Genomic DNA, 57,671 nt, shown 5'->3' with positions numbered 1-57,671 from the left:
ATGGGAGCAATCACGGGTTGCGATGATTTTCTAACAGTATCGTCACCGGACCAATTGACTACCGATTCTTTTTGGCGTGACAAATCAGATGCGGAGGCAGGATTGGCAGCAGCCTATTCCCAGCTGGAATCATTTACCGATACCTGGGGCTTTTCGGAAGTAAAATGGCCGGTGGAGGCATACCGCGAGGATATCGTTAATCTGGGTTCCGATGCATTGAATTATCCGAACTGGGTAGAGTTGGCAAACTTTACTTATACAAATGGTAACTCCCAGTTTACTTATTACTGGCAGGATGCTTACAGAGGTATAAACTACTGTAATCAGGTTATAGAAAACGTTCCGAATATTCCGGCTGAGAAGATAACGGAAGAAGAACGGAATACCATTCTGAATGAAGCGTATTTCCTGCGTGGTTATTATCATATGAAACTTCTTTTGAACTGGAAAGAAATCGTTATTCGCGATGCATATATTTCTTCAACGGACCAGTTGGATAAAGCATTGGCTACACGTGAAGAAGCCTGGGATTTTATTATCGGCGAATTAACCAAGGCTACCGCACTGCCGGAAAGTCGTTCTTCCGATCAGTTAGGACGTGCCACCAAGGGGGCAGCTTATGCTTATATCGGTTGGGCACATCTGACAAGAGCTTATGAAGAATCGGGTAATAAAGATACCGAATTGAAAGCTGCCGTAGATGCTTTTAATAATGTGAAAGGTTATGACCTGGTGAAAGACTTCAAGTCGATGTTTAATGGAAGCAATAAAAACTCCAAAGAAGGTATTTTCGAATTGCAGATGTCGATGTCTGATGCAAACGGTGCGTGGTATAAAACGCAGCTTCACCGTTGGATCGGTTGCTCCGAACTCTGGGGTTGGGATGAAATTCTTCCGAACACGATGCTGATGAATGAATATATGAAAGAAGGCCGGATTGCAACGACAGGCCGTTACGACAGTCGTTTGTATGAAACTATTTTCTTCCAGTGCGATTATTTTAATGATCCGGAAGCCGGTCGTGTATACGGATATACTTATGATGACTGGTTTGAAGGCAAGAACAAACCTGCATTCCGGAAGTTTATGCCCGCCGATTACGAAGGTATGGAAAACAATTACTTTGCTCCGAACATCCCGTTGATGCGTTATTCAAACGTATTATTGATGAAAGCCGAAGCATTGAATGAGCTGGGACAAACGGCTGAAGCCATCTCCCTGATCAATCAGGTGCGTGAACGCGCTGATATGCCGAATATGAAAGGTACATCACAGGCACAGGTTCGTGAACAGATAGAACACGAACGCATACTGGAATTCCCTCTGGAAAACTTCCGTTTCTATGACCTTCGTCGTTGGGGAAAGACACAGGAAGCCTTGAAAGCCGTAGGCCGTGATTTTAATCCGGAAAAGAATAGCTTCTATCCGATTCCTATCCAGGAAATAAACACAAATAATGCGCTTCATTGATGAGAGCTTAACAAAAGTATCATAGACACAACTATTACTATAACCGGGTGTCTCTTCGCCTCATGCGAGAGGCACCCTTTTTTATTAAAACAATTTTGTATGAAACATCTTTTTTATACGGCCAGTGCTCTTTTGGCGAGTCTCGCTTTGCATGCCCAACCGAAAGAATGGGAAGACCAGCGGGTTAATCAGATCAATCGTGAACCTATACATGCTCATTTTGTTCCCTATTCTTCTGAGAGAGGGGCTTTACAGAAGGATGCATCGAAAGAACAGCGATATTCACTGAATGGAACCTGGAAATTTCATTATGCTAAAAATCCGGCCAGTCGTCCGGTCACTTTCTATGAAGAAGGTTACAATGTGTCCGACTGGAAGGATATAGAGGTTCCCGGTAGTTGGGAACTTCAGGGATTTGATGCCCCGATTTATACGGATACACGTTATCCGTTTCCAGCCGATCCCCCTCATGTGCCGACAGACTATAATCCGGTGGGTTCGTATGTAACGACCTTTACGGTTCCGGCTGATTTTAAGGGAAAAGATATCCTATTGAACTTTGGAGGCGTGGAGTCTGCCTATTATTGTTGGCTAAACGGTCATTTTGTAGGGTATGCTGAGGACAGTCGCCTGCCTTCGGAATTCCTGATTAATAAATATCTTAAATCCGGAGAAAACAAACTGGCTGTAGAAGTTTATCGATATAGTGACGGTTCTTATCTGGAAGGGCAGGATTATTGGAAATACAGCGGTATCGAGCGCGATGTGAAACTGATAGCACGCCCTCAGGAACGTGTGAAAGACTTTGAAATATCTGCTGACCTGACGAATAATTACCAGGATGGTCTTCTGGATGTGAAAGTGACGCTGGACAACCGGAAGATCGGGAAAGGAACGGGCGTTCAACTCAAAGTGTTGGATGGAACAAAAGAAATAGCTTCCCGACAGTTTGCCGTTAAAGCAAAAACAGATAGTATCTTCATCTTTACCGAACGTTTCCCCGGTGTAAAACATTGGACGGCAGAAACTCCCAATCTTTATTCGCTGGTAGTAAATACACTTGACAAGCAGGGTAGGGTGACAGAATCCTTTGTACAGCGTTTTGGTTTCCGAAAAGTGGAGATGAAAAATGGCATGTTGCAGGTAAACGGAACTCCGATACTGATAAAAGGCGTGAACCGTCATGAGCACGATATGCATAAAGGACGTTCCATTTCGGTGGAGAGTATGATAGAAGATATCCGCCTGATGAAACAATTTAACATTAATGCCGTACGTACCTGTCATTACCCCAACCATGAAGAATGGTATGATCTCTGTAATGAATACGGTATTTATCTGGTGGATGAGGCGAATATCGAATCACATGGAATGGAAGCTCATCCTGATGGTACGCTTGCCAATATGGAAAGTTGGGATATTCCTTTTATGGAACGTATGGAACGTATGGTGGAACGCGATAAAAATATCACAGCCATCATTACCTGGAGCTTGGGTAACGAGTCCGGATATGGAAAGCATTTTGAAACCTTGTATCATTGGACGAAAAAACGTGATACCAGCCGTCCGGTTCAGTATGAAGGCGGAGGTGTAAAAGGGCTGTCCGATATTTATTGTCCGATGTATGGCCGTGTCTGGTTGTTGCGCCAATGGGTAAACCAACGCCAGCCTCGTCCGCTTATCCTTTGCGAATATGCACATGCGATGGGTAATAGTGTTGGAAACCTGAATGACTATTGGGATTTGATTTATAAATACGATAATCTGCAGGGAGGCTTTCTCTGGGACTGGGTGGACCAGACTTTTGCCATCAAAGATAAAAAGGGACACGATATACAAGCCTATGGAGGTGATATGGGATTTGTAGGTATTGTGAACGACTCTAACTTTTGTGCCAATGGACTGGTGGCTGCCGATCGCAGTTTGCATCCGCATATTTGGGAGGTAAAGAAAATTTATCAGTATATGCATTTTGAGGGAGTGCCGTTTTCATCCGGTCTGGTTAAAGTAACCAACCGTCATGACTTTGTATCTTCCGACGTTTATGATTATGTATGGACTGTAAAAGCGGACGGGAAAACTCTTTATCAGGGCAAACTGGATGTTCCTGTTATTGCGCCGCATCAATCGGCAGAAGTTCCTGTCCGGATACCTGCTATACAGGGTGAACCCGGTACTGAATATTTTCTTCATATATCGGCTTTGACCAGAGAGGAAACACCCTTGGTTCCAAAAGGACATCTGGCCGCGTCGGAGCAGTGGAAATTACCGGTGGCCTCTTCACCGGTATCCGCACCGGTTTTGTCCGGGACTCTTTCTGCTGTCGATGAGGCAGAGAATATAACGATCGAAGGAGCTTCCATGTCGGTTACTTTTTCAAAGAAGAACGGTGAGATCACTAAATATATGATAGATGGAAACAACTACCTGAAAGAGGGACTTCGCCCGAATTTCTGGCGACCGCTTACGGATAACGATGTGGCGAATAAACTGGGTGATCGTAGTGAAACGTGGAAAAATGCCGGAAATGAATTGTCATTAAAAGCATTCTCTGCCGATATGGCTACCGATAAAAAGTCTGTTGTCGTGAAAGTGACCTATGATATGCCTCTTCAGGAGTCTTCCGGTTCCGTGGTCTATACGGTTTATGCAGATGGCATTATAAAGACTGCTTACTCTTTTGTCCCCGGCGAGAAACAATTACCGGAAATACCCCGGGTGGGTATGCGTATGATACTGAAAGGCGATTATGATCAAATGACCTGGTTGGGCCGTGGTCCGCAGGAAAACTACTGGGATCGTAAATCGGGAGCCGATATAGATTTGTATAAAGCCTCCGTTTGGGAACAGTATCATCCTTATGTACGTGCGCAGGAAACAGCCAACAAGTCGGATGTCCGTTGGGTAGCCCTTCAGGATCAGGCAGGCAACGGTATCCTGGTTAAGTCCGGTTGTGAACCGTTGAGCGTCAGTGCCTGGAATTTCCCTATGAAGGATATAGAATATATACCTTCCAGCATTCAGCATATTCATGGGGGTAGCATTGAAAAGAAAGATATGGTTTGGCTTAATATCGACAGCAAGCAAATGGGTGTTGGCGGAGATAATACCTGGGGAGCCCAGACACATCCGGAATACACAATTACACCTGTCAGACAAGAGTATAGTTTCTTTATTATTCCTGTTAATAAGCAAACAGATCTGATCAAAGTTTCTAAACTGAATAGATAAATTAAAAGGAGGCTGATATGAAACACAAACTGTTGATAAGTGCTTTATTGATAGCCGTCATCGGATGGGCCGGTTGCTCTGTGAAGCAGCCGGTATCATCCGGTACAGCTTACAATTACAGTAACATTTTAGACATTCGTTATACGCCGGACTCGGCTTCGCGTTGCCGGGGATGGTTTACGGATGCCGGTGCATGGTATGGGTTTACTTTACCGCGGGAGGAACAATGGGTGAACGGCTTCTGTGGCCCTTTTCATCTGGATATGAATAAACGTCAGTGGCTTTCGGATGCTCTGGTAAAAGTCCGCTTCGACGGTGAATATCCGGATGTCGTGTATACTCCGGACTCTGTCTCTTATTTTCCGGGTGAATTATATATGTCTTCTTCCTCTGAAACCGGACGGATAGAACAACGTTTGGTCTTTGTTGATAAATCGACGGCCTTGTTGACCTGTTCTTCCGATCAGAATACTTTGCTTCGTTTTGCCGGAGAGGTTCTTCCGGATGATGTTGTTTGTACGACGGATAAGAACCGAGTATTGCTGACCTGGCCTTCGGGTGAGGGAGTTGCTTTGACATTCAGTCCGGAAATGGGTATCCTGTCGTCTGAGAATGGATATGAAACCTTAACGCTTACTCCGGGTAAATCGAATGTTGTCATTTCTTTTTTTGAAAATGAAGCATCCAGGCAGGCCGTATTGCATAGAGCTGCCGTTGTTCAGGCTTCTCCGGTAGAATATAGGGAGGAAACAGCTTCACGCTGGGAAGGCTATTTGCAGAAAGTTCTTCGTCCTGATATGCCGGAAGCTTATAACAGGATAGCGGTTAAGGCAGTAGTCACTTTGATTGCCAACTGGCGGAGTGCACGTGGCGATTTATTCCATGATGGAGTAGTTCCCAGTCATGCTGTCGGCTACTTTGTCGGATTTTGGGGATGGGACTCCTGGAAACATGCAGTTGCCTTGGCTCGTTTCGCTCCTGACCTTGCAAAGGATCAGGTACGTGCTATGTTTGATTATCAGACACCGGAAGGTATGATTATCGATTGTATTTATAGTGATGCATCCGAGAATAATGCGCGAGACAGTAAGCCTCCTTTAGCAGTATGGGCTGTAGATGAGATTTATAAAGCAACGGGTGATACTGCTTTTGTAAAAGAGATGTATCCCAAATTACTTCATTATTATAAATGGTGGTTCACCCATCGCGACCACAATAATAACGGGATATGTGAGTTTGGAGCCTGTGACGGAACCCTTGAAGCTGCTGCCTGGGAAAGCGGTATGGACAATGCGATCCGTTTCGACGACGCTGTGATGGTAAAGAACAGTGATGGTGCATGGAGTATGGATCAGGAGTCTGTCGATCTGAATGCTTTTCTGGCACTCGAGCACCGCTTATTAGGCGAACTGGCCCCCATCGCCGGAGAAGTTTTTGAAGATACTGACAGATCGGCGGAAATACGGAATTACTTTTTTGTTTCCGACCCCGGCTTCTTCTTTGATAAACGGTTGAATGGTACATATGTTATGGAAGAAGGGACGGAAGCATGCATACCTTTGTGGGCGGAGATCGCATCCCGGGAGCAGGCTGCTGCTGCCATGAAAATATTCAGCGATAGCACGAAGTTCGCTACTTATATCCCTTTCCCTACGATTGCGGCAGACAATCCGAAGTTTATGCCGGCAGGTTATTGGAGGGGTCCTATCTGGCTGGATCAGGTTTACTTCGGAATATCCGGCATCCGTAAGTATGGATATAAAAAAGAAGCAGACGCTTTCACCGATCAGGTCTTTACCCGCTTGCAGGGACTGAAGGAAGATGCCCCTATTCATGAGAATTATGATACTCATAACGGAGCACGACTGAAAGCTCCTCATTTCAGTTGGAGTTCGGCTCATTTGCTTATGTTGTATGAGGAATATGGCAAATAAGATGTAATGTGTTAGATACGGAAAAGAAAATGAAGGTTGCAAGAAATGGAATATACTCATACTCTTGCAACCTTTTTATTTATTACTCTATTCTGTCACAGGAGCCTCTTCACCGACCATCAGGGGAGTGATATTATCCTCTGCTCCCGGATAACCGATATTCTGGTTGATAACTCCTCCGGTATTTGTCTTGATGGCATTTTCAGGAACCGGCCACAGTACATGATGTACACTCATTCGATATTCACCATAAGGGATAACGACTCCTTTGTTGTAGAAGTTATTGTATTTGATTACCCAATCGAAATAGAAGTTTACTCCTGCATCCTTACAGTTTGTTCCGGTCCCACCCGGACCGGAGAAATTATCTAATTTATAGATACGCCCTCCGAATTCTTCACAAGCCTTGCCTGTTTTGGCATATAGATAGGATATGCGGACCAGTTCGACGTGACGATTTTCTTCGTAGTACAGCTCACGGGCACGTTCAGCCAATACCTCGGCGATACCGATCGTTCCTATTAAAGGCTCTGCCCCGGCACGACTGCGGACAATATTCAGCATGGCAGCAGCATTCGCATTATCCCCTTTCCAATAATAACATTCGGCCATCATCAGGTAAGTCTCGGCTGAACGGTAGATATACCACGGAGTTTCACCACCCTGGTAGTCTTGTGTTTTTGTTGGATCGGGAACAAACAATTTGTAATGCGGCCACATATACCAGCACCGGATGGAGTCGGCAACGGAAATGTCGTTCGGATGAACCAGCGGCTGACCGTACCACGGGCTGTTGTTCTTCTTCAGGCTCGGTTCGTTATACCGTAAATCTTCCATACGTTTCCAACTGTCGTGATTATTCGGGCTCCGTAGGTCGCTCTTTTCTTTATCAGTCCAGATATCATATTGGAAATAATTTGTAGGACGGCAAGTTCCGATACCACGGCCGTAATTAGCATCATTGTCGATCTCCGTGTTCTTGTCTTCGGATGCCGGAACAATGGCTGTTCCTGATTTTCCGTCGGGTGTCTTGATAGCTGCACCTTTTGCCCAGTAGGGAAGTCCGTTACGCATCGTGTAAATGCGTTTATCACCGGCTTCGACAATATCGGGATAAGCTACCACATACATGATTCCTTCCGTATTGCTCATATCCGTTTTTGCTTCTACGCTGTGCAGGTCATGCATCAGGTTGGTGTTCGGTTTGTTTTTGTTGCCGGTGAAACGTTGTGTCATCAACGGATGCCGGGCGACAACTTCTTTTCCAACTTCGATGGCACGGTCGAAATCCCCCAAAGACATACATATTTTCATTAAAAGCATACCGCAAGCATCTTTATTAGCCCTGCCGCGATCCATCTGTTCCGGAACCCATTGATAGGCAAACTCCATATCCTTTTTACATTGTTCAAGGATACTCCACCGGTCATAGGAGTAAAAGTCGAGTTTCGGTTGGGTAATTTCTTCACTCAACCAGGGGACATTACCGAACTGATGGGTCAATTTGTAATAACGGTAGGAGCGATGGAAATAAGCACCGCCCAAGACTGCATTCCGTTCTGCCTCGTCTTTGAATGTAGCGGCATCCAAACGGCTGATCACAATATTGGCATACTTGATCCCTTTAAAACCTTCCGCCCAATACCATCCGTTCTTGCCTTTCATATCGTTTTTTGTTCGGGCAGGAAGCATTTCATTATCGAAATCGACCAACGAACCGCTTTCATCGGTTTTACCATGTACAGCAATATCTGCGGTATACATTTCCGTTAGTATCGGAGCACCATCTGTAAAGAACTCGTGACGCATATTACGTTCGCAGGCTACCAGTGCGGAATATAAACCGGCAGCATCTACATAGGTGTTTTCCGGAGTATAGAAGGATAGGGGCTTCGGTTCGAGCCAACTATCATCACATGAGTTGAATAAAAGTAATGCGGCTAAAGCCGGTATAAGCTGTTTTTTATTGTTCATAATCTTTAACTCTTATAGGTTGATCAATGTTTATAAAGTAAAGTTCACTCCGAAATTGACGGTTCTCAGTGTCGTGTCTCCGCCTTCCGGATCACCGAAAGTCCATCCTGTGATGACGAACGGATTACGGACGGCTACCGAGAAACGCATATTCTGTACAGAGAATTTCTTCAGGAGGTTTTGCGGAACGTTGTACGACAGCGTAATGTTTTCCATACGTACGAATGTTTTCTTTACATAATTGCTGCCGATATTTTTAGAACCAAGGCGTCCGTAATCGTTGGTCGGATTATCTTTCGTCCAACGTGGAATATCCACAACTGTATAACGGTCGAACATACCGCCCGTATTGGCGGCCCGGTTGTATGTTCCGTATTGTCCGATGTGAGAATACATCATAAATGATAAATTGAAGTTTTTATAGAATGTAAACTCATTCCGCCAGGACCAACGGTAGCGGGGAGTTGTATAACCTTGGAATACCTTATCGTCATTATCCATTACTCCGTCGTTGTTTTGATCGATATATTTGAAATCTCCCGGCTTGTTACCGTATTTGGCAGCTTCTTCCTCTTCTTCCAGCTGCCAGACGCCATCACGTTCGTAGTCCCATATCTGGTCCGTGTCATGTCCGATAAACCATTTATTTGCGAGGTCGTCTGCTTCTTTGTAGCCGATCACATTGCCGTCCGCATCTTTCACTTCTTCCATGTCTCCGTATAGATGTTTGATCTTCCGGCGGTTGAAGGAGAAAGTACCGCTGGAATTCCATGAGAAGTTTTTACTTTCTATCAGATTGGCATTCAATGTCAGCTCAAAGCCCCGATTGGTCAGTGTACCCAGATTGGCTTTCACATTGTCGTATCCTAAAATGGACGGCAGCGAGCGGCTAACCAATAGATCGTTTGTTTCTGCCATGTATGTTTCCATACTACCACTTATCCTGTCTTCGCACACAGAGAAGTCGATGCCTATATTATAAGAGGCTGTACGTTCCCATTTTAATGCGCTGTTCGGCATACGGTTTATGTATATCTGTGAGGTTGTATACACATTCCCGTTCTGGTCGATATATGGATGCAGGCCGGAGTTTAAAGAAGCCAATGCCTCATATTGGCCGATATCTCTGTTTCCGTTCTGTCCCCAGGAAAAGCGGAATTTTCCGTAATTCAGCCAACTGTTCGATGCTTCCATGAATTTCTCGGATGTAAATACCCATCCCAAAGCCAGGGCGGGGAATGTAGCCCGTGGGTTCATCTGTCCGAAAGCGGAATAACCGTCGCGACGGACTGAGGCAGTAACCAGATATTTGTCCCTGAAAGAATAGAATATACGTCCCATCAATGCATCCCCTGTTTTATATGTATCGTTACTGGATACGGACGGGATCGATCCGGCACCGATATTATGGTATCCCAGAATATCGCTAGGGGTAAATTGCTGGTTCTTGGCTACTGTTTGCCACCATTGTCCTTTTTCTGCATTGAAGAGGAATGTCGCTTCTACACGGTGGTCTTTACCGAATTCCTGTTTCCAGCGTACAATATGGTCGAGTAGCCAGTTGAATGTTTTTTCGTTCTTGCGTTCCGATTTACCTCCTTCTCCTGCCCATTCGGGGTGTTGCGACGATTCGTGGTTCATATATTCATACCAGTGATAATGCGGTGTAAAGTTCATTTGGTATTCCAGGCCGAAAGGTAATTTCAGGATGGCATACAGGTTGGCATTAAAATCATGGTTTATATCCCGTCTATCGCGGTACAGGTTGTCGAAGAACGGATTTTTCGTGTTGTTATCGCCTGAAGGATACATACGGTACGGGCTGTCCGGGTTGTCTATTTCATTGGTCGTGTAGGGGGAATTATGTTCACGCTGGTCGACATCAGCAGCCAGGTAACCACCGATACGGGTCGCATATTGAGAATTTAGTCCCACGGTAAGAAAAGAAGTAACTTTTGATTCCAGATTCAGGCGTGACCGAAAGTTGCGATAACGGTCACCTGTTTTTACTCCTTCCCGGTCGGCATATCCCAGAGACCAATAATAAGAGAAATTATCTGTCCGGTTGGAAATGCTTGTCGTATAATCCTGTTGCAAACCGGTTTGGTAAACAATATCGTCCCAATTGGTTTCCACCCCGTTCAGGTAATTTTCAATTTCTATGTTCTGTAGGTTCAGGCGGGTTAACCAAGTGGTGACCAGTGTTGTTTCATCCGGCAAGGATGAGGCTGGATTTTTCTGGTCATAGTTGTACCAGGCCAATGGGTCTACGCCCATCGAAGAGAGATTACGCGGGTCGGCATATTTACCGGGTTGTGCCGTCAGTTCGTCTTGCGACAGTAGTCCTTCGGCATATTCCTGGCGGAATAACAGGAATCCTGCCCCGTCGACTGTTTTAGGCAGGCGGGAATTGTGCACCAGGCCGACATTTGCGTTGAAAGTGATAATCGGTTTACCGGTATTTCCTTTTTTGGTAGTAATAGCGACTACCCCGTTAGCAGCTTTGGCTCCATAAACGGCAACAGAACTGGCGTCTTTCAAGACATCGATACTTTCGACATCCATAGCATTAATGTCCTGCATGGAGCCATCGTAAATGACACCATCCAATACGATCAGGGGAGCAGAGCCTGCGCTGAGTGTATTTTTTCCTCGTATTTGCAGATCGGCCGTACCGGCTGCGTCGGTAGACATGCTGATGGATAAACCTGCGGCACTGGCACGTAGCAGGTCTTGGACAGATCGTGGAGCTTCCGCTTCCATTTTTTCTGCTTTTACGCGGGAAATGGCACCTGTCAGGTCTTTTTTCTTAGCTGTACCGTAACCGATGACCAGTACTTCGTCCAGTTCTTCTGTGTCTTCTGCCAAAGTTACATTGACCATTTTCAAGTCGGTGACCGGAACTTCCTGAGATAAATAACCGATGTAGGAGAAAATCAATACAGGGCTTTTTCCTGATGTATTCAGGCTGAATTTCCCGTCACTACCGGTTATGGTACCATTGTTTTTTCCTTTTTCCACAACATTAACACCGATAAGCGGTTCACCTAGGTGGTCTTTTACAATTCCTGTAACTGTCATTCTTTGTGCATAGACTTGAGAAATAAAAATCCCTGATAAAAATAGAATCAAGGTTAATCGATGAAGAAAATAGAGAACATGATTTTTCATATTGCTACAAATAAGGTATCCATCAATCCCCGGAGTGGATGGTTACAAAATAAAGGAGGCGTGAGGATTGTTGATATATCTAATTGGAGGCCTTCGACTGCCCTGTAGCTGATATAAACAACAACTCACGCCCTTTTATCTTGTACATCCATATTGACATAACTATACGGTAATGCCTATGAGTAGATATAACAAGGAAAGGTACGTGAGCGTTTTAGTTGTCTATTATCCAGCTACATTGAAAAGTGTCGAAGTTTCCAATTAGGATAATATCTTTAAAACGCTTCCGTAATCAATAAAATGTACAGACCGATAACTCTTTACCTGTGTGTACGACAACAAAAATATGGAGAAGTGTTGGATAAAGCAAATAAAAACAAAAAAAGTTATTCGTTGTTTTTGTTAGGTGTTCCATTCTTTTGACTCACATCAGATAAGAATGGATGTTTATTTAATGATAATATGGTAAACACATTGAATACAGAAAAGAGGAATAGAGTGTTAGAGATAAAATACTATCTTTGCTTCATTCTTATCAATCGGTAGCATTATGAAAAAAAAGATTAGTTTGTGTTCATTGATTCTCTGTGTTATTTCTTTTTCTTGTAGCTCAGTGAAAGATGGCCCGGATGCGCAACAGGCCCTTTCGTCTTACGTAAATCCTTTTGTCGGAGCTTCGACCAGTATGGAGGCGGGAGGTTCATATCATGGTTTGGGTAAGACTTTTCCGGGAGCAACCTCTCCGTTCGGTATGGTTCAACTCAGTCCTAATACGATTACCGGAGGTGATAACGGGTCGGGTTATAGTGATGAACATACTTCTATTGAAGGTTTTGCTTTTACACAAATGAGTGGGATCGGCTGGTATGGCGATCTGGGGAATTTATTGGTAATGCCGACAGTCGGTAAGTTGCATACTTTTTCGGGAACGTTGGAAGATCCTGATAACGGTTATCGTTCCCGGTATGATAAAGCATCGGAGAAGGCTTCTGCCGGTTATTACTCTGTGATGCTTACCGATTATCAGATAAAAGCCGAAGCTACGGCTCTCCCTCATAGCGGTATGTTGCGTTTTACATTCCCGGAGAGTAAAGAGGCTCGTATACAAATAGACCTGGCACGCAGGGTAGGAGGAACTTCTACCTGGCAGGCGATCGAAGTGATCAATGACCATACGATCAGGGGTGAAATGAAATGTCCTCCCGAAGGTGGCGGTTGGGGAAATGGTGCAGGAAAATCTGATTATACAGTCTATTTCTATGCTGAATTTTCACGTCCTTTCCGGTCGCATGGCGTATGGTCGGCCGACATACCGGACGGGTGGACACGTAAACGGGAAGATATCGAGAGTGAGCGTTATCATGAAGTTGTCCGGAATGCCCGCGTTTTACCTGATGTGAAGTCGTTGACCGGAAAGCATTTGGGCTTTTATGCCGAATTCGACACCGATGCAGGAGAACAGATCCTTATGAAAAGCGGGATTTCTTTTACCAGTATGAAGAATGCGGAAGAGAATCTGCATTCGGAAATGAATGCCTGGGAGTTTGACGCAACACTGGCTGACTGTCGCCGGTTATGGGACGATGCTCTGTCCAAAATAACTGTGACCGGAGGTACGGAGGATGAAAAACATATCTTTTATACTGCTCTTTACCATACTATGATCGACCCGAGGATTTGCAGTGATGTGAACGGGGAGTATATGGGGGCAAACAAGCAGGCGCATATGACGGATCAGTTCACTAAACGAACTATTTTTAGCGGATGGGATGTTTTCCGTAGCCAGATGCCTTTGCAAACCATTATTAATCCAACCCTGATCAATGACCTGGTCAACTCGTTGGTGGAGATTGCCGATCAGAGTGGAAACGAATATCTGGAGCGATGGGAATTGTTGAATGCTTATTCCGGTTGTATGTTGGGTAATCCGGCTCTGTCCGTCTTGTGTGACGCCTATTCAAAAGGAATCCGTTCTTATGATATAGATAAAGCATACCGTTATGCTTTAAATACTTCCCGGTTGTTTGGTAATAATGAAGATGGATATACGCCGGGTTCCATCTCTCATACATTGGAATATGCATACAATGATTGGTGTATGGCCCGTCTGGCGGAATGGTTGGGCAAGGATACCGATAAGGAATATTTCGACCGCCGGGCTATGACCTATTCTACAATTTATGATACCGATTATGGTTGGTTCAGGCCACGTAATGAAAAAGGAGAATTTCAACCTTTACCCGAAGAGGGAAGACTGGCGGAAGGATATGGTTGTACGGAGAGTAATGCATACCAGCAGGGTTGGTTCATCCCACACGATGTGGAAGGCATGGTCCAAATGATGGGGGGGCGTGAAAAAGTGCTGGCCGATCTGACGGATATGTTTGAACAAACTCCCGAAGGTTACCTTTGGAATCAATATTATAACCATGCCAATGAACCGGTTCATCATGTGCCGTTCCTGTTTAACCGTCTGGGTGCTCCCGAACTTACTCAGAAATGGACGCGGGATATCTGCCGGAATGCTTATAAAAATTCAGTCTTGGGATTGGTCGGTAATGAGGATGTTGGACAGATGTCGGCCTGGTATGTCCTTGCGGCAAGTGGTATTCATCCGGTGTGTCCCGGTGACCAGCGTTATGAAATAACCAGTCCGGTATTTGAAAAGGTCGTCTTCAATTTGGATCCGGACTATGCGGAGGGAAAAACATTTGTGATTGAAGCTCGTAATAATAGTCCTGAAAATATATATGTTCAGCAGGCTACTTTAAATGGAATTCCTTACGATAAATGTTATCTGACGCATGCCGACCTGATGAAGGGCGGAACGTTGGTATTGCAGATGGGAGCAGAGCCTTCGGATTGGGGAAAATGAGACAAAGACTTATATCTATTGAATATCTGATACATAATAAGAAATGATACATACTATTCAAAAATCCGAACGCCTGAATGTAGTAGATGCGCTTCGCGGTTTTGCTTTGTTGGCTATTGTGTTGTTGCATAATCTTGAACATTATAATATTTATTTCATTCCGGAATTTCAGCCGGTTTGGTTGCAGGTGCTGGACAAATGGATGTGGGATAGCTTTTTCTTTCTGTTTAGTGGAAAGGCTTATGCTACTTTCTCCTTGCTTTTTGGTTTCAGCTTCTATATTCAGTTTTATCATGCGGAACAAAAAGGGATCGATTTTCGGGGGCGTTTTGCCTGGCGGTTAGTTCTGTTGTTTTTGTTTGCCCAGCTTCATGCATTATTTTATAATGGTGATATCCTGGTACTCTATTCCATTGCAGGTTTTGTTCTTATTCCGGTATGCAAACTGAAAGATAAAATTGTTTTTTGGATCGCTGTTTGTTTGTTACTTCAGCCTTTTGAATGGGGCAGAATGTTATATGCGTTATTAGATCCGGATTATGCAGCTGTCGGGAATCGATTCATGATCTATTCAGGACGGGTAGCCGGGGTGACTATGAATGGCTCTTTTGTGGAGGTTTTGTGCAGTAATATATGGGATGGACAATTATATAGTAACTTCTGGCAGGTAGAAAATGGACGGTTGTTTCAGACATCCGCCTTGTTTATGTTTGGAATGTTATTAGGACGTAATGGATCTTTCATAAGGAGTGATCGTACAATTGGTTTCTGGAAACGTATCTTAGGTATAGGTATATTGGCATTCATACCACTTTATCTGCTTCGGGTTTTTGTTCCCGAACATATAGGTAATCCATCCGTATTGCTTCCATATAATATAATAACACAATCTCTTAGCAATTTTGCCTTTATGCTAATTTTGGTTTCGATCTTTGTGTTGATTTGGTTTAAAAAGGAGAATGGGTGTAACTGGCAAAAGTTTATTATCCCTTATGGACGTATGAGCCTGACAAACTATATTTCGCAGTCTATTATAGGTGTATGTATTTATTATGGATTTGGTTTGGGTTTGTATCGTGTGACCGGGGCTACAGAGACTTTGCTTATCGGGTTGTCTATTTTCACTGTTCAATGGGCATTCAGCCGTTATTGGTTGTCACGCCATAAACAAGGACCATTGGAGTATTTGTGGAAACAAGGGACCTGGATAGGAAGTAGAAACAATAAAAAGAAGTAATTAGGAAACATTGATAAAAGAACCCCGACAGACCAATAATCTGCCGGGGTTCTTTTTCTTCGTTCTTCAATACAATTCTTAATTTTCGTCTGTAAACATCGGGTCCCAAGCCGGAAGGCGGGTCGGTGTTTGTTTGAGAACGTCTTTTACTTTGTCGGTGATATATTTCTTTTCGACTACCAGACGGAACATATATTCGTTGAACCATTCGTCGGTCATAATCAGGTGGCCACTGTTGGCTCCCGGCCCCCAGCTATTTTCTACCATCCATTTTTTAGGTGTACCGTTTGCGTCGAGATCGACAGCCATTAAGGTCATGGCATGTGACGAACCGCTGGCGAATGTTTGGATACGTTGTTTTTTATCCATACCGAAAGTCGTTCCCATCAGTGAACCGTAGTCGTAATAGTTCACATCCAACAGACCCCGTTCACGATCGAAGAATTTACCTACGTCGCAGGAGAAATACATCATTGTACTGTCTTTGATAGAGGCGATAGCCATCTCTTTGATCTCTTCGATCGGCAGGTTTACGTAAGTCCAGTTCTTTCCGTCATAACGGTGACGGTCGAAATCGATCTCATATAGCTTATAATACTCGCGACTCGGATCGTTCATCAGCATGACATAATTGTTTGTCAGGTCTTTGCCGATATATTCATCGAAAAATGATTTAGGAGTATATTCTTTTGTTTCAACCGGATTGCCTTGTGCATCTTTGCGAGTCCAGGTGAATTTCGTAGGCGGTTCACCCAGGTTGAGGACCAGCATCCGGTAAATTGTACCCAACATTTCAGTTTTGTCTTTCTCCAATGCAGCTACTTTAGCCCCTTTGGCAGACTGGTCGCGTAATTGCAGGCCGAACTCTTTTAATTTAAGGCCGATCAGGTTAGCCATTCTTCCCGTACTTTCGCTACTATTGGTTTCCACCATTACGTCAGAGGGAACCACGCCATATTTACCTAAGATATCGGATATGCCGGTGAACTGTCCTCCGTCGCTAAGCGGATTTTTGAATAACCATTCCACCATTTTGTCATCCATCGGCTTTTCGCGTGTGTCGATGATCCCTTGCAGGAACAGGTTGGCTTTTTCCAATTGATCCCAGAAGAAGGAGTAATTCTGCGAGAACTGGAAATCTCCCATATTGTACTTTGCGATCGCCTGTGCACGGAAAACGTTCAGACCGGTGAATAACCAGCAACGGCCGGAAGATTTCTGGTTGGTAATACCTTTACTGTTCACTTTATTAGAGAAGTAAGTATCGAAATTGTTCTTGCTGTCGGCATTTACTGCCAGCTTATTGATGTCGTTGTTACTGATGGCGTTATGGATAGCCTTGTCGGTAGGAGTTCCTTTGTACGATTGTTTGATCTGTTGCAGCATTTCCTGGGAAATTCCTTTGTCGGCCTGCTGTCCGAAGGCGGATAACGTAATACCCAATGCGAGGGCAGTTATCCATAGGTTGTTTTGTTTCATGATATATTTAGTTTGTAAGTTTATATTGGTTCACAAACTTACGATAAATAGCCGGAAAAAACGAAAGGAGATGTATTAAAAGTTTGTATTACCGGACACAGATAACGCAGAAAGTGTAGAGTCTCGCAGACTTTTATTTTTAATTTATCTGCGATATTCTGCGCTTTCTGCGTCATCTGCGTTCTTTAATTCTTTTTATCCCTATTTTCTGGCGAGGAACTTTTTACTCAGCCATTTTCTTACCGGTTCGTCATATAGTTTCAGGCATAAATAAGCCAAAACTATATTTAAGGCACAAACACACAAGACAACCTGCCAGGTTTCTGCGAGCGTGTAAAGTTCCTTGTCGATCAACCAGGCATAGAACAGGTACATCACAGGATAATGTATGATATAAAGCGGAAAAGAAATGTCTCCCAAGAATTTACATATCTTTGTCGACTTCGTGTCGGTAGTGGTTCCCGATGCTCCCACCCAGATAAGGATAGGGAAAATCAGGATGATACAAAATGATTCATAAAGTCCGTTCATGGAAATCGGGTCTGTCCCTTCCACGAATGGTACAGAGAACAATCCCAGTAGTATGATCGAACAGATCCAGAATGCGCCTCTCACCTTGATGGGTTTGAAGTTACGGGATAAAAGCATACCCATAGAAAAGGGGAAGAGCATGCGTAATAATCCGCCTATAAAATTCACGCCATCCAATGTCCACCCGACTCCGATGTTACCGTAACCGGATACGTCGAGGGTGGCGAATGCTGCCAGTGCCGCTCCCATCAAAAAGACGACAACAGTCAATGCTTTGGTTGACAAACGGCGAATGAACAGGGCGTAAAGAATATTGCCGATATACTCGAAGAACAACGACCAGCTGGGACCGTTCAGTGGGAACATTTCACCATTTCCTCTGACCTCATAATTGGCTCCCGGTATCGCAGGAATGAAGAACAATGAACAAAGTAGGGATAACATGACCAGGGAGATAGAGACATGTGTCCCGTCCCATTTTACACTGCCTTGAATCAGGAAAGAGATAACTCCCAGAACCGCTCCCATGATAACCATCGGGTGAAGACGAATCAAACGGCGTTTGAAGAAATCTTTCATGGTCAGCGTCTTCGACCAGCGGTCGTCATACGCATAGCCGATAACGAAACCGGACAGGATAAAGAAGAAATCCACTGCCAGATAACCATGATTGATACTTTCGATGGTAGTGCCTCCGGCAAAAGCGTAGCCTTCGAAGACGTGATACCATACGACTAAAAGTGCTGCAACTCCTCTTAATCCGTCGAGAAGATCGTAATGAGGTTTACTGTCTGTAAACGCAGCGGAAGAAATGTTTTGCATGATAAGAGTTTATTATTTAGATTATTATTACGTGTAACTTATGAAGCTCCAAAATTATAAAACTTATGCGTCTTAAAATTTGTCCTATGTCAAATTTTACCGGATAAAGATTATTTCTGAGCTCTGAGTCGGCTGAGTGTCGATGGTGTTATCCCCAGATAGGAAGCGATATATCCCAGTTGTACACGCTGATATACTTCAGGGAATTGTTGTTTGAATTCTTCAAATCTCTCTTTTGCGGACAATGTAAGACGTTCTTTATGTGAACGATGTAAACGTCTGTATTCATTTTGATGAATGACCCTGCCCCAATTGGCCAGTTCGATATTGCTTTGAAAAAGTTGAAGTAAATCGGTCAATGATATTTGATAGGCGACTACATCTTCAAGTGTTTCAACAAACTCTTCACTTACCTTATTATAATATAACTCGTCCATACTAAAGACAATACTTCCTTCATAGGCAAAAGAAGTGGTTATTTCCTCTCCATTCACCAGCCAAAAGGAACGAGTCATGCCTTTCTCGATGAAGTAAGCTGATTTGCAAAACATATTTGCTTTTATCAACTGATACTTTTTGGGGAAATGGCATAAAGTAACATGGTCTTTCAATGTTTGTATCGTTGTATCGGAAATTGGGTATGAAGAGTTTATCTTGTCTATAATATTTACCATAAGAGATTCTTGATTATTTTTCCATCCTCTGCAAAAATAAGAGGAATAACGTAATATTTCCCCTATCGGGAAGATATTTTCATAGAAAAGGTGATAAAGTAGATTAATCAATCTAAATAAGAAAAGCATTTATTCGAATCGGGATATTGCGGGTATATAGAATAGTGTTGTGAATAATGTTTATTGTGTTGTGAATAATATTTATGTTTTAATTGATAATATTGAATATGTTATTATCTTTGTTACGTAAAGAATGAATAAAATGGAAGAGAAAAAGAAACGATTACCCTTGCAATGTCCGGCCTGTGATTCTCCCCTGAGAGTGGGGCGGTTGTTTTGTGGACAATGTGATACAGAGGTCTGTGGAAACTTTGAGCTGCCTCCTTTGGCAAGGTTGACCGAGAAGGAGCAACTGTTTATCGTTGATTTTATCAAGTCGAGCGGCAGCTTGAAAGATATGGCGAAGAATATGGGGGTGAGTTATCCGACTGTCAGGAATGTATTGGATGATCTGATTGATAAATTAAATAAGATAGAATAGTTATGAAGAAACAATGGTTGAATTTTCTTATTAATCCGTTTGAATGGATTGCCGGTTTTCAAGCGCTGGGGTGGGGACTTTTAGGAATGGTTATCTCCACTATTATCAGTTATCTTTCCGGATGGCATTATCATGGTTTACTGCACTTTGGGCCGGCCCCGAATCCTGCCTGGTGGTGTTATGCTGTCGAACATCTGGTGGTTTGGATTGTACCGGCTGTTTTGTTTTATCTGGGAGGATTGATCTTGTCTCGTTCCCGGATCAGGGTGATCGATGTGTTGGGGACAGTCGCTTTTGCCCAGATTCCTTTCATTTTTATGAATTTGTTCAATATGTTGCCTCCGATGCAGAATCTGGCAAAAGTGAATATGAACGTGCCGCCGACAGAATTGTTGGCACAACCCGGTTTTCTGGTAGGAATATGGCTTTCATTGATCGGTGTGATATTTCTGGTCTGGGTATTGGTCTGGATGTTCAAAGCGTTGAAGGTCTCCTGTAATCTGAAAGGGTATTCGTTGGGTATTCTCTATTGTGTGGCTGTGTTTGGTGGGGATATTCTTTGCCGTTATCTGATTGGTTTGTGTTATTAATATAGATGGGAGAAATATGGTATATTCCGTAAATTACTGCTATAAGAGTAATTTACGGAGTGCCGGGATATCTTCTACGATATGGTCTGCTCCGGCTTCTGATAGTTCTTTATAATCACCGAAACCGTATAAGACACCGATAGAGTCGATCCCTGTGTTTTTTGCTCCGATGATATCATGTTTCCGATCGCCTATCATCACAACAGATTCCAAATCAGTTATTTTGTTGGACTGTAAGATATAGTTAATCACATCTGTTTTAGTATGAAGAGAACCATCCAGTCCGCTACCGGCGACAAAGGAGAAATAGTTCTTTAATCCGAAATGATCGAGGATGCGTTTGGCAAATATTTCCGGTTTGGAAGTAGCCAGTATTACTGTTCTGCCGCCTTTTTGTGCATCTGCCAGTAATTCTTTGATTCCCGGATATAATTTATTTTCCAGAATGCCTTTGTCGGCATATCTTTCCCTGTATTTGGCAACGGCAATAGCTGCCTGTTCATCGGTAAAGTTGTAAAAGTCCTTGAACGAGTCCAAGAGGGGAGGGCCGATGAAAGGGGATAATTCCCGTAAGTCATTTACCTGAATGCCGAAATGGTTTAGTGCGTATTCAACACAACGCGTGATTCCGGTTTCTGAGTCGGTGATAGTACCGTCGAGGTCGAAAAGGAGGTATTTGTATTGTTTCATTTATTGTCAGATATGAGCTATCATTGAAGCTATCCCCTTATCAAAGAGACTCCGCCATTACAGGTTCATTTGCCGTCTGCTTTAGCTGACGGATTACAAGTTGTTTCTCCTTCTTTGGCTTTAGCCACATTTCTCTGTAAATAAAGAGACAGTTTAAAATGGGACTAAAGTCCAGAGAAATAGATCATTTACTGATCCGTCAGTTAAAACTGACGGCAAATAAACCTGTAACTGGGTTTGTCTTATTTATGACTGATAGCTGATGGACAGACAGGGGCATTTTCCTATATTATTGACTCAGTTATTTCTAAATCATTACTTATTTATTTCTTAGAAGCCCAAACCAAACCATCCTGTCTGATATGCCAAACATTACCGTCTGTGCCGGGCAATGTGATTTCATACATGGAAGGAGTGTTGAACAGACTGATCTGCTTTGCTTGTTCAGCCGGACATAATTCTTCGGGTTTAAGAGCTGCTACGGATGGAGCATATTCGCCAAATGTAGCTGCGTACTCATTCTGGCGGTAATACAGGTTGCGTAGAAGCCATTTTACTTCATCATTCGGGTCTGTAACAAATGGAGTTTCACCTGTTCCGGCTACCTTATCCGATATTTGTACAAATCCCCAGTATTCAGGCATGTGTATATTGATTACCCCTGTCGGAGCCCATACCCAGTTGTATTCACGAATTTTGTCTTCACCTTTGATAGGTACTTTTACGTATTTGCCATCCTGTACTTCGGTTGTCCATTCCACACGTGAGAAATTGGTACGGATATGTTCGCCGGCAACAGGAGCCTTTTTCCCTCTTGCGACCTGGTAGATGGACGACCAGGGGATAAATACCTCTACGCTCCATGATTTATCGGTATCCTTCGGGTTATTCAACGTGCCATCCACATATACGGCAGATTTCATGCCGGCAAACTCCCAGTTATTCAGTACCTGAGGGTTGTCGCGGTAAGGTTTGCTCAGGAACAGATCCCATTCCGTACCCAATGCATTTACTTCGTATTCCAGGTAATTGTGTGTGTCGTTTGTCGGGTTGAGGAATATTTCAAAGTCATTATCCTGATAGATTACGGCGTCGTGTTCTGTGATTGTAGCCCACACATGAGGTTCTTCCATCAGGACGGCGAAGTACATACCATTGTCGTCGTAAGTCATTTTAGCCCGTGTCTGCAAGAGGGGGGTGGGGCGTTTGTCGCCTTCGATATCTACAAAGTCGGTTGTCCAGGGGATAGCGTCCCATTCTTCAGCCGACAGTTTACCGTCGATCTTGATAGGAGCCGGAGCCTTGTAACACACATACGTCGGCGGGTTATAGGGTGCCTGTGGTGTGTAAGTAATCTCTTTACCTTTATCTTGCGGCGCTTGTGCACAAGAAAGGAGTAATAATGCTGCGACAGGCGCAGTAAATACTGTTTTCTTCATTTGTCGATTTAATTTAGAGTGTTTATTTTGATTCGTTATTATCTTTATTGCTTTGAATGGCCTGTATCATTTCGACAGCGGCTCCGAGCCAGATATCTATGTCATCCGGATAATGTTGTTCGGAACGTGTTTCGCTGCGTTTGTGGCCGAGGCGTACGACTACCGCATTCAGCTCGGGGATGATAAAGACGTATTGTCCGAGGATACCACGCATGTAAGGTATCTTCATACCGTTGTAGGTGAGGTGCCAGAATTGAAACCCGTAACAGTTGTTTGTCTCATTATATTCTTTGAATAATAAGTGGGTGTCGGGTGTCGTTGCTTCCTTTAGGTAAGAGTCGGAGATAAGTTGTTGGCCGTTCCAGTTGCCATTGTTCAGTATCAGTTGTCCGAAGCGGGCAAAATCGCGTGCATTACTGTTGAAGCAGCAATATGCTTTTTCGATACCATCTTTTTTATCCAGACTCCAGAGTGCATCTTCTTCCGCGTTCATCGGTGTCCAGTATTTACGGGAGACGTAGGTACTGATATTTTCTCCGGTTACTTTCTCGACGATAAAAGCCAGTAGTTGGGTTACGCCACTCTGATAGATAAAGTTGACGCCCGGCTCCTCTATTTCTTTCATGTCGAATGCGATCTTCTGCAAATCGTTGCCGTAGTATAGTTTAGTGGTGGGAGAGAAGGGAGAAGAATATGCTTCGTCGAAGTCAACTCCCGCACTCATCGTCAACAGGTGGCGGAGTGTTAAAGGCTTTCCGTTGTATCCTTGGAATTCCGGATAAAAGTCACTGACCGGCTGGTCGACGCTTTTTATAAATCCATCGTCGATCGCTCCTCCAATAGCTAGTGAGACGATGCTTTTAGCCATCGAGAAGGAGTTACTGTGTGACTTCGGAGAGTAATCCTCCCAATACTGTTCGAAAAGCAATGTATTGTCTTTGATAATAACGTAAGCGACTGTTCCCAGTTCATCGAATACCGGCAAATACTTTTCCGGAATGGAAAGCGTATTATATGCCTCCGACTGTTTCCAGGGTTGCGGATCATCGGCTTCTACTGTGCGGTTCTCAAAAATCGGATACTGGTCGATTTTTGGTAACAAATGCGTAAGGGCACGGCGCAGGTAATAGTTGGAGGGCAATACCAGATAACCACCGATACAACATACGACCAAAAGTATTGCCCATCCTGCTTTCTTCATTTATTCTGTCTCTTCTTTATACCAACTTGAATACATGTGGTAGTTTTTAGCAATCTTCTGATTGATCTCCTTAGCCTGTTCCGGATCGACCTTCTTGACGAACTTAGCCGGTACGCCGGCATAAATGCTGCCCGGTTCGACAATCGTTTTACTCAAAACAACCGAACCTGCTGCTACGATGGCTCCCTCGCCGATCACGGCATGGTCAAGTACAACCGATCCCATCCCGATCAGTGCCCCATTGCAGATCTTGGCACCGTGGATGGTAACGTTATGTCCTACCGATACATCGTCGCCAATTTCTATGGTCGATTTTTCGTATAACGTATGCAATACGGAGCCGTCCTGAATGTTTACACCATTGCCGATACGGATCGAGTTTACGTCGCCGCGCAGGACCGTACCGAACCAGATGCTGCAACCTTCTCCGATTTCAACATCACCGATAATAGCGGCGTTATCCGCTAAAAATGTGTCTTTACCTATCTTCGGGGTAAAGCCTCTGACTGATTTTATTATTGCCATAATTTTATAGTTGACAAGTGACAGTTGACAGATGACAGTTAAAAACAGTTTTCCAACTGTCAACTGCTATTTGTCGACTGTCGGCTCTTTTAAATTTCTGTTGTTTTCTCTTTTAACCAGGCTTTTTCCTCTTCGTTCAGATGCGGGCTTAACAAATCGTATACCATCTGGTGATATTTATTTATCCAGGCACGTTCCCTGACGGACAGCATCGGTACCATAATCAATTTTGTATCGATATAACATAAAGTCAGGGTATCGAAGCCATAGAACTTGCCATATTCCGTTTCGCTGTCTTCGCGGATCAGGATCATGTTCTCAGTGCGGATACCATATTCGCCGGTGCGGTACATGGCCGGTTCGTCGCTCATCACCATACCCGGCTTCAGCGGAACTGGATTCTCTTCCATACGGATACTCTGCGGCCCTTCGTGTACATTCAGGCAATGTCCGATACCGTGACAGGTTCCGTGGAGATAATTGATACCTGCATCCCACAACGCTTTGCGCGCAAGCACATCGAGCAGGCAACCGCGGATACCGGCCGGGAATTTGCACTTGGCAATTCCGATCATGCCTTTCAGCGTACGGGTAAAGTCTTTTTTCATCTGTTCGGTCGGTTCGCCCAGAGCAACCGTACGGGTTATGTCGGTCGTTCCGTCCAGGTATTGTGCGCCCGAGTCCATCAGGAGCAGACTTTCCGGTTTCAGTTCAACGTCGGTTTCGGGAGTCGGGGCGTAATGAACGATCGCACCGTGTCCGGCATATCCGGTGATCGATTCAAAGCTGTCCATAATGTACTGTGGTTGCTCTGCGCGCAGGGCGGTCAGGCGGGCAGAAGCGTCGAGTTCAGTCACTTTTTCACCAGCGGCTAATTTCCTTTCCAGCCAGATGTAGAAACGGGTTAATGCGATACCGTCTTTTACGGTCGCATTGCGGAATCCTTTTATTTCGGTTTCGTTCTTAATACTTTTCAGATGGTTTGCCGGGGTGATGCCTTCAATGATGGTGCATCCTTTCGGCAGCGCATTGTAAAGGGCAATGTTGGTTTTTGCCGGGTCGATAAATACGCGGCTGTTTTCCGGAAGACGGGAGAGGTATTTTTGTATCATCGTATAGTCGGCTAGTACGACACCCTCTTTTTTCAGGTTTCCGGCCGCGTCGGCAGTGATCTTTTTCGGATCGATGAAAAGTACGCTTTCGTCTTCGGAGATAAAGGCATAGCTGATAACGACCGGGTTGTAAGTCACGTCCGTACCCCGGATATTGAATGTCCAGGCTACTTCGTCAAGCGCAGCAAGGATACCGCAGTCGGCCCCTTCCTTACGTAGCAGGTTGTTTATCTCATCCAGCTTTTCATGGACAGCCTTACCGCTCAGTTCGACCGGCATTTCAAATAACGGGTTACCCGGGACGGCCGGCCTGTCTTTCCATATCAGGTCGATCAGGTCGTAGGATGTCTCCAGTTTGATGTCTTTCCGTTTCAGTACTTTTTCCAGTTTGCCGGCATCGGCCACACTGTAAGTCAGGCCGTCTGTACCGACCGTTTGTCCGCTTTGTAACTCATGGAGTAGAAATTCAGGAATAGTCGGAGTTTCCGGCAAAGCCATTTTATATAGTTCTATGCCTGATCCTTCCAGCTGTATACCCGCCTGCAGGAAATAGCGCGAGTCTGTCCATAAGCCGGCTTTGTCTGCCGTGACCACCACTGTGCCGGCGGATCCGTCGAAACCGGATATCCATCCGCGAGATTTCCAGCGGTCGGCCGGATATTCGCTCAGGTGTGGATCGGAACTGGGGATAATATAAGCATCGATTTTCTTTTCTTTCATTACCTCCCTCAGGGCGGCAATACGTTCAGGAATATTTGTTTTCATCGCATTACTGTTTAGTCAACGTTACTATTCGCAAAGTTAATAAATTATTGGGAAAGGCCCGCGTATTCAGGCTGCTTTTAGTAGAAAATGTGATGTTTTTCCGAATTCTGTTTTTTGAAAGAATAAATTATGTAATTTGTTGTATATTTGCGCTTTAAATCAATGTTTGTTTGTGTCGTGAATAGAGTGACAGATATCGTGAACGATCTTACTGACGATCTTCTGACGATGAAAGGGTTTTATTTGTCTTTGAATTTCAATCGTTTATTAGGACTTTATGAAAGTTTCCCGAACGCTCTTCGAACGATCTCTTGAACGCTCTCTTTAATATAATAAGATTAATATATTATAAAGACATAAAGAGAAGTTGATTTTTTTAGAAAACAAATTGCAAATGTAGTATAGTAGTGTTGGAGTGCCGGCAAGGTAGAGTTGTCATTTTGTTATAGTAGTGTCGGGGGATGAGACTATTGAGGTAGCTCCTGGGTTTTAAAGAAGAATGAACTTGAAGAAAATGAGTGAAAAGAATATTACAGATTTGAAAACAGTGCGTCTCAGCGAGGATGCTGATTCCGTTGTTATTTTGGATCAGACCCAATTGCCGGAAAAAGAGGTCTACTTATCCCTTTACAGTGCAGAGGATATTTGGGACGCTATTTATAAATTAAAGGTTCGTGGTGCTCCTGCTATCGGAGTGTCTGCCGCCTATGGTATTTATGTATGCAGTCAACAGATCGAAGCTACCGGTTTTGATGACTTTTATAAAGAATTTAAACGAATAAAGGAGTATCTGGCCTCCTCCCGGCCGACAGCTGTTAATTTAGTGGCTGCATTGAATCGGATGGAGAAAGTCGTGCTGGATAATCGCTTGGAAGATATTTCGGAACTTGTCCGGTTATTGCATAAAGAATCGCAGGCTATTCGTGAGGAAGATGCTGCTGCATGCCGCAGGATAGGAGAGAACTGCCTGTCGCTATTAAAGCCGGGCATGGGATTACTGACGCATTGTAATGCCGGTCATCTGGCCGTTTCCGAGTATGGTACCGCACTGGCACCGATATATCTGGGGCAGGAGAGGGGGTACGACTTCAAGGTCTTTGCAGATGAAACACGTCCTTTGCTGCAGGGGGGCCGTCTGACGGCTTACGAATTGCAAAGGTCGGGGGTGGATGTGACGCTGATCTGCGATAATATGGCTTCTTCCGTTATGCAGAAAGGGTGGGTACAGGCAGTGGTGGTAGGCTGCGACCGTATTGCGATGAATGGAGATGTGGCGAACAAGATCGGGACTTCTGGTGTCGCTATTCTGGCTCGTCATTACGGCATCCCTTTCTATGTGTTGGGACCTACTTCTACTATTGATAAGCAATGTCCTGACGGGCAATCGATTGTGATAGAAGAGCGAGCTCCGGAAGAGGTGTCGGAGATGTGGTATACCCATAGAATGGCACCGCGCGACATTAAGATTTTCAATCCGGCATTTGACGTAACTTCCCATGATCTGATTTCTGCGATCATTACCGAAAAAGGGATTGCTTACCCTCCGTTTACGGATAGTCTTAGCTACTAGCAAGCAGAGGTTCTGAGTGTTAATGCATTGGTGGAAAAAGAAAAAATACGAATTATTGTCGGAAAGTTTTGCTAATAACGAAAGAATCAGTAATTTTGCTGCCCATTTTGAGGATGTAATTAAAAACAATATAATAAATTAAATTATGATCGTAGTTCCATTGAAAGAAGGCGAAAACATTGAAAAAGCGCTGAAGAAGTTTAAAAGAAAGTTCGAAAAAACAGGAGTAGTAAAGGAATTGAGAAGCCGTCAGGCATTCATTAAACCTTCTGTTGCAAAGAGAAAGCAGAACATGCGTGCTGTTTACGTTCAGCAATTGCAGCAGGTAGAAGAATAAATATCTTACCAAACTTGTTTTATTGAATTCTTATTCCTATTTTCGTTGCATAAAAGTTGATGCAACGCAGATATGTTGATAGATTCATTTTTAGATTATCTTCGGTATGAAAGGAATTACTCCAATTATACGATAGGGGCTTATTCAAAAGATTTGCGCCAGTTCGAAGATTATGTGAAAAGGTATAAGGAAGGCATATTTGATCCGGTGGATGTCGATGCGGATTTAGTGAGAGGATGGGTCGTTTCTTTAATGGACGAGAAGCTTTCACCAGTGTCGGTCAACCGGAAATTAAGTTCTTTGAAGTCTTTTTTTAAATTCCTTATGAAGCAGGGAAGCATCTCTGTTAATCCATTGCGGTTAATAACCGGACCGAAAACGAAGAAGCCGTTGCCTTATTTTATTAAAGATAAGGAAATGGAACTTTTGTTGGATGGTGATGGATTCGGTGAGGATTTTGAAGGTGTAAGGAATCGTCTGATGCTGGAAATGCTTTACGATACAGGTATACGTCGTTCGGAGTTGATAGGAATGAGAGATTCCGATGTCGATTGCGGGACGATGCAGATCCGGGTAACGGGAAAGCGTAACAAGCAACGGTTGATCCCATTTGCAGAAGGGTTAAAAAACTTAATAGAAGCATACACTGAAGTTCGAAATCGTGAAGTTGGTTCGGAGAGCGGATGGTTTTTCGTAAGAAAAAACGGGGAGCAATTATCTGTATCTATTGTTTATACTATAGTAAAAGATAAGTTGTCGGAAATCCCAACATTGGCGAAACGTAGCCCTCATGTATTGAGACATTCGTTTGCAACAAGTATGTTGAACAATGGTGCAGAGTTGAATGCTGTGAAAGAGATACTTGGACACAGCAGCTTGGCTTCGACCAGCGTTTACACACATACAACCTTTGAGGAATTAAAAAAAGTGTATCATGCTCATCCAAGAGCGAAAAAAGAAGGAGGTTAATTATGGACATTAGAATTCAAGCAATCCATTTTGACGCAACAGATCAGTTAGAAGCGTTTATTCAGAAGAAAGTTAGTAAGTTGGAGCAATACTTCGACGGCATAATATTAGCAGAGGTGACATTAAAGGTTGTAAAGCCTGAATCAGCAAAGAATAAAGAAGCGGCTGTGCGTCTTATAATAAAGAATGGAGATTGTTTTGCAGAGAAAATAAACGATTCTTTTGAAGCGTCTATTGACGAATGCGTCGAAGCATTGGAAAAACAATTAGTTAAATTCAAGGAAAAAATCAGAGCCAAATAAAAAAAACGGTAGATAAATTTGGTATGTAAGAAATAATATCTAAATTTGCAGCCGTTTCGCCCACTCGACGAAACGGCTTCTTTTAGAAAAGAAGGCTTGCCTCTTTAGCTCAGTTGGCCAGAGCACGTGATTTGTAATCTCGGGGTCGTTGGTTCGAATCCGACAAGAGGCTCAAAAAGAAAAGTTTTTGACATATTGGGCAGTTACCAGAGTGGCCAAATGGGGCTGACTGTAACTCAGCTGTCTTTCGACTTCGGTGGTTCGAATCCATCACTGCCCACTACTAAAGAACAATTCAAAGCGAGAATTGGTTCGTGAAAGAATTAAAATTGCGGAAGTAGCTCAGTTGATAGAGCATTAGCCTTCCAAGCTGAGGGTCGCGGGTTTGAGCCCCGTCTTCCGCTCTTTTTATTTCGCCTGTGTAGCTCAGCGGTAGAGCACTTCCTTGGTAAGGAAGAGGTCCCGAGTTCAAGTCTCGGCACCGGCTCATAAGATGAATTTTAGAACATGATCATTAATCAAATAAAGAACAATTAAGTTATGGCAAAAGAGAAATTTGACAGATCGAAACCACATGTGAACATTGGTACGATTGGTCACGTTGACCACGGTAAAACAACTTTGACAGCTGCTATCACAACAGTATTGGCAAAGAGAGGTCTTTCAGAACTGCGTTCATTCGATTCTATCGACAACGCTCCTGAAGAAAAAGAAAGAGGTATTACTATTAACACTTCTCACGTAGAGTATCAGACTGCAAATCGTCACTATGCTCACGTAGACTGTCCGGGTCACGCCGACTACGTAAAGAACATGGTAACTGGTGCTGCTCAGATGGACGGTGCTATCATCGTAGTTGCTGCAACTGATGGTCCTATGCCTCAGACTCGCGAACACATCCTGTTGGCTCGTCAGGTAAACGTACCGAGACTGGTTGTATTTATGAACAAATGCGACATGGTTGACGACGAAGAAATGTTGGAATTGGTTGAAATGGAAATGAGAGAGCTTCTTTCTTTCTATCAGTTCGACGGTGACAACACTCCTGTAATCCGCGGTTCTGCTCTGGGAGCATTGAACGGTGATGAAAAATGGGAAGAAAAAGTAATGGAACTGATGGAAGCTTGCGATACTTGGATTCCGCTGCCTCCGCGTGAAGTTGACAAACCTTTCTTGATGCCGGTTGAAGACGTGTTCTCTATTACTGGTCGTGGTACTGTTGCTACCGGTCGTATCGAAACAGGTATCGTAAAAGTTGGTGAAGAAGTTCAGATCATCGGTCTGGGTGCTGACGGTAAGAAATCTGTTGTAACAGGTGTGGAAATGTTCCGCAAACTGTTGGATCAGGGTGAAGCTGGTGACAACGTAGGTCTGTTGCTGCGTGGTATCGACAAAAACGAAATCAAACGTGGTATGGTTATTTGCCATCCGGGACAGGTTAAAGAACACTCTCACTTCAAGGCTGAGGTTTATATCCTTAAGAAAGAAGAAGGTGGTCGTCACACTCCGTTCCACAACAAATACCGTCCTCAGTTCTACATCCGTACATTGGACGTAACAGGTGAAATTACTCTTCCGGAAGGAACTGAAATGGTTATGCCTGGTGATAACGTAACAATCGACGTTGAACTGATCTACCCGGTAGCTTGTAACGTAGGTCTTCGTTTCGCTATCCGCGAAGGTGGACGTACAGTAGGTGCTGGTCAGATTACAGAATTGATCGACTAATATTAAGACAATACTTATAGCCAGTCTTATATAAGAGACTGGCTATTTTACGGAAGTAGCTCAGTTGGTAGAGCACTGGTCTCCAAAACCAGGTGTCGGGAGTTCGAGCCTCTCCTTCCGTGCAAAAAATCTATAGATTCGATGAAAAAGATAATTACTTATATTAAGGAATCTTATAACGAACTTGTTTATAAAGTTTCTTGGCCTACTAGAACAGAGCTTTCCAATAGTGCTGTGGTTGTTATGTTTGCTTCCCTTATAATCGCGGCAGTAATCTTTGTTGTTGACTTAGGCTTTGAGAGCGTAATGCGTTTCTTCTACGAGAAAATCTTTTAATCAGTTTTAGATATGTCTGATATCCAGAAAAAATTTTATGTTCTGCGCGCCATTAGTGGTAAGGAGAATAAGGTAAGAGAATATCTAGAGGCTGAATTGAAGAATACAGACTTGGGTGAGTATGTCAACCAGGTTCTGATTCCTACGGAGAAAACTTTTACGGTGCGTAATGGTAAGAAGGTGATGAAAGAAAGAGCTTATTTGCCGGGTTACGTATTGGTAGAAGCTGCATTGGTTGGAGAAGTTGCTCATCGATTAAGAAACATTCCCAATGTGATCGGATTTTTGGGTGGGTCTGATAACCCGGTCCCGTTGCGTCCTTCTGAAGTGAGTCGTATTTTAGGTACGGTTGATGAACTGCAGGATCAACAGGAAGAACTGGATATCCAATTCTATGTTGGTGAGAGTGTGAAAATCACCTTTGGACCGTTCAGTGGTTTTACAGGTGTGATCGAAGAAGTCAACGCCGAGAAAAAGAAACTTAAAGTGATGGTTAAAGTCTTCGGACGTAAGACACCGCTTGAGTTGGGTTATATGCAAGTTGAGAAGGAGTAACGCTTTTGTTACGAAAAGTGTTTTCTTTCTGTTATTGATGTTATATATCTAAATTTTAGAAAAATGGCTAAAGAAGTTGCTGGACAAATCAAATTGCAGATTAAAGGAGGAGCAGCAAACCCTTCTCCCCCAGTAGGACCTGCCTTAGGTTCTAAGGGTATTAATATTATGGAGTTTTGCAAGCAATTTAATGCCAGAACCCAAGACAAGGCTGGTAAGATATTACCTGTGGTAATTACTTACTATGCTGATAAGTCTTTCGACTTTGTCGTTAAAACCCCTCCTGTTGCTATCCAGTTGTTGGAAGCATCCAAACAGAAGAGTGGTTCTGCAGAGCCGAATCGTAAGAAGATTGCTGAAATCTCTTGGGATCAGGTAAAGACTATCGCAGAAGACAAAATTGTCGACTTGAACTGCTTTACTGTTGAAGCTGCCATGAGAATGGTTGCCGGAACAGCCAGAAGTATGGGTATCACTGTTAAAGGGACATTCCCGGGTAATAATTAATAAACTTCAATTGAAATGAGTAAACTGACAAAAAATCAAAAGTTGGCTTTGGGCAAGATTGAAGCTGGGAAAGCATATACATTAAAAGAAGCATCTGAACTGGTAAAGGAAATTACTACTTCAAAGTTTGATGCATCTGTAGATGTGGATGTCCGTTTAGGTGTTGACCCCCGTAAGGCCAATCAAATGGTTAGAGGCGTGGTTTCACTGCCTCACGGAACTGGTAAACAAGTTAGGGTTCTCGCATTATGTACACCAGACAAGGAAGCTGAAGCAACTGCTGCTGGAGCTGACTATGTTGGCTTGGATGAGTATATTGACAAAATTAAAGGTGGTTGGACTGATATTGACGTAATCATCACTATGCCTTCTATCATGGGTAAAATCGGTGCTCTGGGTAGAGTGTTAGGCCCTCGTGGTTTGATGCCTAATCCTAAAAGCGGTACGGTTACCAATGAAATCGGCAACGCAGTGAAGGATGTTAAGCAAGGTAAGATCGACTTTAAGGTAGACAAAACCGGTATCGTTCATACATCAATCGGAAAGGTATCTTTCAATGCCGATCAGATTCGTGATAACGCTAAGGAATTTATTTCAACTCTTTTGAAGTTGAAACCGTCTGCAGCTAAAGGTACATATATAAAGAGCATTTATCTTTCTAGTACAATGAGCGCGGGTATTAAAATTGACCCGAAATCAGTTGAAGAAAACTAATTTAAAATTATTGCACAATGAAAAAGGAAGATAAAGGCATAGTAATAAGCCAGCTTACAGAAACTGTAAAAGAATATCCTAATTTCTATTTGACTGATATCGAAGCATTGAATGCTGAGAAAACAAGCAAATTGAGAAGAGAATGTTTCAAGCAGGAAGTAAAGTTGGTTGTTGTTAAGAACAACTTGCTTAAAAAAGCACTGGAAAACGTAGAGGGGGATTTCTCTCAGTTACAGGTTGCTTTAAAGGGCAATACAGCTGTTATGTTCTCACATACAGCTAATGCTCCTGCTCGTCTGATCAAAGAATTTACTAAAGGTGCAAAAAAGGATGAGGTTGCAAAACCTTTGTTGAAGGCTGCCTATGTTCAGGAAAGTTTCTACATTGGTGCTGAAAACCTGGAAGCCCTTGTAAATATCAAGAGCAAAAACGAACTTATCGGCGACGTTATTGCATTGTTGCAATCTCCGGCGAAGAACGTTATCTCTGCTCTTCAGTCATCAGGACAAACTATCCATGGTCTGTTGAAGACTTTGGAAGAAAGATAATATTTTAATTTTATACAGTAAACAATCATTTAAATCATACAAAAATGGCAGATTTGAAAGCTTTTGCAGAACAATTAGTAAACCTGACCGTAAAAGAAGTTAGCGAACTGGCTACAATCCTTAAAGAAGAATATGGTATCGAACCTGCAGCTGCAGCTGTTGCTGTTGCTGGTCCTGCTGCTGGTGGCGCTGCTGCTGCAGAAGAAGAAAAGACTTCTTTCGATGTTATCTTGAAAGCAGCTGGTGCTAATAAATTAGCTGTTGTTAAGGCAGTAAAAGAATTGACAGGTCTTGGCTTGAAAGAAGCTAAAGATTTAGTTGACGGTGCACCTAGCGCAATCAAAGAAGGAATCGCTAAAGCTGATGCTGAAGGATTAAAGAAGAGCTTGGAAGAAGCTGGAGCTGAAGTTGAGCTTAAATAGTATTTATAACCTGGTTTCCAGGTGATTTGGTTAAGAGTCTCCCTTAAAGGAGATTCTTAACCTTTTTGTGTCTATAATTTCAATAAGTTCAATAAATTCCTTACTAGATGTCTTCAACAGCTGAAAACCAAAGAGTTAATTTTGCTTCGATTAAGAATCAGTTTCCGTATCCGGACTTTCTCGAAGTTCAATTGAAGTCATTCCAAGACTTTCTTCAACTTGACACACCTCCTGAAAAGAGAAAGAAGGAGGGATTGTACAAGGTATTTGCAGAGAATTTTCCGATTGCAGATACCAGAAACAATTTTGTGTTGGAGTTCTTAGATTACTATATAGATCCGCCCCGCTATACGATCGACGAATGTATTGCCCGCGGATTAACCTATAGTGTGCCTTTAAAAGCAAAGTTAAAACTATATTGTACGGATCCGGATCACGAAGATTTCGATACTGTAATCCAGGACGTATATTTAGGCCCGATCCCTTATATGACGGAACGTGGTACTTTCGTTATAAATGGTGCTGAGCGTGTTGTTGTTTCACAGTTACACCGTTCTCCGGGTGTGTTCTTCGGTCAGAGTACACATGCCAACGGAACAAAATTGTATTCAGCACGTATCATTCCGTTTAAAGGCTCATGGATCGAATTTGCAACAGACATCAATAACGTGATGTATGCTTATATCGACCGTAAAAAGAAATTACCTGTAACCACCCTTTTAAGAGCTATTGGTTTTGAAGGCGATAGAGACATTCTTGAAATCTTTAATCTGGCAGAAGAAGTAAAAGTTTCGAAGGCTAACCTGAAGAAACTGATCGGTCGTAAGCTGGCTGCCCGCGTGTTGAAAACATGGGTGGAAGATTTCGTGGATGAAGATACCGGCGAAGTTGTTTCTATTGAACGTAATGACGTTATCATCGACCGTGAATCGGTTTTGGATAGCGACAATATTGAAGCTATTCTGGAATCTGGAACGCAGAATGTATTATTACATCGTGAAGACCAGAACCTTTCAGATTATGCAATCATCTATAATACGCTTCAGAAAGACCCCAGTAACTCTGAAAAAGAGGCAGTCTTGTATATTTACCGTCAGTTGCGTAACGCAGAACCTGCAGACGAAGCAAGTGCCCGTGAAGTTATACAGAACCTTTTCTTCTCTGAAAAGCGTTATGATTTAGGTGAAGTAGGCCGTTACAGAATTAATAAGAAGTTGAACCTTACTACCAGTGATGATGTAAAGGTTTTAACGAAAGAAGATATAATCGAGATCATCAAGTATCTGATCGAGTTGATCAACTCGAAAGCGATCGTCGATGATATCGACCACTTAAGTAACCGTCGTGTACGTACAGTAGGTGAACAGTTATACAACCAGTTCGGTATCGGTCTGGCTCGTATGTCACGTACCGTTCGTGAACGTATGAACGTTCGCGACAACGAAGTGTTTACTCCGATCGACTTGATTAACGCGAAGACTATCTCTTCTGTGGTTAATTCATTTTTCGGTACAAATGCTTTGTCACAGTTTATGGACCAGACAAACCCGTTGGCTGAGATTACTCACAAACGTCGTCTGTCTGCCCTTGGACCGGGTGGTTTGTCAAGAGAACGTGCCGGATTCGAGGTTCGTGACGTTCACTATACTCACTATGGTCGTCTTTGTCCGATTGAAACACCTGAAGGACCAAACATCGGTTTGATCTCTTCTCTGTGTGTATACGCAAAGATCAATGACCTGGGATTCATTTCTACTCCGTACCGTAATGTGGTGGATGGTAAAGTGGACTTTTCGGAAGAGAGTCTGCAATATTACACGGCAGAGGAAGAAGAGGAAATGACAATCGCACAGGGTAATGCTCCGTTGGACGATGAAGGTAAATTTATTCTTGACAGGGTTAAAGCTCGTTTCGAAGCAGACTTCCCTGTTGTTCCGCCTTCTGAAATCGACTTGATGGACGTGGCTCCGCAGCAGATTGCTTCAATTGCCGCATCTTTGATTCCGTTTCTGGAACATGACGATGCTAACCGTGCGTTGATGGGATCTAACATGATGCGCCAGGCAGTTCCTTTGTTGCGTACGGATGCTCCGATCGTCGGTACTGGTATCGAGGCACAGGTTGCCCGCGATTCACGTACCCAGATCATGGCTGAACGTGACGGTGAAATTGTTTTTGTCGATGCAACTTGTATCAAGATCAAATACGACCGTAGCGAAGACGAAGACTTTGTAAGCTTCGAAGATGCTATCAAGACGTATGTTATTCCGAAATGGCGTAAAACGAACCAGAGTACGACCGTCGACCTTCGTCCGATCTGTCATCGTGGACAGCGTGTGAAGGCTGGTGATATCCTGACTGAAGGTTATTCTACCCAGAAGGGTGAATTGGCTTTGGGACGTAACGTGAAAGTGGCTTACATGCCTTGGAAGGGTTACAACTATGAGGATGCTATCGTACTGAACGAACGTATGGTTCGTGAAGACTTCTTTACTTCTGTTCACGTGGATGAGTATATCCTTGAAGTACGTGAAACGAAGCGTGGTATGGAAGAGCTGACATCTGACATTCCTAACGTAAGCGAAGAAGCTACCAAGGATTTGGATGAAAGAGGTATCGTTCGTGTGGGTGCCCGTATCGAACCGGGTGATATCCTGATCGGTAAGATTACTCCGAAGGGTGAATCGGATCCTTCTCCTGAAGAAAAATTGTTGCGTGCAATCTTCGGTGATAAGGCAGGTGATGTAAAGGATGCTTCACTGAAAGCTACTCCGTCTCTTCGTGGTGTTGTTATCGATACTGCTTTATTCTCTAAAGCTGTTAAGAAACGTAAGTCAAGATTGACAGACAAGGCTATTCTTCCGAAGTTGGATGAAGAATACGAAATGAAGATGGCCGACCTGAAAAATCTGTTGGTAGAGAAATTATTAACTCTTACTAACGGTAAGGTTTCTCAGGGTGTCAAAGACTATATGAATACAGAAGTGATTGCGAAGGGAGCCAAGTTCTCTCGTAAAGCACTGGAAGATCTGGATTATAATGCTGTTCAGGTAAGTAAATGGACTGCCGATGCTGATAAGAACGAACTTATCAAGCAGGTTATCCTGAACTATCTGAAGAAATATAAAGAACTGGATGCTGAACTGAGACGTAAGAAATTCGATCTTACTATTGGGGATGAACTGCCTACGGGTATTGTTCAGATGGCAAAAGTTTATATTGCTAAGAAACGTAAGATTCAGGTGGGTGATAAGATGGCCGGTCGTCACGGTAACAAGGGTATTGTTTCCAAGATCGTTCGTCAGGAAGATATGCCGTTCCTGGAAGACGGAACTCCGGTTGATATCTGTTTGAACCCGCTGGGTGTGCCTTCCCGTATGAACCTGGGACAGATCTTTGAAGCTGTATTGGGTTGGGCAGGTAGAACAATGGATGTTAAGTTTGCGACTCCGATTTTCGACGGTGCATCTTTGGATGACCTGAATGAAATGACTGACAAAGCCGGTATTCCCCGGTATGGTAAGTCTTACCTGTATGATGGTGGAACCGGTGAGCGTTTCGACCAGCCGGCAACAGTAGGTGTTACTTACTTCCTGAAGTTGGGTCACATGGTTGACGATAAGATGCACGCCCGTTCAATCGGTCCGTACTCTCTGATTACTCAGCAGCCTCTGGGTGGTAAAGCTCAGTTTGGTGGTCAGCGTTTCGGAGAGATGGAAGTTTGGGCACTGGAAGCTTTCGGTGCCGCACATGTTCTTCAGGAAATCCTTACTATTAAGTCTGACGACGTTGTAGGACGTTCTAAAGCTTACGAGGCTATTGTAAAAGGTGATCCGATGCCACAACCGGGTATTCCGGAATCTCTGAATGTATTGCTTCACGAGCTGCGAGGTTTAGGTTTAAGCTTTACTCTGGATTAATTCAACAACAATATAAGTAGGTGAGTTTCGGCTCATCTACTTTATCTATTGATAACTCTTTATAAATAAACAATATGGCTTTTAGAAAAGAAAACAAGATAAAGAGTAACTTTTCAAAAATAACCATCGGTCTGGCTTCTCCTGAAGAGATTCTTGAAAACTCTAGCGGTGAAGTTTTGAAACCGGAAACGATTAACTATCGTACGTACAAACCTGAACGTGACGGTCTTTTCTGCGAACGTATCTTCGGTCCGATCAAGGATTACGAGTGCCATTGCGGAAAATACAAACGTATCCGTTATAAAGGTATTGTCTGCGATCGTTGCGGGGTAGAAGTTACAGAGAAGAAAGTGCGTCGCGAACGTATGGGACATATCCATTTGGTTGTTCCTGTCGCTCATATCTGGTATTTCCGTTCTCTACCCAACAAAATCGGGTATCTGTTAGGCTTGCCTACCAAGAAACTGGATTCTATCATTTACTATGAACGTTATGTGGTTATTCAGCCGGGTTGTGTAGACACTGTTGCTGAATTAGACTTGCTTTCAGAAGAAGAATACCTGCAGATCCTGGATAACCTGCCAAAGGAAAACCAGATGCTGGAAGATACGGATCCTAACAAGTTCATCGCAAAGATCGGTGCTGAAGCCGTTTATGATTTGCTGGCTCGTCTGGACCTGGATTCTTTGTCTTACGAACTGCGTCACCGTGCAAGTACGGACGGTTCACAGCAACGTAAGAACGAAGCTTTGAAACGTTTGCAGGTGGTTGAATCTTTCCGTGCATCCAGAGGTCGTAACAAACCGGAATGGATGATCGTGAAGGTTGTTCCCGTTATTCCTCCTGAACTGCGTCCGTTGGTTCCGCTGGATGGTGGACGTTTCGCAACCTCTGACTTGAATGATTTGTATCGTCGTGTTATTATCCGTAATAACCGTCTGAAACGATTAATCGATATTAAGGCTCCGGAAGTGATCTTACGTAATGAAAAACGTATGCTTCAGGAAGCTGTGGACTCTCTGTTCGACAACTCTCGTAAATCGAGTGCTGTTAAGACAGACGCTAACCGTCCGTTGAAGTCACTGTCCGACAGTTTGAAAGGTAAACAAGGTCGTTTCCGTCAGAACTTGTTGGGTAAACGTGTTGACTACTCTGCCCGTTCGGTTATCGTTGTAGGTCCGGAATTAAAGATGCACGAGTGCGGTCTGCCGAAGAATATGGCTGCCGAACTTTATAAACCTTTCGTTATCCGTAAATTGATCGAACGTGGTATCGTTAAAACGGTTAAGTCTGCTAAGAAGATTGTTGACCGTAAAGAACCGGTTGTTTGGGATATCCTGGAATATGTAATGAAAGGTCACCCTGTGTTGCTGAACCGTGCACCGACACTGCACCGTTTGGGTATCCAGGCGTTCCAGCCGAAACTGATCGAAGGTAAGGCTATCCAGTTGCACCCGTTGGCTTGTACGGCATTCAACGCCGACTTCGACGGTGACCAGATGGCTGTTCACTTGCCTTTAGGAAATGAGGCTGTATTGGAAGCACAGATGTTGATGCTTGCTTCCCACAACATTTTGAATCCGGCTAACGGTGCGCCTATTACCGTTCCTTCTCAGGACATGGTACTTGGTTTGTACTATATTACCAAAATGCGCCCAGGCACATTGGGAGAAGGTTTAGTATTCTACGGACCGGAAGAAGCAACTATTGCATACAATGAAAAGAAAGTGGATATCCATGCTCCGATCAAAGTGTATGTAGAGGATGTGAATGAAAATGGTGAGATCGTTAAGGTATTGACTGAAACATCGGTAGGTCGTTTGATGGTTAACGAATTCGTTCCTGCTGAAGTTGGTTATATCAATGAAGTGCTTGGTAAGAAATCTCTTCGTGATATCATTGGTAAAGTAATTAAGACTTGCGGTGTTGCCCGTACGGCTCAGTTCCTGGATGATATCAAGAACTTAGGATATTACATGGCATTTAAGGGAGGTCTGTCGTTCAACTTGGCCGACGTACTTATCCCGCCTGAAAAAGACGAACTGGTTAAAGAAGGTTATGATGAAGTGGAACAGATCCTGGCTAACTATAGCATGGGTTTCATTACCTTCAACGAACGTTACAACCAGATTATCGATACCTGGACACATGTCAACAGTAAGTTGTCTAATATCCTGATGAAGCAGTTAACTGCTGATAACGATGGATTCAACTCTGTATACATGATGATGGACTCCGGAGCCCGTGGTTCTAAGGAACAGATCCGTCAGTTGTCTGGTATGCGTGGTTTGATGGCAAAACCGCAGAAGAGTGGTGCTGAAGGTGGACAGATCATTGAAAACCCGATCCTTTCAAACTTTAAAGAAGGTTTGTCTGTGTTGGAGTACTTTATCTCTACTCACGGTGCTCGTAAAGGTTTGGCCGATACCGCTTTGAAAACTGCCGATGCTGGTTACCTGACTCGTCGTCTGGTAGACGTATCGCATGATGTGATTATTAATGAAGAAGACTGTGGTACATTGCGTGGTCTGATTTGTACAGAACTGAAGAATAACGAAGAAGTGATTGCTTCTCTGTACGAACGTATACTTGGCCGTGTTTCAGTACATGATATCCAGCATCCGCTTACCGGTGAACTGATTGTTTCTGCCGGTGAAGAGATCCGTGAAGATGCAGCTAAGATGATTCAGGATTCTCCGATCGAAAGTGTGGAGATTCGTTCGGTACTTACCTGTGAATCGAAGAAAGGTGTTTGTGCTAAGTGTTACGGACGTAACCTGGCAACCGGACGTATGGTTCAGAGAGGTGAGGTGGTAGGTGTTATCGCTGCCCAGTCTATCGGTGAGCCGGGTACACAGTTGACACTGCGTACATTCCACGTCGGTGGTATCGCTTCTAACATCGCAACAGAAAACAGTATTACATCTAAATACGATGGTATCCTGGAAATTGACGAACTGCGTGCAGTAGAAGCTGACGATACAACTGCCGGAAAGAAATATCAGGTTGTTGTAAGCCGTCTGGCTGAAATGCGTATCGTTGATCCGAATACAAAGATTGTATTACTGACTCATAATATCCCTTACGGTTCTAAGTTGTTCTTCAATAACGGAGATAAGATCACTAAGGGTGACGTAATCATCGAATGGGACCCGTTCAATGCGGTTATCGTATCGGAAGTTTCCGGTAAGATCGAATTTGAAAGCGTAGTAGAAGGTGTTACTTACAAAGTGGAAAGTGACGAAACTACAGGTTTGAAAGAAAAGATCATTATCGAATCTAAAGATAAAACAAAAGCTCCGGCTGCTCATATCGTAGATGAAAACGGAAATTACCTAAAGAACTATTCATTGCCTTTGGGTGCTCACGTTGTCAAAGAGAATGGCGATCCGGTTAAGGCTGGTGAGGTTCTGGTTAAGATTCCGCGTGCAGTTGGTAAGGCTGGTGATATCACTGGAGGTCTTCCCCGTGTTACTGAGCTGTTTGAAGCTCGTAACCCGTCTAACCCGGCTGTCGTTTCTGAAATCGACGGTGAGGTTGGCTTCGGTAAGATCAAACGTGGTAACCGGGAGATCACTGTAACTTCTAAACTGGGTGAAGTGAAGAAGTACATGGTGCCTCTGTCAAAACAGCTTTTGGTTCAGGAAAACGACTATATCCGTGCAGGTATGCCGTTGTCTGATGGAGCAACTACTCCTTCTGATATCCTTGCTATCAAAGGTCCGACAGCCGTTCAGGAATATATCGTGAATGAAGTGCAGGACGTTTACCGTCTGCAGGGTGTGAAGATCAATGACAAACACTTCGAAGTTATCGTTCGTCAGATGATGCGTAAGGTAGAAGTGGTTGATCCGGGAGATACTCGCTTCTTGGAGCAGCAGATCGTTGATAAGCTGGAAGTTATGGATGAAAATGATCGTATCTGGGGCAAGAAAGTTGTCATGGATCCGGGAGATTCTCAGACACTCCAGGCAGGTCAGATCGTAACAGCCCGTAAGTTGAGAGATGAAAACAGTATGTTGAAACGTCGTGACATGAAGCTTGTAGAAGTTCGTGACGCAGTTCCTGCTACTGCAAACCAGATCCTTCAGGGTATTACACGTGCTGCATTGCAGACAAACAGCTTTATGTCAGCGGCTTCTTTCCAGGAAACAACGAAAGTGTTGAACGAAGCTGCTATCAATGGAAAGGTAGACCGTCTGGAAGGCTTAAAAGAAAATGTTATCTGCGGTCACTTGATCCCGGCAGGTACAGGTCAGAGAGACTTCGACAAACTGGTTGTTGGTGCTAAAGATGAATTCGAGCGTATTTTTGCAAATCGTAAGAACGTAGTCGATTTTAACGCTATGGATAAAGACGACGAGTAATATACTTCTCACACAATAAAAAGGGCTTCCGAAAATCAATTCGGAAGCCTTTTTGTTTTAGCTAATTTGGTTAATCAAGGCATAACCTTTACTTTTGTAGATAGACTTTATAATTAAATATACCAAGTATCATGAAAAAGATTCTGTTAAGCTTTTTGTCACTTTTATTATCGGTGAGTTTTTTATCCGCCAAACAACCGGATGCCCCTTTAAATGTAATGACTTTTAATATACGTATGGATACAAAAGAAGACGGGGCTAACCAATGGAGTAATCGTAAAGATCTGGCTGCCGATCTGGTTAAATTCCATAGTGTTGATCTTTTTGGTGCCCAGGAGGTGCTGAATCATCAGTTGAATGACCTTCTGACGCGTTTGCCGGAATATGCTTATATTGGTGTTGGCCGTGAAGACGGTAAGACTAAAGGAGAATATGCTGCGATATTTTACAAAAAGGATCGTTTTGTTCTGGAAGATAGTGGTAATTTCTGGTTGGCGGAAGATATCAATGCTGTGGGCAAGAAAGGCTGGGATGCAGCCTGTGAGCGTGTTGCTACTTGGGGAATCTTCAAGGATAAGGAATCCGGAAAGAAATTTTTCTTCTTGAATACCCATTTGGATCATATGGGGAAGGTTGCACGTCATGAGGGAGCTTCCTTAGTTTTAGATGAAGCCCATAAATTGGCTAAAGGACTTCCGGTAATCGTTACAGGTGATTTCAATGCAACACCGGACGATGATCCGATTAAGGTGTTGACAGATAAAAATGATCCTCGTCATATCACACATTCACGTGAAATCGCTTCTTTGAAATATGGTCCGGAGTGGACATTCCATGATTATGGGCGTATACCGAATGAAAAAAGAGAATGGATCGATTATATTTTTGTAAAAGGAGACATTAAGGTATTGCGTAACGGTGTTCTTACCGATACATTAAATAATCTTTATCCTTCGGATCACTGTCCGGTTATGGCTACTTTGATCATTCAATAGAAAAGATGAACTGTTGTAAATGCATGTCTTTATAATAATCACATTTACAACAGTTTTTATATGTGTTTTATTTTGTTAATTATTGAAGTAATATTAGTTAATGAGTTCTTTGTGCTTGGAGTTTTTTTGTACAGTTTGTATCTTTGCATTGTTCAAAATGTATTAATATGCATCTGAACAGAAAACCTTAGCCTAAAAGTCAGGATAATAAATATTAAACACAATAAGGTATTTTTTTTTTACATTGGTCTAAAGAATTGAGAATTAAAAACACAACTGGAAAAGAGCCGCCTGTGAAGGTGGCTCTTTTTATTTGCAATATATTTCATGAAACCCTCTTATATCTGTATATTTGTGCCCGATTTGTTAAACATAAAACATAAAAGAAATGGAAAACGATAACAAGCAATCTAATGAGATACAGGTAGAGCTGTCTGAAGAAATGGCACAAGGTACTTATGCTAATCTGGCTATTATTTCACATTCAACATCCGAGTTTATACTGGACTTTATCCGTGTTGTTCCCGGTGTACCTAAGGCACAGGTGAAGAGCCGCGTGATCCTGACACCGGATAATGCAAAACGTTTATTTTTTGCTTTGCAGGATAATCTGGCAAAATATGAAGAACAGTTGAAGGGGGGAAACAAGACTGCTAATTTTGAAGACTTTATTCCTCCTATGGGTGGGGTTCAGGGAGAAGCATAAGATATTTCAACCTTTTACCGATAACAAAAAAGGATTGTTTCCAATCAGGGAACAATCCTTTTTTAATTTTTTAAACTTGCGTTGTCTTACTCCATCTTCTTGTTGATAACAATATGGCCGATGTAACCTAAAATAATAACTCCTAGACCTGTCAGAAGGATAGTATTTGTTATACCTCCGCTAATAGCCGGTACTGCAAGAATGATTACACCGATCAGGAGTACGATTACCCCAAGATATTTGACTAATTCGTTCATGGTTATAGATGTTTTTATAATTATTTTCTTTTCTACCGCAAATAAAGTAATAATAACCCGATTGCAAAAATATTTTAGAATAAAAATAATGAATCCTACAAATTTAGCTTCTATATTTGTAGTATCAACACAGTTATATATGATACGAATACTTTACTTGGTTTATTTATGGCTGATTTTTGTACCTGTATTTGTGGTGCTGACTATACTTACGGCCTTGACTGTTATTATAGGTTGCCTTTTGGGGGGTGAGAAGATATTTGCCTACTATCCGGGTATGATTTGGTCGAGACTAACCTGTTACCTGGCCCTTTGTCCGGTAAAAGTAAAAGGGCGGGAGAATATTGACCGTAAGCAATCTTATGTATTCGTTTCAAATCATCAGGGTGCGTTCGATATCTTTTTGATATATGGTTTCCTCGGTGTCCCTATCAAGTGGGTTATGAAGGCAGGTATAGGAAAGATTCCTTTTGTAGGAGCTGCCTGTCGGGCTGCCGGTTTTATCTTTGTAGATAATTCGACTTCCAAGGCTGCGGCCCGTAGTGTGAGGGAAGCTGAACGTTGTCTCAGGAACGGTGCTTCTGTGGTTGTCTTTCCCGAAGGTTCTCGTACATATACCGGAAAGATGATCCGTTTCAAAAAGGGAGCTTACCAAATGGCTCTCGACCAGCATTTGTCGGTTATTCCAATTACGTTGAACGGACCTTTTGATGTGTTGCCTATCGGGTCATTGAATGTGCACAGGCATAAGATGGAAATGATCATTCACCCCGCTATATCGACGAGTGACATGGATACATCTCATAAAGGAATGCAACAATTTGCCGATCATACACAAGAGATAATCGCTTCTGCTTTATGGGATAAATATAAATAGCGTTTATTTCCAGGCTTTCAGAATACCCGTTTTTGTTACGCCTAAGCTAAAGCCTACACTTTTCCCTAACATGGTTCCCGTGTCTGCTGCTACTGATCCGGAAAACTTCCATCCTTGCAGTTTAGGATGGGTATAATTGATATCGACCAGGCTGGATGTTCCGAATTTTTTATTCAGGAACGGGAAATATGAAGTTCCCCAACCATTCATCGTTGTGAACAGGATACGGTAGGAGAGTTGTGTATTAATATCCCCTTCCGCAGCGAAATGCCAGCTTTTAACACGGTTGTTTTTGAAACCTAGGGAACCGTTTGAATTATATTCGGGAGCAGGAATTAGCGGAGAACCTATTCCCCGGTTGAAGTAAGAGAATCCGGTTGTATATTCCCCGTTGTTGTAATAATCGTCGTTTCCTCCTCCACGTCCGCCTTGCCATTTGTCCCGGTCGAATATGATAAAGTGTATGGGACCGCTTTGGTTCATTGTTACGAGATATTCGGCAACCACTTTGTTTAGCCAGGGAAGGAAAGGCAAATCAAATTGCACTCCCCACAGACCGTCTGTTTTATTGGCAAACTCCATGCCGGACTTATCATTAAAATAATGTTGATAATAGACGTGAGCCGCCCAGTCTTTCTCTGTATAACTTAATTTGAAATCGTAAGAACCGTAATGACTTCCTAATACATTGATCTGGTCGGATTCCGTAGCATCGCTACCTCCTTTTTGTCCACAGATTACCCGAATCATGTCTTTGAATGATTGAGGCTGTTTTCCGATCTTCGGATTAGTGGAAGTCCCTCCCCATTGGGCAAAATGCTGGGCACCGAGAGTTAAGGATAAAGGAAAATCATTTTCTGTATCCTTGATACGGAGGAATAACGATTTATGATGCCATAAGACATTCTTTATATAGACTTGTTTGGTGTTAACGAAATCTTCCAGGTAATCGGTATCGAATGATCTACCAACCGCAAAATCTCCTTTTATCTGCAACCAACCTTTAGTTAAAGGCACTAATGTAAATTCCGGCATGCTTAAATTAACTTCCGGGATAGGCCGTGCATTTGTAGAATGGACCATATCACCGGAACTCAGATTCCGGTCCCATAGGGAGTTATATCTTTCTTTACTACCAAAGCTAAGCAATAGACTTTTGTATCCTATTTCCGCATAAGCCTGCTGGATGAATACATTACGATGGCGGGGTACGGCAGCAACAATATCGAGTCCGGCTCCCCAGCGAAAGCCTTTGCCGAAATGTTGGTTGTGGAATACTCCCGCATTCAATAAACCGTTACCTGCATCCAGGGGAACGATCCCATAACGGTTGCTTACCATCCAGAATGGTGTGTTGGAGCCAGTTGCAGCCGAACCGAACAATTCTGTTTTGTAAATTGTCGCTTCTGGAATGTCGGTTGTCTGGGAATAACTATAATTGGATATACCGAGTAAAATAGTTCCTGCTATTATAATATGTAAGGCTTTCATTCAATATACTTTTTGTCTGCAACAAAGGTAATGATTAAAATAATCTATCAGTCGGGAGATTTAAAAAAGAAGCTTAAGCATTATAAAAATACAAATATAATTGTATCTTTGCTTCCGTTCCTTGATTTACAACGTTTAATATGAATGGTAAACAGTTATTTTTGGAATTTCTAGAAAGCGAAAAGCATAGAATTTCATTATCTTTGGGGGAGTGTCAGCTTGACTCCAAGCCTTTGGGCAGAAATGAAGCTGGCATAGTCTTCAAGGGCCGAATGAATGGGAACGATGTTGCCCTGAAGTTTTTTCTATATAATGGGGACGATGCAGGAAAAGAAAAATGGTTAAGTAAACTTAAAGCTAAATACCTGGTAATATCGTTGCTTGAAACGAGGAATAATATTGTTCAATATGCAGACTTTGATATGATAACCGTGCAGGGACAGGAAATCCCTGTGTTGATAATGAAACTGTACAGATGTTCACTGGAAGAATACAGGAGCATCCTTTCTGTGGATTCTTTTCTTAAGTTATTCCATTTCCTTACTAATACCGTTCAGTTCCTGCATAGTATGGGGATTATACACGGTGCCATCACCCCGCGTAATATACTGGTTGACGATCATAATGATTTTGTGCTGACAGATATTGCGATGGCAGAGAATACAGATCCGGACTATTCAGATATAACCGCCATAGGAGAAATCCTGCGATGGTATGCTTTTGGTAATACGAATAGCGATGTAACTATCAGTAAGGTTTTTCCTGCTTTGAAATTCTATGATCGTATAGTAGAACGTTGTCTGACACGAGACTCCGGTCTGCGTTTTCATACGGTGGACGAGATGCTGGCATTCGTCGAGATCCAGAAGGAACGCGATCCGAACGATCTGTTGAAAGAGTTCAGTCTGATATGTCGTAAGAACTTTCCGAAAGAACTGCCCGAGTTTGTACACTGCTCGGACCAGAAGAAGATAAACAAACTGTTTTCCGAATTCGTCGAAAGAAAGGAATTCTTTGGAAGTAACCTTGTCTATTTTACAGATGTCGAGCGGAATATATTTTCTCCACAGCTATGCAAGAACGGTTATATCAAGTTCGACAATTCGGCCCAACTCCGTATCCTCGATATCTGGATACATAGCGATACCGATATGCGTAATGACTATATCCTTGTGCATCATTCCAATACATCCCCTGAAAAGGTTAACGGCAAAGATGTCTATCGTTGGGCTGTCTACGAGGATCGCACACTGATAACCTGGGAAGAGGCAATGAACGGATTTGCCGAGAGCGATGGCGATATAATTGCCCTCGACCATACAAAGATCGAGTTTTATAACCGGTTGCCCCGCGAAGGTTACTTTTTCATTACATTGAACCACCTGCATAGCCTGATCAATCCGGCCAATATCGGAACGTTACGGGACTACTTTTTCCGGTTTAGCTTTAGCTATGTCAACCGGTATATTCTTGAAGATATGAATAATCTGACGAAACAGCATGTGACGTCTCCCCGCAGAAAGTAAACGAACTTACTTCTTTTCCATCCAGTCGAAAACCATCAGGTAGGTGTAATCACGCGATGGTTTTTCGGAGAGGATCAAGTCGTGCATGCCGTTCGGTATCGTGTCTCGGGTCACATAATCACCTAGTTTGGGAGCATACTTTTGGATGTCGTGCACATTGAGTACAATATCGGATGACAGATATTCTTTATGCCATTCTTTCGTCTCCGGAAACGATTTGTCGGACGACATAACCAGTACCGGGCAATCCAGTTGCAATCCTTTTCTGACCTTCTTTTGTCCCTCCTGGATTGCCTTGATCCAACCGGCTTTTTTGGGGTGTCCATTGATCATTTTCCAATTTGTATCATATTCCCATTCCCCTTTGAATTGTTTCAGGAGACTATGTGCGTACGATGCGTCGCCTTCACCCTGTACGGTTAGATTGGGAAAGAACCGCCCGATAAATGCGACGGCCGGAATAGCCACCTTCTCCATAAACCAACCGAAGTTCCAGTCAAGGAAAGGACTGTTCAGTATCAGTCCGTCTACCGGGAGGTCCCCTTTTTTACTATCCAGATAGAGCGGCGTGATCAATCCACCCGTTGAATGCGCCATCAGCAGTATCTTGTCGTTCCCTTCCGACCGTATGGTTGCCAGTGCCGTATCGATATCGGCGAAATATTCCGTAAGGCTTTTGCAGAAAAATGGGTTCTGGTTGGGTAGGATCGAGCGCCCGTATTTCCTCAGATCCATCGCGTAAAAGTTGTAACCATGCGCATTCACGCTGTCTCCCAACTGCTTTTGGAAGAAATAGTCGTTATAACCGTGGATATATAATACCGCCTGTTTCACATCCGTCAGCCGGGGCTTTTTGACCAATGTGCAGACCACTTTCCCTTCATAATCGTCGGGCATCTGAAACGTACGCCGCAGGTATTCGTCTCCCAGCACATCGGGTACGTATTGTGCATAAATGCTGATAGCCAATGAAATAAGTAAGGTCGTAAAAAACAGTTTGCGTCTCATAATCGTTTTACTTTTATAACCGTGATCGTTATGTCATTGTTCCGGACACAAAGGTAGGCAAACAATTAGAACGGAGATGCTGATATTTTAATCTTTTCGATACGACTAAGTAGTTCTGTCCTCCCGTATTTTTATTTGTTTGAGCATGCTTAAATTTAATTTTTAGCATGCTCGAAATTAAATTTATGCTAGCCCGAAATTAATTTTTGGCTAGCTAAAAAGCAAAAAAATAGGGGAGAAAAGTAGTAAAAGTATACGATAAGCGAATTAAATAGTCGTATCCTGCCGGTTAGTTTGATAAGTCCTGCTCTTTATTTCATTAAACAAAAGAAATGTGTACTTTTAGGACTTCATTAGTAAACATTAAGGGGAGATAGTTATGAGACGTATTTATTATTTGTTGCTGGTATGCCTGTGTAGCACCAGTTTGTTTGCAAAAACCAAGAAAGCCGTGTATATAATCATTGACGGGGTTCCTGCCGACCAGATTGAGCGGCTTCACACGCCCGCCATATTCGATATCGCTTCGAGGGGAGCGTATGCGAGAGCTTATACGGGCGGTGAGATAGGACAATATTCTCAAACGGCAACGATTTCTGCCATCGGCTATACCAATTTACTGACAGCCACCTGGTTTAACAAACATAATGTAGGCGGTAACTCCGACCTGCAGCCCAATTATAACTACTGGACTATCTTCCGGATTGCCAAAGAACAACCGAAAAACTACAAAACGGCTATCTATTCCAGCTGGACGGATAACCGTACAGTCCTGATAGGAGAGGGTAAGCCGGAAACGAACAACCTGAAGATCGATTACGTGAAAGACGGTTACGACCTGGATACGATCTGTTTCCCGAAGAAAGATAAGGATCTGCATATCTTCGACATAGACGAACAAATCTCGAAGGATGCCGCAGAAGGAATTCGTAAGGATGCGCCTGATCTGAGTTGGGTGTATTTGTGGTACACCGACGACGCGGGACATATTGCCGGCAACGGAGCTTTCTTCGATGAATACGTGCGGAAGGCGGACGATCAGGTAGCTCGTATCTGGGAAGCGGTCAAGTATCGTGAAGCTAATTTCGATGAAGAATGGATGATCGTTGTAACGACCGATCACGGACGTGGAGAGAATGGCCACGGACACGGGGGACAGTCATGGCGCGAACGCACTACCTGGATTTCGACAAACGTTCCGGTCAATAGCCATTTCACTTCCGGTGGATTGGCCATTACCGATATCGCCCCTTCCATTTGTCGCTATATGGGTTTTGAAGTTCCGCAAGCTGTCTTGTGGGAACAGGATGGAATGCCATTCATCGGAAAGACCGATATCTACGATTTACAGACGATGCCTTACGATAATACAGTCGGGTTGTGCTGGAAATCTTATTCGAACGATGCGCCGGTCACTGTTTATGCTGCTGCGGATAATAAATTCAAGGAAGGAGGCAAAGACGAATGGATCAAGTTGGTAACCCTTCCTGCCGGAACAAAGAATTATACGGTAGATATTCAGGCTTTGCCGGCTTCAAAGTTCTATAAGTTCGTAGTCGTGGCACCCGGAAATCACTTGAACCGCTGGTTACAGAAATAAGAATATAAAGAAAGTAGTATGAAAAAAACTCTATGTGTATCGACGTTATTATGCCTGGCCGGGCAACCTTTACTGGCGCAGGAACGTCCGAATGTTGTTGTTTTCCTGGTTGATGATATGGGACTGATGGACACCTCCCTGCCGTTTCTGACGGATAAGGCGGGTAATCCTGTCCGTTATCCGCTGAACGATTGGTATCGGACTCCCAATATGGAGCGTATGGCTCGCCAAGGAGTCCGTTTCTCCACCTTCTATGCCCAGAGTGTTAGTTCTCCTTCCCGCGCATCCATCATGACGGGACAGAATGCCACAAGACATGGCACTACCAACTGGATAAACGCAGAAAGTAATAACAAAACCCCTTTCGGCCCAAGAGGCTGGAACTGGAAAGGTATATCGAAAAATGATGTAACATTACCCCGTGTCTTGCATGATGCCGGATACAAAACAATCCATGTAGGCAAAGCCCATTTCGGTTGCCAGCACAGTGAAGGCGAAAATCCTCAGAATATAGGTTTCGATGTGAATATCGCCGGTTCTTCCATAGGGCATCCCGGCAGTTATTATGGTGAGAACGGCTATGGGAATATTAAAGGACAAAAGAGTCGTGCCGTACCGGGACTGCAAAAATATCATGGAACAGACATCTTTCTGAGCGAAGCCTTGACTCTGGAAGCAAACGAACAGATCACACAGGCCGTGGAAGAGAAGAAGCCTTTCTTCCTGTATATGTCTCATTATGCAGTACATTCGCCGTTTGAAGCCGATAAGCGTTTTACCGAACATTACAATTATACGGGAAAACCAAAGGTTGCTGCCGATTTTGCAACTTTAATAGAAGGAATGGATAAGTCGTTGGGTGACATCATGGATCACCTGGAAGAACTGGGCATCGCCGAAAATACATTGATCCTGTTCCTGGGTGATAATGGTTCGGATGCTCCGTTGGGCGACGATAAAGGCTATACCTCATCCGCCCCTTTGCGAGGAAAGAAAGGAACGGAGTTTGAAGGCGGCATGCGCGTTCCGTTTATCGCTTGTTGGGGAAAGCCAGACGAAAATAACCCGGTTCAAAAGAAGTTGCCGATCGAAGTAGGCGGTATCCAACGCCAGATGGGAACGGTGATGGATATTTATCCGACTGTATTATCCCTGGTCGGTGCACAGAATCCGCAGGGACATATCGTGGATGGTGTCGATCTCAGTATCCAGTTTCTGGGAAAGAAGAACCGTAACCGTTCAGGAAAGTTCCTGATGCATTTCCCTCATGAGCATCGCGGAAGTTATTTCACCTCTTATATAGATGGTGATTGGAAACTGATTTATTACTATAACCCGGAAAGACCTTCCGAACCCGGTTATCGTTTATATAACCTGAAGAAAGACCCGAACGAAACACTCGATCTGTCCATGCGTGACAAAGGCCGTGTGCGGAAGATGGTACAGGCCATGAGTGCCCAGCTCGAAGCTGAAGGGGCGCTTTATCCGGAGGATAGGAAAGGTAATCCGTTGAGGCCCTTATAAAGGCAGTTCATTGGGTACATGGATATAAAATATGGAGAAAATAATGTTGAAGTGTTTGCGGAATAAATAATTATCCTTACCTTTGCCCCGCAAATTTTTAAGTACTAACAAATATAAAACAGCGTTTTATGAACAATTATGAAACCGTTTTCATTTTAACTCCCGTTTTGTCTGACGCACAGATGAAGGAAGCGGTAGAAAAATTCACGAACATTCTGAAAGAACAGGGTGCTGAAATCGTGAACGAAGAAAATTGGGGATTGCGCAAATTAGCTTATCCTATCGACAAGAAAACAACAGGCTTCTATCAGCTGGTTGAATTCAAGGCAAATCCGGAAACTATCGCTACTTTGGAAGTTAACTTCCGTCGTGACGAACGTGTGATCCGCTTCCTGACTTTCCGCCAGGACAAATATGCAGCAGAATATGCCGCTAAGAGAAGAAATCTGAAATCATCTAAAGAAACAGTAAAGGAGAATTAATCATGGCAGCAACTCAATCAGAAATCAGATATTTAACTCCGCCTTCAGTAGACGTTAAGAAAAAGAAATATTGCCGTTTCAAAAAGAACGGTATCAAGTATATCGATTACAAAGATCCTGAATTCCTGAAGAAATTCCTGAACGAACAGGGTAAAATTCTTCCGCGTCGTATCACTGGTACCTCTTTGAAGTTCCAGCGTCGTATTGCTCAGGCTGTAAAAAGAGCTCGTCACTTGGCGTTGCTTCCTTACGTAACCGATTTAATGAAATAATAAAAAGAGAGGAGACAGAATATGCAAGTTATTTTGAAAGAAGACGTAATCAACTTAGGTTACAAAGACGATATCGTAACAGTAAAAGACGGTTACGGACGTAACTTTCTAATCCCCCAGGGTAAGGCAGTAATCGCTTCTGAGTCTGCTAAGAAAGTATTAGCTGAAAACCTGAGACAACGTGCTCACAAATTGGCTAAGATCAAAGAAGATGCTCAGGCATTGGCTGCTAAGTTGGAAGGTGTTGCATTGACTATCGGTGCAAAGACCAGCTCAACAGGTACAATCTTTGGTTCTGTTACAAATATCCAGGTTGCTGAAGCTTTGGCAAAGGCTGGTTTCGAAGTAGAACGTAAGATTATCTATATCAAAGAAGCTGTTAAGGAAGTTGGTAGCTACAAAGCTATTCTTAAACTTCACAAAGAAGTTTCTGTTGAAATTCCTTTCGAAGTGGTTTCTGAATAATTCAGTAAACGATATAAAGTTAAAAGGGCAGTTCCATGACGAACTGCCCTTTTTTTGTTCTTAGATTGCCTTTTCCCCTTCTCTTTGACTGAAAAGTCCCCCTTTTTGCTTAATTTCTCCCCCTTCTCTATTAAATGTATATTGTACTTTTGTGCTTATCGTTAAGATTATTGTTAAAACCAAAGGATATTAATAACATGGGAAAACGAATTTATTTACTACTGTTTAGTTGTTTGTTGCCGTGGAGCGTTCAGTCACAATCTGTGTCGGATAGAGTTGTTGAAAAAGATTATGTAGCGTATCTGTTTACCTATTTTACGGGAAACCATATCAGCCAGGAAGCTGTCTGTTTTGCTGTGAGTATGGACGGATATAATTACTGGGCTTTGAATGATAATAAACCGGTGATCGATTCTAAAGTGATCAGCTCTACCGGTGGTGTCCGTGATCCTCATATTTTACGTACTGAGGATGGGGAAACATTTTATATGGTTGTGACCGACATGGTCTCTGATAATGGCTGGGATTCCAACCGGGCAATGGTTTTACTGAAATCTACCGATCTGGTAAATTGGTCTCATTCGGTGATCAATATGCAGAAACGCTATGCCGGACAGGAAAAACTGAAAAGAGTGTGGGCTCCTCAAACCATCTTTGATCCGGAAGCCGGAAAGTATATGGTGTATTGGTCGATGAAATATGGAGATGGTCCGGATGTCATTTATTATGCTTATGCGAATAACGACTTTACGGATCTGGAAGGAGAACCTAAGCCGTTGTTCATACCCGAAAATAAGCTGTCTTGTATAGATGGAGATATTGTTTTTAAAGACGGTATCTATCATTTATTCTATAAGACGGAAGGGCATGGAAACGGTATCAAAGTAGCTACCACTCGTTCACTTACATCCGGTCAATGGAAGGAAGAACCTGATTATAAGCAGCAGACGGATAGACCAGTGGAGGGTGCGGGCACTTTTAAACTGATCAATCAGGACAAATATATTTTGATGTATGATGTTTATACTTCCGGCAAATATCAGTTCACAGAAACAACTGATTTGAAAAACTTCAAAGTAATAGACAGTGAAGTTAATATGAATTTTCATCCGCGTCATGGAACGGTTATTCCTATTACCCGCGATGAATTAAGACGTATCACTGCTAAATGGGGGAAACCTGCCGAACTGGGTGAATTACCCAATAACCCAATCTTGCCTGGTTTTCATGCTGATCCTGAAATCTTATATTCCCCGATGTCGATGTCTTTACCGATCCAGTATCGGGCAAACCCTATATTTTTTGTGGTCGGTAGACGATACCGGATCGCCTAATTATCAGATTGCTTATGGTTCATCCAAATCTCCGCTACGGATGAATGGTATATCATATATCATCGTATAAATAAAAATTACCTGAATGAAAGTCCTGGTACACACCGCGAGGTATGTATCGATCGTATGGAGTTTAATCCGGATGGGACGATAAAGAAAGTTCAGCCTACTTATTAAGTGGATTTGATTCCTGTTTATTCGGAGGATATGCGAGTGCTGTTAGCAAACGAGAATAAACTTTATTATGACTATTTCCCCAGAATATTTCTATTGGTGGGGAAAAATCCCCATGCCTATGGGGGTAATGTCCCATGCAAGTGGGGGAAATACCCCTTTGCAGTGGGGAAAATATCCCATCGGAAAGAAACTTTTATGGGCTAACAACTTGCAGAGGATTTCAATTCGTAGGGAAAGTCATTTCCAGATATGGCTTTCTCTTTGCTGTAAACAAGAGACGACCAATTATTTATAGAAAAAGACTTCTCGTAATCAGTAAAAAAATGCTACATTTGCCCCGAATTTGCAATAAAAGTATAAAGTGGCAAAAAGATCTTTTCTATATATAACTTTGCTGATAGCCCTGTTTTTTTCCTTGTCTGGAGTTCAGGCCAGGGAGAAAACGTTTACTGTCGTGATCGATGCCGGTCACGGGGGGAAAGACCCTGGTGCACGCGGTTCCGTTATTGATGAGAAGGTGATAAACCTGTCGGTCGCTTTAAAGCTGGGGGAGAAGATCTCTGCCAACCATGACGATGTAAAAGTTGTTTATACCCGCAAGACTGACCGTTTCATAGAACTGGACGAACGTGCCAACATCGCCAACCGGAATAAGGCCGACCTGTTTATCTCGATACACACAAACTCCGTTAAAAAAGGAAGTACAGCCCGCGGTACTGAAACTTATACCTTAGGTTTGGCCCGTACGGATGAGAACCTGGCTGTTGCTATGCGCGAAAACTCAGCTATCTTATTAGAAGATAATTATCTGCAGAAATATGAAGGGTTCGACCCCAATTCTTCCGAGTCATATATCATATTCGAGTTTATGCAAAATAAGCATATGGAGCAGAGTATCAGCCTGGCTTCTGAAATTCAGAAGTGTTTCACCTCGGCCAATCGTGGTGACAGAGGTGTGAGGCAAGCAGGTTTTCTGGTTTTAAGGAAAACAAGTATGCCTAGTGTTCTGGTAGAACTTGGTTATATCTCCAACCGGGAAGAGGAACGTTTTATGAAGTCGTCGGATGGACAGAATAAACTGGCCAGTGCTCTTAGTGATGCTTTTACGAAATACAAAAAAGAATATGACAGAAAACAGGGAGGTGTCTCTGTAGGTGCAAATAGCTCGGTTGTATCATCAGAAACCCGTAATATTCCAGTGTTAAGTGAAGATAAGGAGACACGGACCGATCTTTCTGATGCTCCGGTTGGGAGTGAGGAAGATATTCTTAATAAAAAGAAAAATTCATCTTCGCAAAGAAAACGGACTCAGACTACGGTGTCGTCCAGGGAAAAGTCAGATACGACAGGTAAAATAATCTATAAAGTGCAAATTCTAACCTCCGATAAAAAACTTTCTCCGGGGGCAAAAGTGTTTAAAGGATATAAGAATGTGAACTTCTTTGTTGAAAAAGGAATTTATAAATATACTTATGGCGAAACAACGGATTTTGATTCGATCAGGAAGTTACGTCGACAAGTCGCTAAGGACTTTAAAGATGCGTTTATCGTAGCCTTTAAAGATGGCAAAAAGGTGAAATATTAAATAAAGAAACATATAATTTAAAGGGATGAAAAATATACTGACCAAAGAGGCAAAAATCGGACTCGTAAGTATTATCAGTCTGGCGTTGCTGTATTTCGGGATTAATTATCTGAAAGGAATAAATTTATTTAAGCCGGTAAATCATTATTTCGTTACATTTCATAATGTGAAGGACGTTACTGTTTCCAGTCCTGTTTTTATTGATGGTTTTAAAGTCGGATTGGTTAGAAGTATTGCCTATGATTATGAAAATACGGATAAAATAACTGTAGAGATCAGTCTGGATGATGAGATGAGGTTGACTTCGGGTAGCTATATTACAATTATTAAGACTTTGCTGAGTGGGGGAGAACTCCATATTCATCTGAATAAGTATGTAAAAGATTACCTGAAGCCTGGAGCTACGCTTGAAGGGCGGATGGAAGAAGATATGATGCAGGCTGTACAAGAGAAAATTCTGCCTGGTGTGGCAGATCTGTTGCCCAAGATAGATTCGATCCTGGGAGGTCTGCAAACCTTGATTGCTCATCCGGCAATCGCCCAGTCTCTAAATCATATTGAGAAGACAACTGGTAACCTGGAAGCTTCCACTCGTCAGTTGAATGCCTTGCTGAGCAAAGACGTTCCCGGAATTGTATCGGATCTGAAAGTGATAACAGGTAATTTTAATGAGGTCAGTGCCGGGCTGAAAGAGTTGGATCTGGCTACAACAGTTAACTCGATAAATGCAACATTGGCTAATCTCAAACTTACTACTGATAAGTTGAATCAAAAAGATAATAGCTTGGGATTATTGTTGAATGACAGGAGTTTATATGATAATCTGGATAGCACTA

The 57,671-nt window shown here is 43.1% G+C and carries 44 protein-coding genes, 5 tRNA genes and 2 pseudogenes (2 of these 51 cut by a window edge); 38 read left to right on the top strand and 13 right to left on the bottom strand.

The window, feature by feature from the left end:
• The 3 genes from M1P97_RS17300 to M1P97_RS17290 form a co-directional block, all read left to right on the top strand.
• On the top strand, nucleotides 1-1,470 hold the 3' portion of the coding sequence (locus M1P97_RS17300) for a RagB/SusD family nutrient uptake outer membrane protein (protein WP_249389710.1). The gene continues 39 nt to the left of window position 1, outside the view; only the last 1,470 of its 1,509 coding nucleotides appear in the window; its start codon lies beyond the left edge, outside the window; its stop codon occupies nucleotides 1,468-1,470.
• Between the two features lie 99 nt (nucleotides 1,471-1,569).
• Nucleotides 1,570-4,701, top strand: a complete 3,132-nt coding sequence (locus M1P97_RS17295) for a glycoside hydrolase family 2 TIM barrel-domain containing protein (protein ID WP_249389709.1) — start codon at nucleotides 1,570-1,572, stop codon at nucleotides 4,699-4,701.
• 17 nt (nucleotides 4,702-4,718) lie between these two features.
• Nucleotides 4,719-6,635, top strand: coding sequence for an MGH1-like glycoside hydrolase domain-containing protein (locus M1P97_RS17290; protein ID WP_249389708.1), 1,917 nt, complete (start codon nucleotides 4,719-4,721; stop codon nucleotides 6,633-6,635).
• Between the two features lie 87 nt (nucleotides 6,636-6,722).
• Here the strand turns inward: M1P97_RS17290 and M1P97_RS17285 are convergent, their stop codons facing one another.
• Together M1P97_RS17285 and M1P97_RS17280 are read right to left on the bottom strand one after the other, a co-directional pair.
• Nucleotides 6,723-8,609 (bottom strand): RagB/SusD family nutrient uptake outer membrane protein, encoded by a 1,887-nt coding sequence (locus M1P97_RS17285; RefSeq protein ID WP_249389707.1) that lies wholly within the window; start codon nucleotides 8,607-8,609, stop codon nucleotides 6,723-6,725.
• Between the two features lie 30 nt (nucleotides 8,610-8,639).
• The gene (locus tag M1P97_RS17280; RefSeq protein ID WP_317243142.1) at nucleotides 8,640-11,780 is read right to left on the bottom strand and encodes a SusC/RagA family TonB-linked outer membrane protein; all 3,141 of its coding nucleotides are present in this window, start codon (nucleotides 11,778-11,780) and stop codon (nucleotides 8,640-8,642) included.
• Between the two features lie 550 nt (nucleotides 11,781-12,330).
• Between M1P97_RS17280 and M1P97_RS17275 the strand changes: the two genes are divergently transcribed.
• Both M1P97_RS17275 and M1P97_RS17270 read left to right on the top strand, forming a co-directional pair.
• Nucleotides 12,331-14,655 carry a GH92 family glycosyl hydrolase gene (locus M1P97_RS17275; RefSeq protein WP_249389705.1) on the top strand — a complete coding sequence of 775 codons (2,325 nt, stop codon included), beginning with the start codon at nucleotides 12,331-12,333 and terminating at the stop codon, nucleotides 14,653-14,655.
• 43 nt (nucleotides 14,656-14,698) lie between these two features.
• Nucleotides 14,699-15,892 (top strand): DUF418 domain-containing protein, encoded by a 1,194-nt coding sequence (locus M1P97_RS17270; RefSeq protein WP_249389704.1) that lies wholly within the window; start codon nucleotides 14,699-14,701, stop codon nucleotides 15,890-15,892.
• Nucleotides 15,893-15,970: 78 nt separating this feature from the next.
• On the opposite strand, the gene M1P97_RS17265 is transcribed toward M1P97_RS17270, so the two are convergent.
• The 3 genes from M1P97_RS17265 to M1P97_RS17255 all read right to left on the bottom strand — a co-directional run bounded on the left by M1P97_RS17265 (nucleotide 15,971) and on the right by M1P97_RS17255 (nucleotide 19,398).
• Entirely contained in the window at nucleotides 15,971-17,371 is a 1,401-nt protein-coding gene (locus tag M1P97_RS17265) for a C1 family peptidase (protein ID WP_195375535.1), read from the bottom strand.
• Between the two features lie 201 nt (nucleotides 17,372-17,572).
• Nucleotides 17,573-18,724 (bottom strand): acyltransferase family protein, encoded by a 1,152-nt coding sequence (locus tag M1P97_RS17260; RefSeq protein WP_195375536.1) that lies wholly within the window; start codon nucleotides 18,722-18,724, stop codon nucleotides 17,573-17,575.
• Nucleotides 18,725-18,834: 110 nt separating this feature from the next.
• Entirely contained in the window at nucleotides 18,835-19,398 is a 564-nt protein-coding gene (locus M1P97_RS17255; RefSeq protein ID WP_195375537.1) for a Crp/Fnr family transcriptional regulator, read from the bottom strand.
• 262 nt (nucleotides 19,399-19,660) lie between these two features.
• Between M1P97_RS17255 and M1P97_RS17250 the strand changes: the two genes are divergently transcribed.
• Both M1P97_RS17250 and M1P97_RS17245 read left to right on the top strand, forming a co-directional pair.
• On the top strand, nucleotides 19,661-19,939 hold the full coding sequence (locus M1P97_RS17250) for a DUF2089 family protein (RefSeq protein WP_195375538.1): 279 nt from the start codon (nucleotides 19,661-19,663) through the stop codon (nucleotides 19,937-19,939).
• 2 nt (nucleotides 19,940-19,941) lie between these two features.
• Entirely contained in the window at nucleotides 19,942-20,529 is a 588-nt protein-coding gene (locus M1P97_RS17245; protein ID WP_195375539.1) for a YIP1 family protein, read from the top strand.
• Between the two features lie 39 nt (nucleotides 20,530-20,568).
• Here M1P97_RS17245 and M1P97_RS17240 read toward each other — a convergent pair whose 3' ends face one another.
• From M1P97_RS17240 to M1P97_RS17220, 5 genes are all read right to left on the bottom strand, one after another.
• A complete protein-coding gene (locus tag M1P97_RS17240; protein WP_195375540.1) occupies nucleotides 20,569-21,219 on the bottom strand; it encodes an HAD family hydrolase in 651 nt (216 codons plus the stop codon).
• Between the two features lie 323 nt (nucleotides 21,220-21,542).
• A complete protein-coding gene (locus M1P97_RS17235) occupies nucleotides 21,543-22,658 on the bottom strand; it encodes a carbohydrate-binding family 9-like protein (RefSeq protein ID WP_195374074.1) in 1,116 nt (371 codons plus the stop codon).
• 22 nt (nucleotides 22,659-22,680) lie between these two features.
• Nucleotides 22,681-23,859 carry a serine hydrolase domain-containing protein gene (locus tag M1P97_RS17230; RefSeq protein ID WP_249389703.1) on the bottom strand — a complete coding sequence of 393 codons (1,179 nt, stop codon included), beginning with the start codon at nucleotides 23,857-23,859 and terminating at the stop codon, nucleotides 22,681-22,683.
• Nucleotides 23,860-24,384 carry a gamma carbonic anhydrase family protein gene (locus tag M1P97_RS17225; RefSeq protein ID WP_195374072.1) on the bottom strand — a complete coding sequence of 175 codons (525 nt, stop codon included), beginning with the start codon at nucleotides 24,382-24,384 and terminating at the stop codon, nucleotides 23,860-23,862.
• Nucleotides 24,385-24,473: 89 nt separating this feature from the next.
• Nucleotides 24,474-26,261, bottom strand: coding sequence for an aminopeptidase P family protein (locus tag M1P97_RS17220; RefSeq protein WP_249389702.1), 1,788 nt, complete (start codon nucleotides 26,259-26,261; stop codon nucleotides 24,474-24,476).
• Between the two features lie 499 nt (nucleotides 26,262-26,760).
• Here M1P97_RS17220 and mtnA point away from each other — a divergent pair, with 499 nt between their 5' ends.
• The 20 genes from mtnA (at nucleotide 26,761) to M1P97_RS17120 (ending at nucleotide 44,237) form a co-directional block, all read left to right on the top strand.
• Nucleotides 26,761-27,831 (top strand): S-methyl-5-thioribose-1-phosphate isomerase, encoded by a 1,071-nt coding sequence (mtnA, locus tag M1P97_RS17215; RefSeq protein WP_229058579.1) that lies wholly within the window; start codon nucleotides 26,761-26,763, stop codon nucleotides 27,829-27,831.
• A gap of 145 nt (nucleotides 27,832-27,976) precedes the next feature.
• Complete coding sequence (gene rpsU, locus M1P97_RS17210; RefSeq protein WP_075558761.1) at nucleotides 27,977-28,168, top strand: 30S ribosomal protein S21; 192 nt, start codon at nucleotides 27,977-27,979, stop codon at nucleotides 28,166-28,168.
• A 72-nt stretch (nucleotides 28,169-28,240) separates the two neighbouring features.
• Nucleotides 28,241-29,137: a tyrosine-type recombinase/integrase gene (locus tag M1P97_RS17205; RefSeq protein WP_249389701.1), complete on the top strand. Its 897-nt coding sequence runs from the start codon at nucleotides 28,241-28,243 to the stop codon at nucleotides 29,135-29,137.
• A gap of 2 nt (nucleotides 29,138-29,139) precedes the next feature.
• Nucleotides 29,140-29,439 (top strand): ribosome hibernation-promoting factor, HPF/YfiA family, encoded by a 300-nt coding sequence (gene hpf / locus M1P97_RS17200; RefSeq protein ID WP_129732179.1) that lies wholly within the window; start codon nucleotides 29,140-29,142, stop codon nucleotides 29,437-29,439.
• 98 nt (nucleotides 29,440-29,537) lie between these two features.
• A tRNA-Thr gene (locus M1P97_RS17195) sits at nucleotides 29,538-29,611 on the top strand.
• Between the two features lie 25 nt (nucleotides 29,612-29,636).
• A tRNA-Tyr gene (locus M1P97_RS17190) sits at nucleotides 29,637-29,719 on the top strand.
• Nucleotides 29,720-29,770: 51 nt separating this feature from the next.
• A tRNA-Gly gene (locus tag M1P97_RS17185) sits at nucleotides 29,771-29,843 on the top strand.
• Nucleotides 29,844-29,854: 11 nt separating this feature from the next.
• Nucleotides 29,855-29,926, top strand: a tRNA-Thr gene (locus M1P97_RS17180).
• Between the two features lie 53 nt (nucleotides 29,927-29,979).
• On the top strand, nucleotides 29,980-31,167 hold the full coding sequence (gene tuf / locus M1P97_RS17175) for an elongation factor Tu (protein WP_195374069.1): 1,188 nt from the start codon (nucleotides 29,980-29,982) through the stop codon (nucleotides 31,165-31,167).
• A 49-nt stretch (nucleotides 31,168-31,216) separates the two neighbouring features.
• Nucleotides 31,217-31,289: transfer RNA gene (locus M1P97_RS17170), tRNA-Trp, on the top strand.
• A 19-nt stretch (nucleotides 31,290-31,308) separates the two neighbouring features.
• On the top strand, nucleotides 31,309-31,503 hold the full coding sequence (gene secE, locus M1P97_RS17165) for a preprotein translocase subunit SecE (RefSeq protein WP_007654183.1): 195 nt from the start codon (nucleotides 31,309-31,311) through the stop codon (nucleotides 31,501-31,503).
• A 12-nt stretch (nucleotides 31,504-31,515) separates the two neighbouring features.
• Nucleotides 31,516-32,058 carry a transcription termination/antitermination protein NusG gene (gene nusG / locus M1P97_RS17160; RefSeq protein ID WP_075558757.1) on the top strand — a complete coding sequence of 181 codons (543 nt, stop codon included), beginning with the start codon at nucleotides 31,516-31,518 and terminating at the stop codon, nucleotides 32,056-32,058.
• Nucleotides 32,059-32,121: 63 nt separating this feature from the next.
• Nucleotides 32,122-32,565 carry a 50S ribosomal protein L11 gene (gene rplK, locus M1P97_RS17155; RefSeq protein ID WP_028726928.1) on the top strand — a complete coding sequence of 148 codons (444 nt, stop codon included), beginning with the start codon at nucleotides 32,122-32,124 and terminating at the stop codon, nucleotides 32,563-32,565.
• Between the two features lie 15 nt (nucleotides 32,566-32,580).
• Entirely contained in the window at nucleotides 32,581-33,279 is a 699-nt protein-coding gene (rplA, locus tag M1P97_RS17150; protein WP_195374068.1) for a 50S ribosomal protein L1, read from the top strand.
• Between the two features lie 17 nt (nucleotides 33,280-33,296).
• Complete coding sequence (gene rplJ / locus M1P97_RS17145) at nucleotides 33,297-33,827, top strand: 50S ribosomal protein L10 (protein ID WP_195374067.1); 531 nt, start codon at nucleotides 33,297-33,299, stop codon at nucleotides 33,825-33,827.
• Nucleotides 33,828-33,871: 44 nt separating this feature from the next.
• Nucleotides 33,872-34,249: a 50S ribosomal protein L7/L12 gene (rplL, locus tag M1P97_RS17140; protein ID WP_075558754.1), complete on the top strand. Its 378-nt coding sequence runs from the start codon at nucleotides 33,872-33,874 to the stop codon at nucleotides 34,247-34,249.
• A 107-nt stretch (nucleotides 34,250-34,356) separates the two neighbouring features.
• Nucleotides 34,357-38,169 (top strand): DNA-directed RNA polymerase subunit beta, encoded by a 3,813-nt coding sequence (rpoB, locus tag M1P97_RS17135; protein ID WP_195374066.1) that lies wholly within the window; start codon nucleotides 34,357-34,359, stop codon nucleotides 38,167-38,169.
• 74 nt (nucleotides 38,170-38,243) lie between these two features.
• On the top strand, nucleotides 38,244-42,536 hold the full coding sequence (gene rpoC / locus M1P97_RS17130; protein WP_195374065.1) for a DNA-directed RNA polymerase subunit beta': 4,293 nt from the start codon (nucleotides 38,244-38,246) through the stop codon (nucleotides 42,534-42,536).
• Between the two features lie 131 nt (nucleotides 42,537-42,667).
• On the top strand, nucleotides 42,668-43,531 hold the full coding sequence (locus tag M1P97_RS17125) for an endonuclease/exonuclease/phosphatase family protein (protein WP_249389700.1): 864 nt from the start codon (nucleotides 42,668-42,670) through the stop codon (nucleotides 43,529-43,531).
• Nucleotides 43,532-43,919: 388 nt separating this feature from the next.
• Nucleotides 43,920-44,237, top strand: a complete 318-nt coding sequence (locus tag M1P97_RS17120) for a DUF3467 domain-containing protein (RefSeq protein WP_195374063.1) — start codon at nucleotides 43,920-43,922, stop codon at nucleotides 44,235-44,237.
• Between the two features lie 86 nt (nucleotides 44,238-44,323).
• Here the strand turns inward: M1P97_RS17120 and M1P97_RS17115 are convergent, their stop codons facing one another.
• Nucleotides 44,324-44,494 carry a hypothetical protein gene (locus tag M1P97_RS17115; RefSeq protein ID WP_195374062.1) on the bottom strand — a complete coding sequence of 57 codons (171 nt, stop codon included), beginning with the start codon at nucleotides 44,492-44,494 and terminating at the stop codon, nucleotides 44,324-44,326.
• Between the two features lie 139 nt (nucleotides 44,495-44,633).
• Here M1P97_RS17115 and M1P97_RS17110 point away from each other — a divergent pair, with 139 nt between their 5' ends.
• Entirely contained in the window at nucleotides 44,634-45,371 is a 738-nt protein-coding gene (locus M1P97_RS17110) for a lysophospholipid acyltransferase family protein (RefSeq protein ID WP_195374061.1), read from the top strand.
• Nucleotides 45,372-45,374: 3 nt separating this feature from the next.
• Here the strand turns inward: M1P97_RS17110 and M1P97_RS17105 are convergent, their stop codons facing one another.
• Nucleotides 45,375-46,862 carry a capsule assembly Wzi family protein gene (locus M1P97_RS17105; RefSeq protein WP_195374060.1) on the bottom strand — a complete coding sequence of 496 codons (1,488 nt, stop codon included), beginning with the start codon at nucleotides 46,860-46,862 and terminating at the stop codon, nucleotides 45,375-45,377.
• 140 nt (nucleotides 46,863-47,002) lie between these two features.
• Here M1P97_RS17105 and M1P97_RS17100 point away from each other — a divergent pair, with 140 nt between their 5' ends.
• A complete protein-coding gene (locus tag M1P97_RS17100; RefSeq protein WP_195374059.1) occupies nucleotides 47,003-48,388 on the top strand; it encodes a protein kinase domain-containing protein in 1,386 nt (461 codons plus the stop codon).
• Between the two features lie 6 nt (nucleotides 48,389-48,394).
• On the opposite strand, the gene M1P97_RS17095 is transcribed toward M1P97_RS17100, so the two are convergent.
• Nucleotides 48,395-49,396, bottom strand: coding sequence for an alpha/beta hydrolase (locus M1P97_RS17095; protein ID WP_195374058.1), 1,002 nt, complete (start codon nucleotides 49,394-49,396; stop codon nucleotides 48,395-48,397).
• A 379-nt stretch (nucleotides 49,397-49,775) separates the two neighbouring features.
• Here M1P97_RS17095 and M1P97_RS17090 point away from each other — a divergent pair, with 379 nt between their 5' ends.
• From M1P97_RS17090 to M1P97_RS17055, 9 genes and pseudogenes are all read left to right on the top strand, one after another.
• Nucleotides 49,776-50,996, top strand: coding sequence for an alkaline phosphatase family protein (locus M1P97_RS17090; RefSeq protein ID WP_249389699.1), 1,221 nt, complete (start codon nucleotides 49,776-49,778; stop codon nucleotides 50,994-50,996).
• 18 nt (nucleotides 50,997-51,014) lie between these two features.
• Entirely contained in the window at nucleotides 51,015-52,520 is a 1,506-nt protein-coding gene (locus tag M1P97_RS17085) for a sulfatase (RefSeq protein ID WP_195374056.1), read from the top strand.
• A 128-nt stretch (nucleotides 52,521-52,648) separates the two neighbouring features.
• The gene (rpsF, locus tag M1P97_RS17080) at nucleotides 52,649-53,002 is read left to right on the top strand and encodes a 30S ribosomal protein S6 (RefSeq protein ID WP_028726943.1); all 354 of its coding nucleotides are present in this window, start codon (nucleotides 52,649-52,651) and stop codon (nucleotides 53,000-53,002) included.
• Nucleotides 53,003-53,004: 2 nt separating this feature from the next.
• Nucleotides 53,005-53,274: a 30S ribosomal protein S18 gene (gene rpsR / locus M1P97_RS17075; RefSeq protein ID WP_007654155.1), complete on the top strand. Its 270-nt coding sequence runs from the start codon at nucleotides 53,005-53,007 to the stop codon at nucleotides 53,272-53,274.
• A gap of 21 nt (nucleotides 53,275-53,295) precedes the next feature.
• The gene (rplI, locus tag M1P97_RS17070) at nucleotides 53,296-53,739 is read left to right on the top strand and encodes a 50S ribosomal protein L9 (RefSeq protein WP_075558740.1); all 444 of its coding nucleotides are present in this window, start codon (nucleotides 53,296-53,298) and stop codon (nucleotides 53,737-53,739) included.
• Nucleotides 53,740-53,936: 197 nt separating this feature from the next.
• A pseudogene (locus M1P97_RS17065) lies at nucleotides 53,937-54,992 on the top strand (glycoside hydrolase family 43 protein); the annotation flags it as partial.
• Nucleotides 54,993-55,035: 43 nt separating this feature from the next.
• A pseudogene (locus tag M1P97_RS26485) lies at nucleotides 55,036-55,250 on the top strand (family 43 glycosylhydrolase); the annotation flags it as partial.
• Between the two features lie 361 nt (nucleotides 55,251-55,611).
• Nucleotides 55,612-56,835: an N-acetylmuramoyl-L-alanine amidase family protein gene (locus M1P97_RS17060; RefSeq protein ID WP_195374055.1), complete on the top strand. Its 1,224-nt coding sequence runs from the start codon at nucleotides 55,612-55,614 to the stop codon at nucleotides 56,833-56,835.
• A 25-nt stretch (nucleotides 56,836-56,860) separates the two neighbouring features.
• Nucleotides 56,861-57,671, top strand: the 5' portion of a protein-coding gene (locus M1P97_RS17055; protein ID WP_195374054.1) for an MlaD family protein. The gene runs 74 nt beyond the window's last position; 811 of the gene's 885 nt are visible here — the first part of the coding sequence; the start codon lies at nucleotides 56,861-56,863; its stop codon lies off the right edge, out of view.

Origin of the sequence: Parabacteroides leei (assembly GCF_023369805.1) — a bacterium.
Taxonomy (GTDB): Bacteria; Bacteroidota; Bacteroidia; order Bacteroidales; family Tannerellaceae; genus Parabacteroides; species Parabacteroides leei.
This window is presented reverse-complemented; position numbering and strand designations above follow the sequence as displayed.

Coding starts and splice junctions, on each gene's coding strand:
- rpoC (WP_195374065.1), top strand. CDS start 38,244: ATGGCTTTTAGAAAAGAAAACAAGATAAAGAGTAACTTTTCAAAAATA.
- nusG (WP_075558757.1), top strand. CDS start 31,516: ATGTCTGATATCCAGAAAAAATTTTATGTTCTGCGCGCCATTAGTGGT.
- M1P97_RS17290 (WP_249389708.1), top strand. CDS start 4,719: ATGAAACACAAACTGTTGATAAGTGCTTTATTGATAGCCGTCATCGGA.
- rpsR (WP_007654155.1), top strand. CDS start 53,005: ATGGCAGCAACTCAATCAGAAATCAGATATTTAACTCCGCCTTCAGTA.
- M1P97_RS17085 (WP_195374056.1), top strand. CDS start 51,015: ATGAAAAAAACTCTATGTGTATCGACGTTATTATGCCTGGCCGGGCAA.
- M1P97_RS17260 (WP_195375536.1), bottom strand. CDS start 18,724: ATGCAAAACATTTCTTCCGCTGCGTTTACAGACAGTAAACCTCATTAC.
- rplJ (WP_195374067.1), top strand. CDS start 33,297: ATGAAAAAGGAAGATAAAGGCATAGTAATAAGCCAGCTTACAGAAACT.
- M1P97_RS17125 (WP_249389700.1), top strand. CDS start 42,668: ATGAAAAAGATTCTGTTAAGCTTTTTGTCACTTTTATTATCGGTGAGT.
- M1P97_RS17265 (WP_195375535.1), bottom strand. CDS start 17,371: ATGAAACAAAACAACCTATGGATAACTGCCCTCGCATTGGGTATTACG.
- rpsF (WP_028726943.1), top strand. CDS start 52,649: ATGAACAATTATGAAACCGTTTTCATTTTAACTCCCGTTTTGTCTGAC.
- M1P97_RS17295 (WP_249389709.1), top strand. CDS start 1,570: ATGAAACATCTTTTTTATACGGCCAGTGCTCTTTTGGCGAGTCTCGCT.
- M1P97_RS17100 (WP_195374059.1), top strand. CDS start 47,003: ATGAATGGTAAACAGTTATTTTTGGAATTTCTAGAAAGCGAAAAGCAT.
- M1P97_RS17270 (WP_249389704.1), top strand. CDS start 14,699: ATGATACATACTATTCAAAAATCCGAACGCCTGAATGTAGTAGATGCG.
- secE (WP_007654183.1), top strand. CDS start 31,309: ATGAAAAAGATAATTACTTATATTAAGGAATCTTATAACGAACTTGTT.
- M1P97_RS17240 (WP_195375540.1), bottom strand. CDS start 21,219: ATGAAACAATACAAATACCTCCTTTTCGACCTCGACGGTACTATCACC.
- hpf (WP_129732179.1), top strand. CDS start 29,140: ATGGACATTAGAATTCAAGCAATCCATTTTGACGCAACAGATCAGTTA.
- M1P97_RS17230 (WP_249389703.1), bottom strand. CDS start 23,859: ATGAAGAAAGCAGGATGGGCAATACTTTTGGTCGTATGTTGTATCGGT.
- M1P97_RS17105 (WP_195374060.1), bottom strand. CDS start 46,862: ATGAAAGCCTTACATATTATAATAGCAGGAACTATTTTACTCGGTATA.
- M1P97_RS17285 (WP_249389707.1), bottom strand. CDS start 8,609: ATGAACAATAAAAAACAGCTTATACCGGCTTTAGCCGCATTACTTTTA.
- M1P97_RS17245 (WP_195375539.1), top strand. CDS start 19,942: ATGAAGAAACAATGGTTGAATTTTCTTATTAATCCGTTTGAATGGATT.
- rplL (WP_075558754.1), top strand. CDS start 33,872: ATGGCAGATTTGAAAGCTTTTGCAGAACAATTAGTAAACCTGACCGTA.
- M1P97_RS17280 (WP_317243142.1), bottom strand. CDS start 11,780: ATGAAAAATCATGTTCTCTATTTTCTTCATCGATTAACCTTGATTCTA.
- M1P97_RS17255 (WP_195375537.1), bottom strand. CDS start 19,398: ATGGTAAATATTATAGACAAGATAAACTCTTCATACCCAATTTCCGAT.
- rplI (WP_075558740.1), top strand. CDS start 53,296: ATGCAAGTTATTTTGAAAGAAGACGTAATCAACTTAGGTTACAAAGAC.
- M1P97_RS17235 (WP_195374074.1), bottom strand. CDS start 22,658: ATGAAGAAAACAGTATTTACTGCGCCTGTCGCAGCATTATTACTCCTT.
- M1P97_RS17275 (WP_249389705.1), top strand. CDS start 12,331: ATGAAAAAAAAGATTAGTTTGTGTTCATTGATTCTCTGTGTTATTTCT.
- rplA (WP_195374068.1), top strand. CDS start 32,581: ATGAGTAAACTGACAAAAAATCAAAAGTTGGCTTTGGGCAAGATTGAA.
- M1P97_RS17095 (WP_195374058.1), bottom strand. CDS start 49,396: ATGAGACGCAAACTGTTTTTTACGACCTTACTTATTTCATTGGCTATC.
- mtnA (WP_229058579.1), top strand. CDS start 26,761: ATGAACTTGAAGAAAATGAGTGAAAAGAATATTACAGATTTGAAAACA.
- rplK (WP_028726928.1), top strand. CDS start 32,122: ATGGCTAAAGAAGTTGCTGGACAAATCAAATTGCAGATTAAAGGAGGA.
- M1P97_RS17225 (WP_195374072.1), bottom strand. CDS start 24,384: ATGGCAATAATAAAATCAGTCAGAGGCTTTACCCCGAAGATAGGTAAA.
- M1P97_RS17250 (WP_195375538.1), top strand. CDS start 19,661: ATGGAAGAGAAAAAGAAACGATTACCCTTGCAATGTCCGGCCTGTGAT.
- M1P97_RS17115 (WP_195374062.1), bottom strand. CDS start 44,494: ATGAACGAATTAGTCAAATATCTTGGGGTAATCGTACTCCTGATCGGT.
- M1P97_RS17110 (WP_195374061.1), top strand. CDS start 44,634: ATGATACGAATACTTTACTTGGTTTATTTATGGCTGATTTTTGTACCT.
- M1P97_RS17120 (WP_195374063.1), top strand. CDS start 43,920: ATGGAAAACGATAACAAGCAATCTAATGAGATACAGGTAGAGCTGTCT.
- M1P97_RS17205 (WP_249389701.1), top strand. CDS start 28,241: ATGTTGATAGATTCATTTTTAGATTATCTTCGGTATGAAAGGAATTAC.
- tuf (WP_195374069.1), top strand. CDS start 29,980: ATGGCAAAAGAGAAATTTGACAGATCGAAACCACATGTGAACATTGGT.
- M1P97_RS17090 (WP_249389699.1), top strand. CDS start 49,776: ATGAGACGTATTTATTATTTGTTGCTGGTATGCCTGTGTAGCACCAGT.
- rpsU (WP_075558761.1), top strand. CDS start 27,977: ATGATCGTAGTTCCATTGAAAGAAGGCGAAAACATTGAAAAAGCGCTG.
- rpoB (WP_195374066.1), top strand. CDS start 34,357: ATGTCTTCAACAGCTGAAAACCAAAGAGTTAATTTTGCTTCGATTAAG.
- M1P97_RS17220 (WP_249389702.1), bottom strand. CDS start 26,261: ATGAAAACAAATATTCCTGAACGTATTGCCGCCCTGAGGGAGGTAATG.